The organism is Sphingobium salicis subsp. salicis (assembly GCF_049472635.1).
In the GTDB taxonomy this organism is placed as follows: Bacteria; Pseudomonadota; Alphaproteobacteria; order Sphingomonadales; family Sphingomonadaceae; genus Sphingobium; species Sphingobium yanoikuyae_A.
The window spans coordinates 4,567,902-4,624,367 of the sequence record NZ_JAYRCS010000001.1; the positions used below are offsets into that span (position 1 = coordinate 4,567,902).

Genomic DNA, 56,466 nt, shown 5'->3' on the forward strand with positions numbered 1-56,466 from the left:
AACCTGCCGCCCAGCCTCTACGCCACCAAACATGATGAGGTGGCGACCGGCGGCCCGACCGAATTCCTGTCGAACAATGATGTGATCCAGGGCACGCTGAAGGCGAACCTGGGCTTTGCCGACCTCACCTCCTACACCCAGTATCGCGACGAAAATTCGCTGATCGTCGAGGATCTGGACAGCACGGCGGCAAATATCTTCCTGCTGCACATTCCAGTGCGCAGCCAGACCGTTTCGCAGGAATTGCTGCTCACCTCGAAGCCGGGCGGACCGCTGCAATGGACCGCCGGCCTCTTCTACTTCAACAACAAGGACCGATGGGGCACTCGGGTCGGCACGCCGACCGCCGGCGATCCGCTCGCCAGCATTGCGCTGGGCGGTTCGGGCACCAACAGCAAATCCTATGCGGCCTTTGCCGACCTCACCTATGCCTTCACGCCCGACCTGTTCCTGACGGTGGGTGGGCGCTACAGCCACGACAGGATCGGCGACGCCTATTATATCATCCCCTTTTCCGGCGTGCGCACCTATGTGCCCGACCTCAAGGGCAACAAGTTCACGCCGCGCGCGGTGCTGCGCTACAAGCCCAGCGAGGAATCGAGCGTCTACGCCTCCTACAGCAAGGGCTATAAGTCGGGCATTCTCGACGTCGGCGGCAATACCGGCAACAAGGTCGCGCCCGAGGATATCGACGCCTATGAAGTCGGCTTCAAATATGATGATCGCCGCCTGTCGGTCGATCTGTCGGCCTATTATTATGATTACAAGAATCTGCAGGTGTCGCTCTATCGCGGCAACCCGCCCTCGGCCCAGATCATCAACGCCGCCTCGTCGGAAATCTATGGTCTGGAAGGCCAGCTTTCCTACCGGCTGACCGACCGGTTCCAGTTCAATGTCGGCGCCGCCTATACCCATGCGCGCTACACCAATTTCGAGGATGCGCCGATCTACACGCGCTGCACGCTCGCCAGTTGCGCGGCGCAGGGGATCAGCTTCGTCGTCGTGCCGACCCAGCTCAACGACGTGCATATGCAGCGCACGCCCGACTTCACCGGCAATGTGGGCGCGCGCTACACGCTCGATCTGGCGGGCGGGTCGCTCGCCCTGTCGGGCAATCTCTATTACACCTCGAAATTCTATTTCGGCCCGTCCGGCACCCAGTTCGCGCAGAAGGGCTATGAGGTGCTGGCGCTGCGCGCGGAATGGACCGACGCCAGCGACCGTTTCTCGCTGGCCGTCTTCGGCGACAATGTCACCGACAGCCGCTACCGCACCCAGGTGCTCAGCAATAATTTCGGCATCGGCAATGTCTGGAGTGCGCCCGCGACCTGGGGTGTCCAGGCCGGTGTCAAATTCTGATCGGCGCGGCAAGGGAGAGGATGGCGATGGGTAGAAACTATCGGGTGATCCAGTGGGCGACCGGCAATATCGGCGGTCGCGCCCTGCGGGCGGTGATCGAGCATCCGGGGCTGGATCTGGCCGGCCTGTGGGTCAGTTCGGCGGCGAAAGCGGGGCAGGATGCCGGTGTGCTCGCCGGCACGGCGCCGCAGGACATTATCGCCACCAGCGATGTCGACGCGCTGGTCGCAACCCCGGCCGATTGCGTCCTCTATATGCGGCAGGGGACCGACATCGACGAACTGTGCCGGCTGCTGGCATCGGGCAAGAATGTCGTCACCACGCGCGGCGATTTCCATCATCCCGCCTCCATGGACCCGGATGTCCGCGCCCGGATCGAGGCCGCCTGCCAGGCCGGCCACAGCGCGATCTACAGCACCGGCTCCAGCCCCGGTTTCGTGACCGAGGCGCTGACCATTCCCTTGCTCTCGCTCTCGCGCCGGCATGATTGCCTGACGATCGACGAGTTCGCCGACATGGAAAGCCGGGATTCGCCCGACCTGCTGTTCAACATCATGGGCTATGGCGTCGCGCCGACCGCGTTCGACCAGCGCAAGGTCGATTATGTGAAGCATGATTTCGCCGGATCGCTTGCCCAGTTGGCCGAAGCCGCCGGCATCGCGGTCGATCGGTGGGAGGCGTTCGGCGAAATGGCGGCGGCGACCCGCGACGTGACGATCGCGGCCGGCACGATCGCCGCCGGCACGGTCGGCGCCCAGCGCATCACCATATCGGGGATGCAGGGCGACAAGGCCGTGCTGCGCTTCCGCGCCAACTGGTATTGCACCCGCGACATCGACCGGCCGGACTGGGAATTGCGCGAATCCGGCTGGCGTATCCAGGTGCAGGGCGACACGCCGCTCGACGTCAACATCAGCTTCCCGGTCGCGCCGGAGGATTATGCCGCCTTCACGCCGGGCCTGACGGCCCATCGCGCGGTGAATGCCATTCCGGCGGTCTGCGATGCGCCGCCGGGCATCCGCACCACCGCCGATCTGCCGCAGATCATCGCGCAACTGGGATGAGCATGGACAGGATCGACTTTACCGGCCGCACCATCCTCATCACCGGGGCGGGCGGGGGCCTCGGCCGCGCCTATGCGCTGGACATCGCCGCGCGGGGCGGTGCCGTCATCGTCAATGATCTGGGCGGATCGGTGACGGGGGAGGGGGCGTCCTCGACCATGGCCGATGCCGTCGTGGCAGAGATCATCGCGGCGGGCGGCATCGCGATCGCCAATGGCGATGATGTGTCGTCGCCCGACGGCGCGCAGGCGATGATCGACCTCGCCATCGCCCGTTTCGGCCGGATCGACGCGGTGATCGCCAATGCCGGCAATATGCGCTTTGCGCCGATCGAGGATCTGACGGCGGCCGATCTCGATGCGCTGCTCGCGGTCCATGTGCGGGGCTCCTTCAATGTCGCGCGCGCCGCCTGGCCGCACATGCGGGCGCAGGGCGGGGGTCGGCTGGTGCTCACCACATCGGGCGGCGGCATGCTGGGGATGGGCCAGCTGTCCGCCTATGGCGCGGCGAAGGGCGGCGTCATGGGGCTGATGCACAATCTGGCGGAGGAGGGGCGCCCGCACGGCATCCTTTGCAACGCGGTAATGCCCAATGCCGCCAGCCGCATGTCGGCGGGCATGAGCGAGGGGACGCTGGGCCATAATCCCTGGGGCCGGGCGCTCGGCCCCAGCTTCGATCCACGCTTCACCGCCGGCCTCGTCGCCTGGTTGGCGCATGATCGCTGCACCTCGACCCACAGCATCTATTCCGCGCTGGGCGGCCGGATCGCGCGGGTGTTCGTCGGCGCGACGAAGGGATGGGATCATGGGCTGGACGCACCGCCGACAGCCGAGGATGTCGCCACCCATATCGACAGGATCCGTGACGATGGCGCCGGCTATGCCATCCCGACCGATATCTTCGACGAGTTCCGCATCGTGGCCGAGGGGCGGGGCTAGAGCATTCTGAAGTCGGCTGGAACAGCCGACGACTCGCAGAATGCGGCAAACCAAAGGAAATTAGAGCATCCTCCGATTCAACCTAATCGGAGGATGCTCTAGAAACCCGCCACCATCGCTTCGCTCAGCTGCCACAGTTTCAGCGCCTGCGCATCATCCTGCGCGGCGGCCGATGGCGTCAGTTCGGCGCGCTGATGGAAATAGCCGCCGCTGCTGCGCCCCGGCTCCTCGGCACTGGCGAGCCAGACCAATGTGTCGGCGGCCTGCGCCGGCGTGACCGATCGGTCGAGGATCGATTCCATATAGGCCTGCATCGGCGCGTCGCAGTGGCTGGCGAAATTGCTGGCGACCACGCCGGGATGCATGGCGTGGGCGACGATGCCGTCATCGGCCACGCGGCGGGCCAGTTCGCGGGTGAACAGGATATTGGCGAGCTTCGCATGGCAATAGGCCGCGCCACCGACGAAATTGTCGGAGAAGCTGAGATCGTCCCACTGGATGCCGGGGCTCTGCTCATGCCCGGTCGAGGACACGGCGATGACGCGCACCGCGCCCGGCCCCCTCCTGGCGGCAGCGGCGCGCAGATTGGGCAGCAGCGTCTGCGTCATCAGGAAGGGCGCGAGATGGTTGGAGGCAAAGGTCGCCTCGAACCCTTCGGGCGTGATCGTCCGTTCCGCCACCACGCCGCCGGCATTGTTGAGCAGCGCATCGATCTCCGGGGCGCTTGCCGCAATCTCCCGCGCGACCCGCGCGGTGTCGGCCATGGACGACAGATCGGCGCGTAGCATCGTGAAATCGGCGCCGGCCGCGGTCCTGAGATCGGCCTCTGCGGCCGCGCAGCGGGCGGCATCGCGGCCGATGCCGATCACCCGCCAACCCTGTTGCAGCAGCGCGCGGGCGGCTTCCTTGCCGACGCCGGCGCTGGCGCCGGTGACGATCGCGGTGCGTTGGGTGTCGCTCATGCGTAGACGGGCTCCATGGTGGGGGGGCGGCGCCCCAGGGTCAGGAAAAGGGCGGCGCCGGCCAAAGTGATGCAGGCGCTGAGCGCCAGGAACGGCGCATAGCTTCCCCAGATGCTCAAGGTCAGGCTGAGCGTCAGCGATCCCAGCGCCGCGCCACCCGCGATCGCTGCGCCGACAAAACCCATGACCAGGCTGAACACGCCCAGGCCAAAGCGGCGCGAGACGAGATAGGCGGCGATGTCGCCCTCCGCCCCCTGCGCCAGCCCCATCATCGCGACGGAGAGGGCGAGCACGATGGTCGCATCCAGTGGCGATGCCATCAGCGCCATGCCGATCGCCGGCATCGCCAGCGCCAGCGCGGCGACATGGTGCGGCGGCATCCGGTCGAGCGACAGGCCGCAGGCGAAGCGGCCCAGCAGCACGCCGATCGCATAGATGGAAATCAGCCAGGTTGCGGTCTGCGACGCGGCACCGCTGTCCATCAGCACCAGCTTCATCTGGGCCGAGGCGAGTCCCTGTGGGAAATTGACCAGCACCATGCCGACGATCAGCACCCAGAAAGCGGGATTGCGGAAGATGACGCGGCTGCCGACCGGCGCGGGCGCCCCTGCCTCCTCGACCTCCTCATGGGGATGCACGCCGATATGGGCGGGCGTCAGCAGCACGGCGATCAGCCCGAAGACCAGGGTTACGCCGCCCATCAGCAGATAGCCGTTGCGCCAGCCCTGGCTCTCGATGAAGCCACCGAGCAGCGGGGCGATCACCGCGCCGACCAGCGGCGGACCGGTCATCACGATCGAGAAGGCCAGGCCGCGTGCCCGCTCGAACCGTTCGGCGACGATGCGGGTATAGACCGGCGATGTGGTGAGTGTGCCAAGGATGATCTGCAGCACGGCGACGGCGAAGAAGGCGCGGATGCTGCCCGGCTGGAAGGCGAAGCCCAGATAGGCGAGTGGCCCGGCCAGCACGCCGACGGCGGATACCGCGCGCACACCGAAGCGGTCGGTCAGCCGCCCGGTGATCGGCTGCATGATCAGCATCAGCAGGCCGAAGCTGCCCAGCAGCGCGAATTGCGATTTTTCCCAGCCGAACTCGCCGATCATCTTCGGCGCGAACAGGCTCATCGTGTAGGCGGACAGGCCGATGCCGAAGCCCAGTCCCATCGTCGCGGCGAGCAGGGGCCGCCAATGCGTCCGCAACTCACCCCAATAGGCCGATCCCATATCCCTCTCCTCATCCGGTTCCGGCCCCCTCTTGCGGGTGGTCCGGGGGTTGCTAGTCCGATCTTGTCCTTATGCCGTTCAGGAACAGGCGCACGGCGGCCCGCACCCAGTCGTTCACCTCGGCGGCGCTCATCGGCTGGGGTGATCCCACCAGCCGGATCGGCCCGCCCAGCACCATCGTCATGAACAGGCTGGCTGCCATGTCCGGCCGGTCCACGCAAATCGCCCCGGCGCTATCATGCTGGCGCAGCAGATCGGCCAGATGGTCGTGCACCGGCTGGGCGCCCTGACTGTAGGACAGCATCAGAAGGTCGGGGAAGCGATAGGATTCGGTGGTGATGATCCGCCGCAGCCGGACACCCTCGGGCGTTGACAGGTCGGCGATGCGCAGCCGGGCGATCGCGACCAATATGGTTTCCAGATCGTCCCCGGCGATCGCCTCCAGCGCGGCGCGCGGCGTGGCGGTGCGCGCGATCGCGCGACCAACCGCTGCCATGAACAGCGCCGCCTTGTCGGGATAGCGGGCATAGATGGTGCGCTTGGTCATGCCCACGGCGGCAGCCACCGCCTCCATCGTCGTCAGCTCGAACCCCTTGTCGAGGAACATGTCGAGCGCGGCGTCGAGCATTTCGGCCTGGCGTGCCTGCGCCTGCTCGCGGGTCGGGCGCCCGGCGGCGGGGCGGGGGTCTGAAATCGGTGTGTCCATGACCAGCATCATTATGGCCCTTGCCGCCTTTTGCGAATCATGCATAATGATACGCATCAGGTGCTATTAATGCACCGGAGCCACAAGGGCAAGGAGCGGGATATGGGCGCGCAGGCCGATCGCCTCACCGGACTGGTCAGTTCGGACTATCGATTCAACATTCCCCACGCCGAATTGCGCGACGCGCAGATCGCGGCGCTGAACGAGCGGTTCCAGGAAAAGAAGGACGGCATACGCCTGCTCGGCCACCGCGCGCGGGAAGCGGGAATCAGCGCAGTCACCTCGCTCGACGACGCGGTGAAGCTGCTGTTTCCGCACACGGCCTATAAGAGCTATCCCGAAAACTGGCTGATGCAGCAGCGCTGGGACAAGCTGACCCAGTGGCTCAACACCATTTCGGCCCACCCGGTCACCGATATCGACCTGGATGGCATCACCGATGTCGACGACTGGATCGACCGGCTACAGGCCGTGGGCCATTATGTCTCCTGCTCCAGCGGCACCACCGGCAAGTCGGCGATGCTGATCGCGTCGCAGGCGGACATGGATTGGTCGAAGGTCGACACTGTCAATGTCTTCGCCTGGGGATCGGGCGTGCAGCCGGCGCAGGACCGCCGCATCATGGGCCTGGCCCCGGTCGCCAAGGTGCCCAAGAACGAGATTATTGGCGAGGCCCAGCGCGCGGCCTTTGGCGATCCCGCCAAGGACATGTTCCAATATCCGGTGCCGCCGATCACCGTCGGCTCGCTGACCCGCATGGTCGTGCTGCGCAAGGCGATGGCGGACGGCAGCGCGCTGCCCGGCGACATTGCCGAGTTCGAGGAAACGTCCCGTTTCCGGCAGGAGGCGATGGACGCCGCCGTCCATATCGCCGCCGATGCGATGATCGAGCATCGCGCCGACAAACTCTATATCGCGGGCATGTGGAACGCGCTCTACCATGTCGCCAAGGCGGTGCGGGAGCGCGGCTATAGCGCCAAGGATTTCAACCCGGACAACTGCATCTATATCGGCGGCGGCCTGAAGCGTGCGCAACTGCCGGACGATTATCAGCAGTTCGTGCATGAGACCTTCAACATTCCCGAAGGCCGGCATTTCCAGAATTATTCGATGCAGGAACTCAATAGCGGCATGCCCAAATGCCGCGAGGGCGGGCGTTATCATGTGCCGCCCTGGATCGTGCCGATGATCCTGGACAAGGATGGCGATGCGCTGATCGCCCATGATCATGATGGCGAGGTCGAGGGGCGGGCCGCCTTCTTCGACCTGTCGCTCGACGGGCGCTGGGGCGGGGTCATTACCGGCGACCGGATATCGGTCGACTACAGCCCCTGTGCCTGCGGCAATAGCGGGCCATCCATTCGCGACAATATAGCCCGCTATGCCGATCTGGACGGCGACGACAAGATCGGCTGCGCGGGTACCGTCGATGCCTATGTGCGAGGTGTGGCATGAGCGTGCTTGAACAGACGTCCCCGGTCGAAACGGCGGCCGAACCGATCCGCGTCGATCATTTCGTGCGTGGCAAACTGGTCGAGGGCGGGGCGGTGCGCCATCGCTCGCGCGATCTGGGCGTCGATTTCGCGACGCCGCAGATCGACCTCAATGCGCTGGTCGCGCCGCGATCCGAACTGCCGCCGCTGCTCGACGTGCCGGTCAGCGAGATCATCGATTTCCTGGTCGAGGCCGGACAGCGGATGGATTTCGAGACCAATCCCTATTTGCAGGCGGCACTCGAACATACGGTCAAGGTCAATCCGTTGCCGCGCCGGGTGGTGGAAAATCTGTTCCGCCGGGCCAAGCATTTCCTGACGCCCGAGGGGCTGCGCTGCAGCATCGAATCGAGCTTCCTCAACCCCGCCGCGCTCGACCGCTGGGTGGAGCGCACCGACATGCACGGCAATCGCGGCGCGCTGCGCGCCTTTCCACCGCGCATGGTGCATATGCTGGCCGGCAATTCGCCCACCGGCTGCATCTCCTCGATTGCGCAGGGCGCGCTGGTGAAGGCGGTCAACGTCTTCAAGATGCCGTCGAGCGACCCCTTCACCTGTGTCGCGATGCTGCGCACCATGGCCGATGTCGATCCCGATCACCCGGTCGTCCGGTCGATGTCGGCGGTCTATTGGCGCGGCGGCGACGAACGGATCGAAGGGACGCTCTATCGCCCGCAATATTTCGACAAGATCGTCGCCTGGGGCGGCGGCGACGCGATCAAGAATGTCATCAAATATCTCGGCCCCGGCATCCAGATGGTGTCGTTCGATCCCAAGACGTCGATCTCGATGATCGGGCCGGAAGGGTTCGATCCCGCCGTCATCGACGAGGTCGCCGATGCCGCCGCCACCGACGTCGCGACGATGAATCAGGAAGCCTGCCTCGCCAGCCGCTTCATCTTCGTCGAGGGCGATCGCGCTGGCGTCGAATCCTTCTGCGCCAGGTTGCAGCAGAAGCTCGGCCTGGATCGCGAAACGGCCTCGGCTGTGGCCCATCCGCTGCCGGTCGAGGTGCGTGACGAGATCGAGGTGCTGACCCTGATGGGCGACGACACCAAAGTCTGGGGCAAGCCCGATGGCCGCGGCCTCGTCATCCTGACCGACGAGCCGGTCGATTTCCACCCGAGCAACAAGACCGCCAATGTCGTCCATGTCGCGTCACTCGATGCGGCGGTCCGCTATGTGAATGTCGCGACCCAGACGATCGGCATCTATCCGCCCGAGCGCAAACTGGCGCTGCGCGACCGCCTCGCCAGCGCCGGGGCGCAGCGGGTCGTGCGGCTCGGTGGCGCGGCCAAGCATGTGATGGGCGGCGCCCATGACGGCATGTTGCCGCTGCAGCGCTTCGTCCACTGGATGAGCGACGAAGACGCCTGATCCTCCTCGATCGGGCGGGGAGGGGCCATCGCGCAAGCGATCCTTTCCCGCCCGCATTGCCTCCCGCGTCGAACCGGTTTCAAATCCTGCCCGGACAAGACGGCTCCAGCCGCATGATCGTCGCGCGCCACGACCGCGCCGCAACAGGTGAGGACAAGCGCATGGCAGACAGCGACCCGCATTTCGACACGGCTTCCGCCGTCACGCCGCCCGAGGCGCTGCCCTCCATGGCCTATCGCGCCTATTTCCTGCTGCTGATGGTGCTGGTGTCGGCCTCGGTCCAGGGTGAACGCTATCTAATGGTGGTGATGGTGGAGCCGATCCGCCACGAACTGGGCCTGTCCGACGCGGCAATCGGCATGGCCAAGGACATGATCATCGCGATCGTCTATATCCTCGCCATCATCCCGCTAGCGCGGCTGGCCGATGGCTGGTCGAAGCGCAAGATCGTCGCCATCGCCGCCACGGTGTGGAGCGCCGCCGTCATCGTCTGCGGCCTGGCGAAGAGCTTCTGGATCCTGCTCATCGGTCGCGCCGGCATCGGCCTTGGCGAAGGCGGCTTCACCCCGCCGTCCCAGGCCTGGATCGCAGACCTTTTCCCGATCCGCCAGCGCGCGACCGCGCTGTCCATCTTCCTGCTCGGCGCCTCGCTCGGAACCTTCCTCGGCCCGGCCGTCGGCGGCTGGGCGGTGCAGGCCTATGGCTGGCGCGAGACGCTGATTTTTGCCTCCATCCCCGGCTTCATCCTGGCGCCGATCGTCTGGTTCACCCTGCGCGACAGCCGATCGGGCCTGGCCGACGGCGCCTCGGCCGAACAGGCGCGGCCCGTGCCCTTCCTGCAGACCGCGCGCGAATTGCTGGCGATCCGCACCCTGCCGCCGCTGATCGCCGCCGCGTCGCTCAATGCGCTGCTGACCATGGGCTTCATCAGCTGGGCGCCGGCCTTCATGGAACGGACCCATGGCATGCCAGCCAGCCAGGCCGGGTTGCAGATGGGCGGCGCGCTCTTCTTCGGTTCGGCAATCGGCCATACGCTGGGCGGACCGCTGGCCGACTATCTCGGCCGCCGCGACATGCGCTGGTATGTCTGGATATTGATGCTGTCGGGCGCCTGCGCCACCGCCATCGGCTGGATGATCCTGACCGGGCCGGGCGAGCGGGTCTTTCCGCTCTATGGCCTCAACATGCTGCTGGGTGGCCTGTCTGCTGCGCCGCTGATGGCGGTGGTGGCGGGGCTGGTGCCCTCGCGCTCGCGCGCCACGGCGATCGCGGTGCTGATGGTGTCGATCCAGGTCGTCGGCCTGGGCGGCGGACCGGTGCTGGTCGGCGCGCTCAGCGATGCGCTGCGCCCGGTCTATGGCGAGGATTCGCTCGGCATGGCGATGCGCTGGGCGCTGCTGGTCGGCATTCCCAGCACCATCCTCGCCTGGTTCGCCAGCCGCAGCTGCCGCAAGGATTTCGCCGCGGCCGGCGGCTGGGACCGCAGCACCATGCCCGCCGCCATCCACTGACGCGAGGAACGCTGCCGATGCCCGCTTATATGATCGTCACCCGCGAAGGCCCGATCGCCGATCAGGAAGCGATGGACACCTATAGCGCGATGAACCGCGCCAATGCCGCGACCTTCGTCGCCCATTACGGCATCCGTCCGCTCGCCGTTTATGGCGCGCAGCAATTGCTGGAAGGCGACGGCGCGGACGGCGCGATCATCCTGGAATTTCCCGACGCCGCCAAGGCCCGCGCTTGGTATGACAGCCCTGAATATCAGGCGGCCTTGCCCTATCGGATGAAGGCAGCGCCCTATCGCGTGCTGCTGGTCGAGGGACTTTGAGATTCTCCATCAAGGACGCATCATGACCGACATCACCCCCCGTATTTCCCATCTGCCGCGCGACCAGTGGACCGACGACGCGCGCGAGGTTTTCGCCTTCTGGGGCGAACCCAATGCCTGGGAGGAAGGGTCCAAGACCAATGTCATGATGGTGATGGCCAACCATCCGCCGCTGGGGAAGGTCTATAATATCTGGGGCAAGCATCTGCTGATGGCGAACAGCCTCTCGACGCGTGCGCTCGAACTGCTGATCCTGCGCGTCGCCTGGCGGGTGAACTCGGCCTATGAGTGGCATAATCATGTCGGCTATGCGCTCAACGCCGGCATCACCCTGGAAGAGATCGGCGCGATCCGCGATTTTCCCGAAGGCGGCGACTGGGCGGAGCAAGACGCACTGGTGCTGCGCTCGGTCGACGAACTGATCGAGGACGGCAAGATCAGCGACGCCACCTGGAACGGGCTGGGCGCCCATTTCGACACGCGGCAGAAAATGGATCTGGTCTTTTCGATCGGCCATTATGTCATGACCAGCTGGGCGCTCTCCTCCTTCGGCGTCGGTATCGAGGGCGGGGCCGACCCGATCGGCTTCGACCTCAAGACCGGATCGGGCAGGACGCCGGGCAAGACCTTCAAGCCGGGCGAAAGTGACAATTGGACGGACACGCGCGGCTATTGATCGCCGTCCCCTTATCGCGCCGGTGATATGGCGGCGGCGGGCCGCTTTTGCGCATTGTCCGCCGCCAAAGGCGCGATAGCAGGGGAACAGATATTCGCTGTTTCAAAGGGGACACACCATGGCCACCGACATCCTGCTGCCCAAGATCGGCTTTTCCATGACTGAGGCGCAGATCGCCGAATGGCTGGCCGAAGACGGCGCGACCGTTGCCGAGGGCCAGCCGCTTTATCTGCTCGAAGCCGACAAGTCGGCAAACGAGGTCGAGGCGCCGGCCAGCGGCACGCTGCGCATCATCGCCCAGCCGGGCGAAACCTATGAGGTCGGCACTGTTCTGGGCACGATCGAATAAGATGGTGCTGCGCGTCGGCATTGTCAGCGCCGCCTGGGGCGCCTTCGCGCATCTGCCGGCCTGGCGCGCCATTCCCGGCGTCGAGGTAACGGCGATATGCACCTCGCGCGAGGAGACGGCCCGCGCCGCGCAGCAGCGGCTCGGCCTGCCGCGCGCCTTCTGGAATGCGGAGGAGATGTGCGCGGATCCCGACATCGATATTGTCGACCTCGGCACCCGGCCCAGCGTCCGCCTGCCGATGGTTCTGGCTGCGCTCGCCCATGGCAAACATGTCTATAATGCCAGCCCCCACGCCCCCGACTGGGCCGGGGCGAAGGCGATCGATACGGCCTGGCGGGGTGGCGGCAGCATCGGCGTGGTCGATGCCTTCTCGCAATATCTGCCCGCCCTGCGGCAGATGAAGGCGATGCTGGACGATGGCCATATCGGCGCGCCGCTCGGCGGCACCTGTCATTTCAACATCTCTCTGTTCAACCAGCCCAACAAGCTGTTCCCATATAACTGGTTCGCGCAGGCCGGGCAGGGTGTGTCGGCGGTGCGCAACAATGGCAGCCACGCGCTCTATCTGCTGCTCCACCTCCTCGGTCCGATCGCTGAACTGGTCGCCGACGACAGCCAGATACTCAAGCGCTGGACCTTCCCGGACGGCGACACCATCACGCCCGAAACCACCGATCTCGCCAATGTCATCCTGCGCTTCGAAAGCGGGCTGGTGCTGCAGATGCAGATCAGCTGGAGCATGGCGCTGCATGACGGTTTCCTGCTCGACCTGTTCGGCGACAAGGGCCGGATGGTCTCCACTTCGCCCACTTTCCCGACCGCACGCGACTGCACGCTGCGCGCCGGGCAACTGGGCGGCACGCTGGAGGATGTGGCGCTGCCCGATACGTTCAAGGCGACGCCCGGCATCGCCCTCGACTGGCAGAGCGAGCCCCAGCCCAGCTATCCGATGGCGCTGTCGATGCAGGCCATGGTGGACGCGATCCACGGCCGTGGCGTGGCCGCCCCGGACTTCACCCGCGCGCTGGAGGTCGAACGCATCCAGGAAGCGATCCGCATCTCCAGTGCCGAACGCCGCTGGGTGCGCGTGGCGGATATAATCTGACCTTCGTTAGCAGGCGATGAGAGACAGACAACACATCCTCCCCTGCAAGGTTCGGCAGAGGCGCGTGATTCTGCCGAAGGGGACCGGAGAAGCCGGTGGAAGGGTGTCTCGCTATCGAGATATGGCCCCCTCCCATCGCCCTATCGCCCTGTAAACTTCGCTGTCCGCTTCTCCTTGAGCGCGGCGATGCCTTCGCGGTGGTCGGCGGTGCGCACGCTGAGCGATTCATAGGCGATGCCGGCTTCCATCACCGCGCCGGCGATCCGCTTCAATTCCATGTTGGTCAATATCTTGGTCCAGCGGATCGCATTGGGTGCCCCGGCCAGCAGCCTGGCGCAGAAGGCATCGACCGCCCCGTCCAGCTGATCGGCCGGCAGGCAATGGTTGATGAGGCCGATCTCCGCCGCCCTGGCCGCGCTCAGCAGTTCGCCGGTCAGCAGATATTCCTTCGCCTTGGCAAGGCCGATCCGCTGCGCCCAGATGACCGCGCCGCCATCGCCCGCGACCAGGCCGATGCCGACATGCGGGTCGCCGATCTTCGCCCCCTCGGCGGCAAAGATGATGTCGCACAGCAAGGCGATCGACGCGCCCAGCCCGACCGCATGACCGTTCATCCGGCACACCACCGGCTTTTCGATATCGAGCAGGGCGGACACGATCCGCTTCGCCTGCCGCGCCTCATGATCGAACAGATGTGGGTTGGCGGCATTATGCTCCATATGGGCGATGTCGCCACCAGCGGAGAAGGCACGCCCGGCGCCGGTCAGCAGCACAACGTCCGAGCCATTGTCGCGCCCGGCAAAGGCCAGCGCCTCGGGCAATTCGTCATGCAGGTCGAGATTGACCGCGTTCAGTGCTTCCGGCCTGTTGAGGGTCATCACCAACAGCCGCCCCCGCCGCTCCAGCAGGATGGTGCGATAATCGGGCAGGTCATGGCTCATGCGTCTCTCCTCACGGCCTGCTCTAGCATGGCACCGCGCCGCTCCAACGTCGCCGTGGCGATGAGCGTGGCTTCGCCCTCCCCATCATCGCCCCGGCACGATAGCCCGGATGCACAGAAAAGGGAGAGCGGCGCATGGACGGGTTCGACGAGATATTCGACTGGGTGGTCGTGGGCAGCGGCGCCGGTTCGATGAGTTCGGCGCTGGTCATGCGCCAGGCCGGCAAGTCGGTCGTCATCCTGGAAAAGACCGACAAGATCGGCGGCACCACCGCCAAGTCGGGCGGCGTCATGTGGATTCCCGCCAACCGTTTCATGGCAGCCGATGGCGAGGCGGACAGTGCCGAGGCGGCGATGACCTATCTCGACGCGCTGCAGGCGCTGGACGGCCATCCGGCCCCCGGCACCTCGCGCGAGAAGCGCCTCGCCTATGTGACGCAGGCGCCGCGCGCGGTCGATTTCCTGGTGGATCAGGGGGTGGCGCTGCAACGCGGTTCGACCTTCTGGCCGGATTATTATGATGAGCAGCCCGGCGGCTGCAAGACGTCGCGCACCGTGGTGGCCAGGCCCTTCAACCGCAAGGAACTGGGCGACTGGGCCGACCGGTTGCGCCAGGGCTTTGCCGAATTCAACGTCACGCTGGTGGAGGGGATGGAGGCGCAGGGCCATCGTCGCACCAACAAGGCGTCGGGCAAGCTGATGGCCAAGATCGCGCTGCGCACCATTCGCGACAAGCTTTTGGGCCGCAAATATACCACGGCCGGGGCCGCGCTGCAGGGACGGATGCTGAAAGCCGTGCTGGCTGCCGGCGCCGATGTCCGCACCGATACGCCGGTAAGCGAGATCGTCGTGCAGGAGGGGATCGCCACCGGCGTCGTCACGGTGAAGGACGGCAAGCCCTGGCGGATCGGCGCGCGGCTGGGCGTGCTGGTCAATGCCGGCGGCTTTGCCCGCAACCAGGCGATGCGCGACCGCTACATGCCCGGCACCCGCGCCGAATGGTCGCAGACGCCCGAGGGCGATACCGGCGAGATGCAGCAGGAACTGGAGCGGATCGGCGGCCGGCTGGCACAGATGGACCAGATGGTCGGCTATCAGTTGACCCCCGCGCCCGGCTGGGACAAGGGCTATGTCGCGCCCGGTGCCCAGTCGATGACCGGCAAGCCGCACGCCATATTGGTCGATCAGGGCGGCACCCGCTTCATGAACGAAGGGGGCAGCTACGAGCTGTATTGCGAGACGATGGTCCGGCGGAACGCAGTCGTGCCGGCGGTGCCGAGCTGGGCGATCCTGGACCGTCAATATGTCGAACTCTACGCGGTCGCCGGCCGCTTCATCGACAAGGCGATTCCCGAAGGCTGGGTGGAAAGCGGCTATCTGCACAGTGCCGACACGATCGAGGGGCTGGCGTCCAGCATCGGTGCCGATCCCGCCACTCTGGCCGCGACGGTGGCGCGCTGGAACGGCTTCGTCGCCGCCGGCAAGGATGGGGATTTCGATCGCGGTGCGCGCGCCTATGACAATTGCGGCTTCGTGGGCGATCCCTTTTCCGCGGAACGCTCCATGGGCTCGATCGAGAAGGGGCCTTTTTACGCCGTGCCGGTCGTGCCGGGCGATGTCAGCACCTATGGCGGCATCGTCACCGATGAACGCGGGCGGGTGGTCGATGGCGCGGGCGCGCCGATCCCCGGCCTCTATGCCACCGGCGTCACCACCGCGTCGGTGATGGGCAATGTCTATGTCGCGGCGGGCGCCAGCATCGGGCCGTCGATGGTGTTCGGCTATATCGCGGCACGCCATGCGGCCGGGCTGGAAAATCAGTAACGAAGGAAGGGAATAGCCCGGAAAACCATTGCCCCCGACGCGGGGGGAGTGCGCCGGGGGCCTGGTAAGATGTCTCGGCCTGAGGGGGCTGGCCGGGACTATTCACAGATAGGAAGCCGTGGGCGGCTTTCAACCCGCGTCGGACGGAGAATTTTCATCCTGCGCATCGAACCGGGCCGGACGCGAGAGCAGGAAGGGCAGGCTGGGCGAGGCGATCTTGGTCTGGCCGCCATCGGCGTGGATCAGGGTCACTCGGCCGACCCCCGGCGAGGCCACGACCGCGACCACCGTATCGACCCATTGGTGCAGCACCGCGCGCGAATGGGCGAGTTCGTCGCCGCCGGTCCGGGCATCGCCTTCCGCCTCCAGTTCGGCCTCCAGTTGCAGCACGCGCTCGGCCGCCTCGCGCGCCTTTTCATTCTTGTCCATGCGTCCGTTCCAGAATTTAGAGTAGGTTTATCCCGATCTTGCCGAAAAATTGGCCGCTTTCCAGATGGCGGCAGGCATCGGCCAGACGGGTGAGATCATAGACCGCATCGACCACCGGCCTGATGCGATGCTGCGCGCAAAAGGCCAGCATCGCCGCATGCTCGGCGCGGTTGCCGACCGAGATGCGGGCGACCGGATGGCCGCCAACATCGGCCAGGTGCCAGCTGAACTCGGACCCCAGCATGCCGATCGCGGCGATCACCCCGCCGGGGTTGAGCAGCGATGCGGCGGTTTCCACCTGGCTGGCGCCGACCACATCGACGACGATGTCGACACCGCGCCCGCCCAGCGCCTGGCGGATCGCCGCCGGCCAGTCGGGATCGGTGCGATAATTGACGCTGATGTCGGCGCCCAGCGCGCGGGCGCGCGCCAGCTTCGCGTCGGAGGAGGAGGTGATGGCGACATGGGCCCCGGCCGCCTTGGCGAATTGCAGCGCCGCGATCGAGACGCCGCCGGTGCCCTGGCATAATATCCATTCGCCCCGCTGGATCGGGCGGGGCAGGAACAGCGCGTTCCAGGCAGTGAGGCCGGCGCAGGTCAAAGTCGCCGCCTCCAGATCGCCGAGCGCGTCCGGCACGATGCACAGGCTCTCCGCCGGAAAGACCGCATATTGGCGGGCGACGCCGTCGGCGCTGCCGCCCAGCATCGCCATGCTCGGCTGTCGTCCCTCCAGCCAGCCCAGCGCGAAGATCGGGTTGACCCGGTCGCTCGGCTTCACGCGCGATACGCCCTCGCCGACCGCGACCACCTCGCCGGTGGCGCAGGACAGCGGGACATAATCGGGTTCCTTGGCGAGTCCCGCCATCATGCCGCGGGCGATGATCAGGTCGCGGAAATTGAGCGTCGCCGCCTTGAGCCGCACCAGCGCCTCGCCCGGCCCTGCAACCGGGATCGGCACGCTGTGGATCGCGATCCCCTCAATCCCTTCGCCGCCTTTGGCGACGGCGGCCAGCATGTTCGTCATCGCGCGCTCTCCCTGCCGCCAGCTTGGGCCGATCGGACCGCATTGCAAGCATCGCCGGCCGCATATCGGTGGAGCGAAATCGCGCGGAAAAGCGACGCATTTTCGCGCCTTTTGGGGCGCGGCACCACATATCGCCGGGGCGAGTTGACCCCCGATGCCCGACGGCCAATGCAGGGGGCACATTCCATAGCCATCGAGGAACCCATGGCAGAGTTGAGCAACGCCCCGGCGCCGAGCCAGGAAGCGCTGGTGGACATCTACCGCCGCATGATCCGGATCGAGCGCAACGACGACGCGATCCGCAAGACCATCCGCCTGGGGCGGCTGGTCATGCCCTATTATTCGGCGCGCGGGCAGGAAGCGATCCCCGCGACCATCTCGTCGCTGCTGACCGACGACGACAAGATCTGCACCATCTATCGCGGCATCCACGACATGGTGGCCAAGGACATGCCGCTGCGCCCGCTCTGGGCGGAGATTGCCGGGCGCGTCGATGGCACCTGCAAGGGCAAGGGCGGGCCGATGCACCTCACCCATCCCGAAACCGGGGTGATGGTGACGACCGGCATCGTCGGCTCCTCGATGCCGATCGCCAATGGCCTCGCCTGGGCGGCGAAGCTCGATGGGTCGAAGCGGGTGACGATCGCCTATTTCGGCGATGGCGCATCGAATATCGGCGCCTTCCACGAAGCGCTGAACCTGGCGTCGGTGTGGAAGCTGCCGGTGATCTTCGTGTGCCAGAATAACGGCTTTGCCGAACATACGCGCTACGAGAATGGCACCTCGGTCGACTTCATCGCCAAGCGCGCAATCGGCTACGGCATGCCCGGCCATACCGTGGACGGCAATGATCCGCTCGCCATGTACGCCGCTGCGCATGAGGCGATCACCCGCGCCCGCGAGGGCGAGGGGCCGACCCTGCTGGAATGCAAGACCTTCCGTTTCCTCGGCCACGTCCTGGGCGACGACGACAAATATATGACCAAGGAGGAGAAGGCCGCGGCGATCGCCAAGGATCCGCTGCCCGCCTTCAAGACATGGCTGGTGGCACAGGGCCACGCGACCGAGGATCAACTGGCCGAGATGCAGGCGAAGATCGAGGCCGAGGTCGAGGATGCCCAGGAATTCGGGCTGGCCAGCCCGCTGCCGTCGGTCGACGAACTGCGCCGCGATGTGTTTGCCCAGGAGATGCCCGCATGACGGCCAAGAAGATGAACTCGCTCCAGGCCGTCAATTCGGCGCTCGCCCAGGCGATGGCGGAGGATGACAAGGTGCTGGTGCTGGGCGAGGATGTCGCCGACCGCGAAGGCGGCGGCGTCACCGGCGCCACCGCTGGCCTCTCGACCCGCTTCGGCGACGATCGCGTCAAATCCACGCCGATTTCCGAACAGGCGATCATCGGCGCGGCGATCGGCGCGGCGCTGGCCGGCTACAAGCCGGTGGCGGAGATCATGCTGATGAACTTCACCACCGTCGCCATGGACATGATCTTCAACCATGCCGCCAAGCTGCGCTTCATGTCCGGCGGGCAGAGCACAGTGCCGATCACCATCCGCACCCTGACCGGCGCGGGCTGGCAGACGGCCGGCCAGCATGCCGACCATCTGGAAGGCTGGTTCGCTCACACCGCCGGCATCAAGGTGGTCGCGCCCTCGACCCCGGCCGATTACAAGGGGCTGCTGCTCTCCTGCATCCAGGATCCCGATCCCTGCATCTTCATTGAATCCGCCGGCAGCCTGTTCATTCCGGGCGAGGTGGATGAGGTCGCGACGCCGATCCCGCTGGGCAAGGCGCGGATCGTGCAGGAAGGCACCGACATCACCATCATCTCCTGGTCGTCGCAGTTGCTGCGCTGCCAGGCCGCGCTACCGGCCTTGGCGGAGGCAGGCATTTCGGCTGAACTGGTCGACCTGCGCACGGTATCGCCCTGGGACCGGGAAGCGGTGCTGGCTTCGGTCGCCAAGACCGGCCGGGCGCTGGTGGTGCATGAAGCCGTGCGCGACTTCGGTCCGGGCGGCGAGATCGCCTCGACCATTGCCGAGGAACTGTTCGGCCAGTTGAAGGCCCCGGTCCGCCGGCTGGGCGCCCCCAAGTCGCCGGTGCCCTTCGCCAAGGTGCTGGAGGACGCCTATATCGTCTCGCCCGAGCGGGTGGCCGACGCGGTAAAGGCGCTGATGACCTGAAGATCGGAAGGCGGCCGGGGCAGTAATCCGGCCGCTTTCTTCCTACCGTCCCGCTTCCCCCACCGGCAGCACCGTGGTGAATTTCGTCACCGACAGGGCGAAGTGGGAGGAGGCGCCGCCGACCGAGGGGTGTTTGAGCAGGTTGCGCATCAGGAAATGCTCATAATCGGCGACGTCGGAGGCCACGACCCGCATCAGATAGTCCCATTCGCCCGACATGAGGTAGCATTCCATGATCTGCGGATGCGCCTCGACAAAGGCGTGGAAGGCGTCGACGCTTTCGCTGGTGTGGCTCTTCATCCGCACGCTGCACAAGATGTTGACGGCGTGGCCCAGCTTCTCCGCATCGGCGAGGCGCACCGCGCCCTTGAGCACGCCCATCTCCTCCAGCGCCCTGATCCGTCGCCAGCAGGAGGGAGCGGTGCTGCCGACCCGTTCGGCCAGGTCCGCATTGCTGAGCGAGGCGTCACGCTGAAGCTCTGCGACGATGCGGCGGTCGAGTGTGTCGAGATTGACGGATTTGTTCATGATGTCGCCGATCGGTGAATTGATTTCGCAAAAACCTTCATAAATCCTGTCCGATTGAAAGGCAATTACGCCCAGTCTGTGAGAGATTGGTGCGATGGTAGAGGATATCGCACCGCCCACTGGCGTCGCCGCCGACTGGACGATCCCGCAGGCGTGGGACCGCTACAGCGCGGCTGAACATGCGATGTGGGACAGGCTGTTCGCGCGCCAGTCCGCCATGCTGCCCGACCGGGTGGTGCCCGAGTTCATGGCCGGGCTCGACATTTTGCGCATCAACCGCCCCGGCATCCCCAATTTCGAGGAGCTGTCCGATCGGCTGATGCGGGCGACCGGCTGGCAGGTGGTCGCCGTGCCGGGGCTGGTGCCGGATCGGATCTTCTTCGAGCATCTGGCCAATCGCCGCTTCGTGGCCGGCCGCTTCATCCGCACCCCCGACCAGATCGATTATCTGCAGGAGCCGGACATTTTCCACGATGTCTTCGGCCATGTGCCGCTGCTCGCGAACCCGGTCTTCGCCGACTATATGCAGGCCTATGGTGAGGGCGGGTTGCGCGCCGCCGATCTGGGCGCGATCGAGCGGCTGGCCCGGCTCTACTGGTACACGGTCGAGTTCGGCCTCATTCGCCGGCCCGAGGGGCTGCGCCTCTATGGCGCGGGCATCGTCTCCTCCTATGGCGAATCCGTCTTCGCGCTCGACGACCCCTCGCCCAATCGCCTGGGCTTCGACCTCAGGCGGCTGATGCGCACCCGCTATCGCATCGACGATTATCAGCAGAGCTATTTCGTCATCGACAGTTTCGAGGATCTGTTGCGCCAGACGATCGAGACCGACTTCGCCCCGCTCTATGCGCAACTGGCGGGGCAGCCCGATTTCGCGACCGACGCGATCGCCGACACCGACATCATCTACACCCGTGGCACCCAGGCCTATGCCCGTGCCCGCGCTCCTGAGGTACTATGACAGACACGACCCTTCTTGCCCCGGCGCCCGGCCGGTCCCTGTTCGGTGCGCTCGATCGCCAGGCGCCCGACGCGCTGCTGGGGCTGATCGCGCAGTATCGCGCCGATCCGCGCGCCGACAAGATTGACCTGGGCGTCGGCGTCTATCGCGACGAGGCGGGCGCGACCCCGGTGATGCGCGCGGTGAAGGCGGCCGAAGCGGTGCTGCTGGCCGAACAGGGCAGCAAATCCTATCTTGGGCCGGAGGGTGACACGGGCTTTGTCGATCTGCTCGCCGGCATTGTCTTTGGTCCGCTTGCCGGGTCCGATCGGATTGCCGGGGTGCAGACACCCGGCGGCACCGGCGCGCTGCGGCTGGGCGCCGACCTCATCGCCCGCGCCCGGCCCGGCGCCACCGTGTGGATCGGTGATCCGACCTGGCCCAATCATGCGCCGATCTTCCGCGAGGCCGGGCTGGCGCTGGCGTCGCACCGTTTCCTGGATGGCGCCGGCGCGGTCGATTTCGACGCGATGCTGGCTGATCTGACCGCGGCGCAGGCCGGCGACGTGCTGCTGCTCCATGGCTGCTGCCATAATCCGACCGGCGTCGATTTCAGCGCCGACCAATGGGCGGCGATTGCCGATCTGTGCGCGGCGCGCGGCCTGATCCCGTTCATCGACCTGGCCTATCAGGGGCTGGGCGACGGGCTGGAGGCGGACGCCGCTGCCACGCGCCAGATGCTGGCCGTCGTGCCCGATGCGCTGGTCGCCTATAGCTGCGACAAGAATTTCGGCCTCTATCGCGAGCGGGTGGGGGCGCTGTGGGTGCAGGGGGCGAATGCCGCGCTGACCACGCTCGCCTTCTCCAACATCGTCGCGCTGGCGCGCGGCATCTGGTCGATGCCGCCCGATCATGGCGCGGCGATCGTCCGCACCATCCTGGAACGCCCGGCGATGCGCGCGCAATGGACGAGCGAGCTGGACCAGATGCGCACCCGCATCAATGCGCTGCGCACAGCGCTGGCGGCCGCCCATCCGCAGCTTGCCGCCATTTCCGGCCAGCGCGGCATGTTCGCGATGCTGCCGGTCAGCGCCGCCGCCGTCGCCGCGATGCGCGCCGACCATGGCATCTACATGGCCGGCAATGGCCGCATCAACATCGCCGGGCTGCGGCTCGACACCATCCCCGCCTTCGTTGCCGGCCTTTCGCCGCATCTGCCTTCTGCCTGAGGAACCCGTTATGACCATCGATCCCGCCAACCCGCTGGGCCTCAACGGCTTCGAGTTCGTCGAATTCACCTCGCCCGAGCCCGAGAAGATGGCGGCCCAGTTCGAGCAGCTGGGTTTCACCGCGACGCACAGGCACCCGACCAAGAATATCACCCGCTACAAACAGGGGCGGATCAACCTGATGCTCAACCGCGACGATGCCGGGCGGGTCGCTGCGTTCCGTGGCGAGCATGGCCCTTCGGCCAGCGCCATGGCCTTTCGCGTCGCCGATCCCGATGCGGCGCTGCGCTGGGCGCTCGACCATGGCGGCAAGCCGACGGACGAGAATGACACGGTGATCCAGGGGATTGGCGGCTCCTACCTCTATTTCATGCCCGATGGCGGCGATCCCTATGCCGACTGGGCCGAGTTTCCCGGCTGGCGGGAAGCCGAAGCGCGCAACAATGTCGGCCTCGACCTGCTCGACCATCTGACCCACAATGTGAAGCGCGGCCAGATGCGGGTGTGGAGCGAATTTTACCGCACCCTCTTCGGCTTCGAGGAGCAGAAATATTTCGATATCAAGGGCAAGGCGACCGGCCTGTTCAGCCAGGCGATGATCGCGCCGGACAAGGCGATCCGCATTCCCCTGAACGAGAGCCAGGACGACAAGAGCCAGATCGAGGAGTTCATCCGCGACTATAATGGCGAGGGCATCCAGCATATCGCGCTGACCACCGCCAATATCTATGACACGGTCGAGCGGCTGCGCGCGCGCGGGGTGCGGCTGCAGGACACGATCGAGACCTATTATGAACTGGTCGACCAGCGCGTGCCGGGCCATGGCGAGGATCTGGAACGACTGAAGCGCAACCGCATTCTGATCGACGGCAATGTCGGCGAGGAGGGCATCTTGCTGCAGATCTTTACCGAGACGATGTTCGGCCCGATCTTCTTCGAGATCATCCAGCGCAAGGGCAATGAAGGCTTTGGCAATGGCAATTTCCAGGCGCTCTATGAATCGATCGAGCTGGACCAGATCCGTCGCGGCGTGATCACCGTCGATGAGTGACGCGCCGCCCCGGATGATGAGCGGCTTCGGCAATCATTTTTCGACCGAGGCGGTGGCCGGCGCACTGCCGGTGGGGCGCAATTCGCCCCAGCGCGTGCCCTATGGCCTTTATGCCGAGCAATTGTCCGGTACCGCCTTCACCGCGCCGCGGGCGGAGAACAGGCGCAGCTGGCTCTATCGCATGCGGCCAGCGGCGGCGCATCCGCCGTTCGCGCCCTATGATGCTGCAGCCTTGCTGCGCAGCGCGCCGTTCGACGAAGTGCCGCCCTCACCCAACCGGCTGCGCTGGAACCCGCTGCCATTGCCTGAGGGTGACGTTGATTTTATCGACGGCCTCACCAGCTATGCCGGCAATGGCGATGTCGCGGCGGGACAGGGTTGCGCCGTGCATCTCTATGCCGCGACGGCCTCTATGATCGACCGCGCCTTCGTCTGCGCCGATGGCGAGATGCTGATCGTGCCGCAGCAGGGGGCGCTGCGCATCGTCACCGAACTGGGCGTGATCGACGTCGCGCCATTGCAGGTCGCGCTGATCCCGCGCGGGGTTCGATTCCGGGTCGAGCTGATCGAGGGCGCGGCGCGCGGCTATGTCTGCGAAAATTACGGCGCGCCCTTCCGCCTGCCCGATCTGGGGCCGATCGGTGCCAATGGCCTGGCCAACCCGCGCGATTTCGAGGCGCCGGTCGCGGCCTATGAGGATGTCGAGCGGCCCTATGCGCTGGTGCAGAAGTATATGGGCCGCCTGTGGACAACCATGCTGGACCATAGCCCGTTCGACGTCGTCGCCTGGCACGGCAATCTGACGCCGCTGCGCTATGACCTGACCCGTTTCAACACGATCAACACGGTCAGTTTCGACCATCCCGATCCCTCGATCTTCACGGTGCTGACCTCGCCGAGCGAGACGCCGGGGACCGCCAATATCGATTTCGTCATCTTCCCGCCGCGCTGGATGGTGGCGGAGGACACATTCCGGCCGCCCTGGTTCCATCGCAATGTGATGAGCGAGCTGATGGGCCTGATCCATGGCGAATATGATGCCAAGGCGGGCGGCTTCGCGCCCGGCGGCGCGTCGCTGCACAATGGCATGGTCAGCCATGGCCCCGACCGCGCCAGCTATGACAAGGCGATCGCCGCCGACCTCCAGCCCCAGCGCATCGCCAACACCATGGCCTTCATGTTCGAAAGCCGCATGGGGCTGCGCCCCACGCGCTGGGCGATGGAAAGCCCGCTGCTGCAACCCGATTATGATGATTGCTGGTCCGGCTTCCGCAAGGCCCAGCTTCCCCCGATGAACGAGACCCCATGAGCTATTGGCACATAGACGAAACCCATGATCCCGCCCGCACCAGCTGGGTTGCGAGCGCGCAGGATCATGGCGATTTCCCGATCCAGAACCTGCCCTATGGCCTGTTTTCGCCCGCAGGAGCTTCGCCGCGCGCCGGTGTCGCGATTGGCGACGCCATTTTGGACCTGGCCGCTTGCGTCGGCGCCGGGCTGATCGATTGCGCGCCGCTGCTGGAAGGGCAGCTCAATGCGCTGATGGCGCTGCCGGTGGCGGAGCGGGTCGCCCTGCGCCGCCGGATCAGCATTTTACTGTCGGACCCGGCGCATCGCCCGGCGGTCGAGCCGCTGCTGCACCGGGCCGCCGACTGCATGCTGCACCTGCCGGCGCGGATCGGCGACTATAGCGACTTCTATGTCGGCATCCATCACGCCAACAATATCGGCCGCCAGTTCCGGCCCGACAATCCGCTGCTGCCCAATTATAAATATGTGCCGATCGGCTATCATGGCCGGGCGTCCTCGATCCGCCCGTCGGGCGATCCACTGGTCCGCCCGCGCGGCCAGCGCAAGCCGCCCGAAGCCGATGTGCCGGTGGTCGGCCCGACCGCCCGGCTCGACTATGAGCTGGAACTGGGCGTATGGATCGGCGCCGGCAATGATCTGGGCAGCCCGATCCCCATCAGCGAGGCGGCGGATCATGTCGCCGGCTTCTGCCTGCTCAACGACTGGTCGGCGCGCGATTTCCAGGCGTGGGAATATCAGCCGCTCGGGCCGTTCCTCGCCAAGAATTTCCATTCGACCATTTCGCCCTGGGTGGTGACGCCCGAGGCGCTGGCGCCGTTCCGCATCGCCCAGCCGCCCCGGCCCGAAGGCGACCCGGCGCCGTTGCCTTACCTCAGCGATGCCGATGACCAGACCCATGGTGCGCTGGCGCTGACCTTGGAAGTCTATCTCTCCACCCAGGCGATGCGCGACGCAGGCCAGCCGCCGATGCGGCTCAGCCAGGGGCCGGCGAGCAACATGTACTGGACCGTCAGCCAGATCGTCACCCATCATGCCTCCAATGGCTGCAACCTGATGCCCGGCGACTTGCTGGGCAGCGGCACCATCTCCGCCCCTACGCGCGAGGGCTATGGCAGCCTGATGGAGATCAGCAGCGGCGGGCGCGAGCCGATCGAGCTGCCGTCGGGCGAGACACGCTGCTTCCTGGAGGATGGCGACGAGGTGACATTGCGCGCCACCGCGTCCGCCCCCGGCCATGTGTCGATCGGCTTTGGCGAATGCCGCGCGATGGTCGTGCCGGCGCGATGAGCGACCTTATCCTCCATGGCTATTGGCGATCGAGCGCGAGCTATCGCGTGCGGATCGCGCTGGCCTTGAAGGGCGTCGACTATGCACAGGTCACTCATGACCTGCGCAGCGGTGCGCAGCGCGCGCCCGACTATCGGGCGCTGGCGCCGCAGGGGCTGGTGCCCGCGCTGGTCGATGGCGACACCGTGCTGACGCAGAGCGGCGCGATACTGGAATGGATCGAGGCGCGCTGGCCGCAGCCGCCCTTGCTGCCCGCCGATCCCGGCGATGCCGCGATCGTCCGTGCCATGGCCGGCATCATTGCCTGCGACATTCATCCACTCGGCAATCTGCGCGTGTTGCAGGCGCTGCGGCAGGATTTTGGTGCCAGCGAGGATCAGGTCCGCGCCTGGATCGCGCGCTGGACCGGCGAGGGGCTGGCCGCGCTCGAAACACTGGTCGCCCGACACGGCAGCACCCATGCCTTCGGGGACGGCCCGAGTTTCGCCGACTGCCATATCGTGCCTCAGCTCTACAATGCCCGGCGCTTCGGCGTCGACCTGACGCCCTTTCCGCGGCTGTGCGCCGTGGACGCGGCGGCATGCGCGCTCCCCGCCTTTGCCGCCGCGCACCCCGATCGCCAGCCCGACGCCGACGCATGAGCGACGCCGACACGCGCCTGTTCGCGACGCCGGCGGGCGTGCGCCTGTGCCCGATCGCGCAAATCGCCGACGGCAAGGCGCGCAATTTTGTGCTGCAGATGCGCGCCGGCCGCTTCCATGGCTTTGCCGTGCGCACCGGCGATCATGTCGTCGGCTTTGTCGACCAATGCCCCCATGCCGGCCTGCCGCTGGCGCAGCAGCTGGACGATTATCTGACCCCGGATGGCAGCCATATCCGCTGTAGCTGGCACGGCGCCATTTTCCGCCGCGACGATGGTGTCTGCGTCGGCGGGGCGTGCGTCGGCCAGCGCCTCACGCCCTGGCCACTCGCCATCGCCGATGGCTGGATTGTCACCGCTGCCCAAAGCGACTAGGAACCGGCCCAGGGACGGCGCTTCGCATCGTCCCGACATGATCGCGCCGGTGCCCCCACGGGGGCTTAAAATGGGAAGGCGGTGCGGATGCCATGGCATCCAAGTCCGCAGCTGTCCCTGCAACTGTGAGCGGCGAGCGTGATGAACAGCGCCCTCCCCAGCCGGGAGGGCAGCCACTGGGCCGGACGCTAAATCCTGCGAGGCCTGGGAAGGCCGTTCCTCCCGCTATGACCCGCAAGCCAGGAGACCTGCCGGCGTTTAGGTCGCTCTTGCTTTGGTCCAGGGGATGGCCGGGGCACGGTGTTCCGTCTGAGCGACAGGTTGGCGGCTGGAGCCGCGCGGTCACGCATCTGCGGGCGAACAAGCGCCCGTCCGCGATGCGGGCCGGCCGTGCGTGCGCGCCCGGTTCGCTCCCGCCCCGGTTGCTCCGGCGCGCGAGTATTTGTCATGGCCAACACTGCATCTGCCAAGATTCCGACCACCGTCATCACCGGCTTTCTGGGCGCGGGCAAGACCACGCTGATCCGCCATCTGCTGGAAAATGCGAAGGGGCGCCGGCTCGCCCTCATCATCAACGAATTTGGCGATGTCGGCGTCGATGGCGAACTGGTGAAGGGCTGCAACGACGCCGCCTGCCCGGAAGAGGATATTGTCGAACTGGCCAATGGCTGCATCTGCTGCACCGTGGCCGACGATTTCCTGCCGACCATGACCGCGCTGCTCGACCGGCCGAGCCCGCCCGACCATATCATCATCGAGACGTCGGGCCTGGCGCTGCCCAAGCCGCTGGTCAAGGCCTTCCAGTGGCCCGACATCCGCACCCGCGCCACGGTGGACGGCGTCGTCGCGCTGATCGACGCCGATGCGGTCGCCGCCGGTCGCTTTGCCACCGACGAGGCGGCGCTGGCCGCCGCGCGTGCCGCCGATCCCAATCTGGACCATGACAGCCCGCTGGAGGAATTGTTCGAGGATCAGCTCGCCTGTGCCGATATGGTGGTGCTGAACAAGAGCGACCTGGTCGATGCCGACACGCTGGCCGCGGTCGAGGCGCAGGTCGATGCCGAGACGCGGCCCGGCGTGAAGATCGTCCGCGCCGCTCATGGTGCGGTCGATATCGGCGCGCTGCTGGGCATCGTCGCGGCGGCGGAGGATGATCTTGACGCCCGCCCCTCGCACCATGAGGCGGAGGGCGAGGATCATGACCATAATGATTTCGACAGCTTCGTCGTCGGCGGCGCTGCGGTCGCCGATCCCGACACGCTGGTGGAGGCGCTGTCCGCGCTGATCGCCACCCATGACGTGCTGCGCGTCAAGGGCATGGTCGCGGTTGCCGGCAAGCCGATGCGTCTGGTGGTGCAGGCGGTCGGCCCGCGCATCCAGCATTTCTTCGACCGCCCCTGGCAGGCGGGGGAGGCGCGCCGGACCCAGCTGGTGGTGATCGGCCAGAAGGGGCTGGACCGCGCCGCGATCGAGGCCGACATCCAGGCCGTGCTCGGCTGATGCATCTCCTGTCCGCCACGCCGGGAACGATCAGCGACGGCGAGGAGGCGATCGACCTCGATCAGCCGCCCGGCGACATCGTCATCCTGACCGTGGCGGACAGCGATCTGGCCTGTTTCGCCGCCGCTGCCGCGCGCCTGCCCGATGACGCGCCGAGCGTGCGGCTGGCCAATCTGTTGCAGCTCAAACATCCCTATTCGGTCGATCTCTATGTCGAGAAGGTGATCGCCAAGGCGCGCTTCGTCTGCGTCATCCTGCTCGGCGGCAAGAGCTACTGGCCTTATGGCGTGGACGAGATTGCGCAGGTCGCACGCGAACGGGGCATCGCCTTCGCCGCGATCGCCGACGGGCGGGAGGGCGATCCGGCGCTGGATCGTGCTTCCACCGTGCCGGCGGCGATGCGCGAGCAGTTGCGGGACTATCTGCGCCAGGGCGGCACCGCCAATGCTTTGTCCTTCCTGCGCTGCGCCGCCCGGCTGACCGGCGCGGATGCGGGCGAGCCCGACCATCCGCTGCCGATCGCTGACGCCGGCCTCTACCTACCCGGCCATGACCGGCCGGGCGTAGCCGAACTGCGCGCAACCTGGGTCGAGGGGCGGCCGGTGGCGCTGCTGATCTTCTATCGCGCGCTGGTGGTGGCCGGCACGCTGAGCGCGGTCGATGCGATGGTGGCGGCGCTTGGCGCGCGCGGCTTCAATGTCGCCGCCGTGCATGTGCGTGCGTTGCGCGAACCCTTCGTGCGCGACTGGCTTGGCGGGCTGCTGGCCGACATCGCGCCCGACATCATCGTCAATGCGACCAGCTTCGCCGCCTCGTCGTCGTCCGAGCCGCGCGTGCCGGGCATCTTGGAACAGGCCGATTGCCCGATCCTGCAGACCGCCTTTGCCGGGGTCGAGGAAGGCAGCTGGCGCGGGTCCGCCCGTGGCCTTGGCCCGCGCGATCTGGCGATGAATGTCGCCCTGCCCGAAGTGGACGGCCGCCTCTTCACCCGCGCCGTCGCCTTCAAGGCGGCTGAGCGGTTCGACGCGCGGACCCAGTGCGGCATCGTCGTGCCGCGCGTCGCACCCGACCGGGTCGCCTTCGTCGCCGATCTGGCGCGCAACTGGGCGGCGCTGCGCCGTACCGCACCGGCCGAGCGCCGGGTCGCGTTGGTGCTGGCCAATTATCCCAATCGCGATGGCCGCATCGGCAATGGCGTCGGCCTCGACACGCCCGCCAGCGCCGCCGCGATCCTGTGCCAATTGGGCGAGGCCGGCTATGCGATCGGCGATGCGCCGCGCGATGGCGCCGCGTTGATGCGGCTGATGACCGGCGGCGTCACCAATGATCGGGCGTCGATGGATCGGCCGGGCGAAGCCAGCCTGTCGCTCGATGTCTATCGCGCCGCCTTTGCCGCTCTGCCCGACAGCGCCCGCACGGCCATGGTCGATCGCTGGGGCGCGCCTGAAGCCGATCCCTTCGTGCGGGACGGTGCCTTTCGCCTTGCGGTCCATCGTTTCGGCCATGTCGCGATCGCGGTGCAGCCGGCGCGCGGTTACAATATCGATCCCAAGAGCAGCTATCATGACCCCGCGCTGCCGCCGCCCCACGCCTATCTCGCCTTTCATGTCTGGCTGGCGCAGGATTTCGGCGCGCAGGCGCTGGTCCATGTCGGCAAGCATGGCAATCTGGAATGGCTGCCGGGCAAGGCGGTGTCGCTTTCGGCCGATTGCTTCCCCGAAATCTGCGCCGGGCCGGTGCCGCAGCTTTATCCCTTCATCGTCAATGATCCGGGCGAGGGGACGCAGGCCAAGCGCCGCATCGGCGCCGTCATCCTCGACCATCTGACCCCGCCGCTGACCCGCGCGGAAAGCTATGGGCCGCTCAAGCAGCTCGAAGCGCTGGTGGACGAATATTATCTCGCCGCCGGCATGGACCCGCGCCGGCTCGACCGGCTGCGCCGCGATATCATCGACCTCGCCCGCAGCCAGGGGCTGGACAAGGATGCGGGTGCCGCCGGCGACGATGATGACGCGCTCGCCGCGATCGACAATTATCTGTGCGAGCTGAAGGAATTGCAGATTCGCGACGGGCTGCATGTCTTCACCGCCTCGCCGGAGGGGCGACTGCGGCGCGACCTGCTGATCGCGCTGGCGCGCACGCTGCGCGGCCTGGATCATCCGGGGCAGGCGTCGCTGCTGCGGGCGCTGGCCGATGATCTGGGCCTCGATTTCGATCCGCTCGATTGCGTGCTGGGCGTGCCATGGGATGGGCCGCGTCCGGCGGCTTTGGCAGACTTATCCACAGATGCCTGGCGCACCCATGGCGACATGGTCGAGCGGCTGGAACTGCTGGCGGCGGCTCTGGTCGATGGCGCGGCGCCGGTCGGCCCGGCCAGTGCAGCCGTGCTGGCAGCGATCGCCGATGATCTGGCGCCGCGCGTCGATGCCTGTGGCCCGCGCGAGGCGGCCGCCCTGCTGGCCGGGCTCGACGGGCGTTTCGTGCTGCCGGGGCCATCGGGCGCGCCGACGCGGGGGCGGCCCGACGTGCTGCCGACCGGGCGCAATTTCTTTTCGGTCGATACCCGCGCGGTGCCGACCGCTGTCGCCTGGGATCTGGGCCAGCGATCGGCGCAATTGCTGGTCGACGATTATCTCCAGCGCGAAGGCGACTATCCCCGCGCCATCGCCCTGTCCGCCTGGGGCACGGCGAACATGCGCACCGGCGGCGATGATATTGCGCAGGCGCTGGCGCTGATGGGGGTGCGACCGCGCTGGGAATGGAGTTCGGGGCGGGTCGTCGGCTTCGAGATGATGACCCTGGCCGAGCTGGGCCGGCCGCGCGTCGACGTGACATTGCGCGTCTCCGGCTTCTTCCGCGACGCTTTCCCCGAACAGATCGACCTGATCGACAGCGCTGCCCGCGCGGTGATGGCGCTCGATGAGCCGGACGAGGATAATCCTGCCGCCGCCCGGCATCGCGCCGAACAGGCGGCGCTGGTGGCCGACGGCACCGACGCCACGGAGGCCGCGCGCCGCGCCGGCGCCCGCGTGTTCGGATCGAAGCCCGGCGCCTATGGCGCGGGACTGCAGGCGATGATCGACGAGAAGATCTGGCACAGCCGCGCCGATCTGGCGAACGTCTATCTCGACTGGGGCGGCTATGCCTATGGCGCGGGGGTGGAGGGCGACAGCGAACGCAGCCTGTTCGCCACCCGCCTGGCCCAGGCCGACGCGGTCGTCCAGAACCAGGATAATCGCGAGCATGACCTGCTCGACAGCGACGATTATTATCAGTTCGAAGGGGGCATCGCCGCCGCCATCGAACATCTGAAAGGCACCCGGCCGCTCAGCTATCATAACGACCATAGCCGCCCGGAGCGGCCGGTGATCCGCACCTTGGAGGATGAGATCGGCCGCATCGTGCGCGCCCGCGTCACCAACCCCAAATGGATCGCTGGCGTCATGCGCCATGGCTATAAGGGCGCGTTCGAGATCGCCGCCTCGGTCGACTATCTCTTCGCCTTCGCCGCCACCACCCATGCGGTACGCGATCATCATTTCGACGCCGTCCACGCCGCCTTCATCGAGGACGACACCGTGCGCGCCTTCATGGCCGACGCCAATCCCGCCGCCCTGCGCGAGACCGCCGCCCGGCTGGCCGAGGCGCTGGAACGCGGTCTGTGGAAACCCAAGTCCAACAGCGCGGGCATGCTGCTCGCCGAGCTTTCTGGAGAGTGATGATGGTCGAACGCACCGACGAACAGCATGCGGAAAAGATGAAGAAGAAGCAGGCCGCCCATGACAAGATCATGGCGACCAAGACCCAGGAAAAGGGCCTGCTGATCGTCCATACCGGCAAGGGCAAGGGCAAGACCACGGCGGCGCTGGGCATGGTCGTGCGCATGATCGGCCATGGCAAGAAGGTCGGCGTGGTCCAGTTCGTGAAGGGCGCGATGACCACCGGCGAGAAGGCGGTGTTCGATGCCTTCCCCGAACAGGTCGAATTCAAGCCTATGGGCGAGGGCTTCACCTGGAACACGCAGGATCGCAGCCGCGACATCGCGCTGGCCCGCGAAGCGTGGGACGAGGTGAAACGCATGGTCGCCGACCCTGACTATGCGATGGTGCTGGCCGATGAACTCAACATCGTGCTGCGCTACGACTATCTGCCGCTGGACGAGGTGCTGGCGGTGCTGACCGGCAGGGACGCGATGAAGCATGTCGTCGTCACCGGCCGCAACGCGCCCGAGGCGCTGATCGAGGCGGCCGATCTGGTCACCGAAATGACCATGATCAAGCATCCCTTCCGCAGCGGGGTGAAGGCGCAGGCCGGCATCGAATATTGATGCAGGCCTTCGATCCCGATTTCTGCGTGACGCTGACGGAGCTGCTGACCTGGCGCCGCGACGTGCGCCATTTCCGCACCGATCCACTGGACGAGGCGATGGTGCTGGAGCTGCTGACGCTGGCGCAACTGGCGCCCTCGGTCGGCAACAGCCAGCCCTGGCGCTTCGTCCGGGTAAGGACGCCGGCGCTGCGCGCGACACTGGCCGATCATGTCGATGCCGAGCGGGAGCGGGCCACCAGCCAGATCGCCGACGCGACCCGGCATGACGCCTATCGCGCGCTGAAGCTGCACGGGCTGGGCGAGGCGCCGGAGATCATCGCCGTCTTCTGCGACGATGCGACATCGGCCGGCGCGGGGCTGGGCGCGGCGACCATGCCGCAGACACGGCTCCATTCGGTGGTGCTGGCGATCCACACGCTGTGGCTGGCGGCGCGGGCGCGTGGGCTGGCGCTCGGCTGGGTGTCGATCCTCGACCCCGCCTTCGTCGCGCGGACGCTGGCGGTGCCCGACGACTGGACCTTCGCTGCCCTGCTATGCCTGGGCTATCCCGAAGCCGTCGCCGACACGCCCGAGCTGGACCGGCTGGGCTGGCAAGCCCGGCTCGATCCGCTGGCGCAGATCAGCGAGCGATGACCATTTATTGCGGGGCGACCTCGAACATGTCCTCGATGCCCGGCTCCTGCGGCATATCCTCACGCTCGGTTGCCTGGCGCGCCCACATGGTGGCGTAGAGGCCGTCGGCGCGGACCAGATCGGCATGGCGGCCGCGCTCGACGATGCGGCCGGCGTCCAGCACGATGATCTCGTCGGCATCGACCACGGTCGACAGGCGATGGGCCACCACCAATGTCGTGCGCTTGCGGCTGATGTCGCGCAGCACGGTCTGGATCTCGGTCTCGGTGCGGCTGTCGAGCGCGCTGGTCGCTTCATCCAGCACCAGTAGCGGTGGGTCTTTCAGCAACGTGCGGGCGATGGCGACACGCTGCTTCTCGCCGCCCGACAGCTTGAGGCCGCGTTCGCCGACGCGGGTATCATAGCCCTGCGGCAGGCTCATGATGAAGTCGTGGATCGACGCCGCCTTGGCCGCCGCCTCGATCTCCGCCTGGTTTGCGCCTTCGCGGCCATAGCCGATATTATAGCCGACCGTGTCGTTGAACAGCACCATGTCCTGCGGCACGATGCCGATCGCGGCACGCAGCGATGCCTGCGTCACGGCGGCGATATCCTGCCCGTCGATCGACACGGTGCCGCCCTGGATATCGTAGAAGCGGAACAGGATACGGGCGATGGTCGACTTGCCCGCGCCCGACGGGCCGACGATGGCGAGCGTCTTGCCCGCCGGCACCGCAAAGCTGACGCCATGGAGGATCTCGCGCTCGGGATCATAGCCGAAGCGGACAGCATCGAAGCGAACCGCGCCGCCCGCCACCTGCAGCGCCGGGGCGCCGGGCGCGTCGGCCACCTCCGTCTCGGTATCGATCAGCTTGTACATCGCCTCCATGTCGATCAGGCCCTGGCGGATGGTGCGATAGACCATGCCGAGCAGGTCGAGCGGGCGGAACAGCTGCGACAACAGCGTATTCACCAGCACCACGTCGCCGGTCGAGAATTGCCCCCGGCTCCAGCCCCAGACGGTATAGGCCATCGCCCCGCCCATCATCAGGTTGGTGATGAGCGACTGGCCGATATTGAGCCAGGCGAGGCTGTTTTCCGACTTTACCGCCGCCTTGGCATAGCGGCGCATGGCGGTGCCGTAGCGCCGCGCCTCGCGCTCCTCCGCGCCGAAATATTTGACCGTCTCGAAATTCAGCAGGCTGTCGACGGCATGGGCGACGGCGCTGGTGTCCATGTCCACCATGTCGCGGCGCAGCTGGTTGCGCCATTCGGTGACGAGCCGCGTGAACCAGATATAGAGGGCGACCATGGCCAGCGTCGCGGCGACCAGGCCGGGGCCGAACTTCACCAGGAAGATGGCGCAGACGGCGAGCAGTTCCAGCACCGTCGGCGCGATGTTGAACAGCAGGAAATAGAGCATCGTGTCGATGCTTTTCGTACCGCGCTCGACGATCTTGGTGACGGCGCCGGTGCGCCGGTCGAGATGGAAGCGCAGCGACAGGCGGTGGAGGTGGACGAAGACATCGTCGGCCAGGCGCCGGCCTGCTTCCTGCCCGACTTTCTCGAAAATGGCGTTGCGCAGATTGTCGAACAGCACGCCGCCAAAGCGCGCGCCGGCATAGGCGACGACCAGCGCCATGGCGAGGCCGGCGGCCGGTTCCAGCCCCGGCGCCATCCGGTCGATCGCGCCCTTATAGGCAAAGGGCATGGCGAGGGTGACGACCTTGGCCAGCGCGACCAGCGCCAGCGCCACCGCGACACGGCGCCGCAGCGCCGGCGCATCGGCCGGCCAGAGATAGGGGATGAAGCGCCGCAGCGTGGCCCAGGCGGGCGGAAGGGGCGTGGAATCGGGCGTGGCTGGGGGCATTTGTCGCTATTTAGGGCATGACGGGCGGCAATCCAGTGGCGCGACCATCCGGCCGGCCACGCAAAAGCGTCCCTTGTTGGAGATCATCCGCTTAACTTCGCATATTTCCCGCACATTCTGACATTTTCTTGCGCCCCGCCGATCCTATCGAAAAGTCGGAAACCGGGTGGCAAGAATAGCAAAGCGGGCTGCTGTAGGACAGCATCTTGCCCCGATGCGGCGCCCATGGCAGGCTTCGCCTCCGTCATCCTTCCCCGACAAGGAGCACGGCATGGAACCTTTTAGTGTGGCGCTGGCACCCGAACGGTTGTGGCAGGCGATCAATCCCCTGACCTGGACGCAGAGCGGCGGCCAGGTCGGCCTCATCAATATCGCGCTCGGCCAGACGGCACGCCCGGACATAGAGCGCACGGTATTGAACGAGGTCGGCAGCTATGGCCGGCAGATCGGCCGGATCGGCGACGCGCTCGAAGTGCTGATCCGCCATTTCGAGACCAGGGATCTGCCACAGACGGAGCGCGATGCGCTGACGATTTTGATGGGCCAACTCGCCGAGGTCCGCAAGGTCAAGGCGCGCGAACGGGAGGGGTGAAGGGTGGGAACAAGGCATAGCCCCTCCCTTCCAGGGAGGGGTTGGGGTGGGTTGCGAGCGTAGCGAGCTTCTGCCCTATCGACCGTAGACCGCCGCTGCGCGGCGCACCCACCCCCGGCCCCTCCCTGGAAGGAAGGGGAGTGGGAAACGTCCGCTGCTGGTCGCTTCCAGACCATCCTCCCCTGCTAGGGGAGGTGGCTGGCCGTAGGCCAGACGGAGGGGTGTCCTCCTCTCGATAGGGTGACACCCCTCCACCACTTCGTGGTCCCCCTCCCCTTGCAGGGGAGGATTTTGCCGCCGCTCTTGGTCGAAGCCTGCCAATCCCCACAGGCGTCATCCTGACGAAAGTCAGGAGCCATTCTGCACTGCGCCAGATAGGGCTTGCTGAATGGATCCCGGATCAAGTCCGGGATGACGACGAGGAGAGGGCAGCATTGGGCCGTCAGCCATCAATGACGGGAGATAGTCGCTACCGCTCATCCCCAGCAATGTCGCGCCGGACGCGACCCGATCGCGCGCGCGGCCGTCATCGCCCACCGCTTTCCTATTCACCCTGGCTCTGCTCTACCCTTGGCGATGCGACAGCGCATTCCTTCGTCACCCCGTCTTCTCCATCCGGCGCCTGCCCGGTGCGCAACCGGTGGGTGGGTGTCGCTTCGGCGGCGCGCGGCGGGGGCGATCCGGGCGCGGTGCGCGGACCCGCCCCTTGTTGGAGGTGACGCGTTTCCCGCGCGTGACCGGCGCGTCGCAGAGGCAAAACCGGCGCAAAAGGCCCTAAAAGCCCGTTTACACTGTGAACTTCGGGAGAGGCGTTCTCTATCGGCCCTGGCGCAGGATCGCCGGCGCCTCCCGCCAGGTGCCCGGCGCGATGTCGTCGATCGTCCAGTCGCCGATGCGCCAGCGGACCAGGCGCAGGGTCGGCAGGCCGACCGCCGCGGTCATGCGCCGAACCTGCCGATTGCGGCCTTCGCGGATGGTGAGGCGCAGCCAGCAATCGGGCACGCTCTTGCGGAAGCGCACCGGCGGGTCGCGCGGCCACAGCGCGGGATCATCGATCCGCTCGACCTCGGCCGGCAGGGTCATGCCGTCCTTCAGCTGCACGCCGCGCCGCAGCGCCGCCAGCGGCGTATCGTCGGGGTCGCCCTCTACCTGGACCAGATAGGTTTTGGGCATCTTGAAGCGCGGGTCGGCAATGCGCGCCTGCAACCGGCCATCATCGGTCAGCAGCAACAGCCCTTCGCTGTCGAGGTCGAGCCGGCCGGCGGGATAGACGCCGGGCACGTCGACATAGTCGGTCAGGGTCGGGCGCGGCGGGCCGGTGCGCTCGTCGCTGAACTGGCACAGCACGCCATAGGGCTTGTTGAGGAGGATCAGTCGTCCCATGCGTCGTCCTCCTCCTCTTCTTCGTCCTCGAACGCGATGCTGCCCTGATTGTGGAGCAGCACCAGCAGCGCGATTGCGGCGGCGTCGCCCGCCAGCGCCGGATCAAGCTCCAGCGCGTCGTCCGCGCACAATTGCTGCGCCAGTGTCGCGCTGGCACCGGTGCAGTCATGCGACGCGCCATCGACGAACAGCAGGATGGCGTCTTCCGCCCGGACGAAGGCGAAGCGGCTGGCCGGATTGCGGCGCAGGGGTGCGCCTTCCGCTACCAGCGCCTGCATCGTGGCCGGGTCGATCGCTTCCTCGGGTGCCCAGTCAATCTCGGGATATTTGCGGGTGCTGCTATATTCGCCGAACCAGCGGGCAAAGCCGGCCGGGTCGGCCAGCTGTTCCAGCACCATCGCCTGCAACCGGGCCAGCGCGGCCGGGGCGATCTCGCCGGGATTGGCCTGGCGCGCCAAGGCGGGATCGGCATAGCGATCATCCTCGCCCAGCCCTTCGAGCAGGCGATCGGTCCAGCCCTCGATCAGTTCGCTGCGCGCCGGCGCGCGGAAGCCGACCGAATAGGTCATGCAGTCGGCGCCCACCGCGACGCCATCATGGGCGATGCCGGGCGGGACATAGAGGATGTCGCCGGGCTCCAGCACCCATTCGTCGGTCGCGTCGAATTCAGCCAGCAGGCGCAGGTCGGCATGGGGGCGCAGCGGGCTGTTATCGTCGCACATCTGGCCGATGCGCCAGCGGCGGCGGCCCGCGCCCTGGATCAGGAAGACGTCATATTGGTCAAAATGCGGGCCGACGCCGCCGCCGTCGCTGGCATAGCTGACCATGACATCGTCGATCCGCCAGTCGGGGATGAAGCGGAACGGGGCGATCAACGCCGCGATATCGGGCACCTGGTGATCCACCGCCTGCACCAGCAAGGTCCAGGGGCTGGCGCCGAGCGCGGCGAAGCGATCCTCCGCCAGCGGCCCCTGTTCCATCGTCCAGTCGCCGTCCGCCTGCACCACCAGCCGCGACTCGACGCCCTCCTCGCAGGCGAGGCCCGCCAGTTCCTCGGGCGCCAGCGGGTTGGTCCATTGCGCCCAGGGATTGCGGATCAGCAGCGGCCTTTGCTGCCAATAGTCGCGCAGGAACAGGTCGATATCGAAATCATGCAGATGCATCGGGGTCTCGCCGGGAAGGGGCGGCGCGCGGGGCGCGCCTGCCATCGGCCCGAACCCTTGCCCCTGTGCCCTGCCAATGTCAAAGCAGATGGACCGGATCGGCAGGAGGGGCGGGCATGGCCAGGCTGTTGGGGGCGATAATGGCGGGCGGACGCGCGACCCGCTTCGGCAGCGACAAGGCGGCGGCGCTGCTCGACGGGCGGCGGCTGATCGACCATGCGATCGACGCGCTCTCTCTCCATGTCGCCGCGATCGCGATCTGTGGCCGGATCGAGGAAGCCTATCTCAGCCTGCCCGACCGGCCGGGACCGGACATGGGGCCGCTGGGCGGCCTCAACGCCGCGCTGCATCATGCCCAGGCCCACGGCTTTGACGGCGTGCTGACCAGCGGCTGCGACATGCCCTTCTATCCGGCCGAGCTGCCCGCGCTGCTGATCGGCGAGCGGGCGGCGATCCTCGATGGGCAGCAGCTGCTCGGCTGGTGGCCGGCCGCGCTGGCGCCCGAGCTGGACGCGCATCTGGCGGAGGATAATAACCGGTCGATCCGGGGCTGGCTGGCGCGGATTGATGCGCGCACCGTGACGCTGCCGGGGCTGGTGCTGCCCAATATCAATCGGCCGGATGATCTGGCCGCGATCCGGCGCGATCGGGGGTAGCGCTCCCATTTTTTGCGGCGGGGTGCGAAAAACACTTGTCCCCCCGCGCCATCCTGCCATTGTCCGGCGCGTCGGATGCGGGGAACGGGGATTCCCATGCACCGGACAGGGGCAAGGAGGGGTGCATGGATCTGGTCCATGTCGGCGCGGCGTTGGCGGTGCAGATGGTCGTCATTCTTGGCGCCTGTCGCCTGTCCGGCTGGCTGGTCGGCCGGTTCCTGCGCCAGCCACGGGTGATCGGCGACATGATCGCGGGCATCCTGCTTGGTCCTTCGCTGCTCGGCTGGCTGGCGCCGCAGGCCCAGGCGCTGCTCTTCCCGATCGAGACCCGGCCGCTGCTGCAATTTGTCGCGCAGGCCGGCATCGGCCTCTACATGTTCCTGGTCGGCCTCGGCTTTCGCCGCGCGCATTTCCATCTTCAGGCGGGCAGCGCAGTTGCGGTTTCGCTGTGTGGCATCATCGTGCCCTTTCTGGGCGCGGTGGCGCTGACGCCCTGGCTGTCGGCCATGGGGCTGTTCGGGCCGACGGTCACGCCGTTCGAGGCGACCCTGTTCATCGGCGTCGCCATTTCCATCACCGCCTTTCCCGTGCTGGCGCGGATCATCCGCGAACGGAGGCTGGGCGGCACGCCGCTGGCCGCGCTGGCGCTGTCGGCCGGGGCGATCGACGATGCGATCGCCTGGTCTATCCTGGCGATCCTGCTCGCCTGCATCGGCGCGGACGGGATGATCGCGGTCCGGGCGCTGGGCGGCGGCGGGCTGTTCGCGATTGTCATGCTGTTCCTGGGCAGCCGGCTGCTGGCGCCGCTCGCTCGCTGGGCAGAGCGGGAAGGACGGGTTACGCCGGCCATGCTGCTGGTCGTGCTGCTGCTGTTCGGCGGGTGCGCCTGGGCGATGGACATGGCCGGGCTGCATGCCGTGTTCGGCGGATTCCTGCTGGGGGTGGCGATGCCGCGCGGCATCCTGTCGCAGGGGCTGGCCCGCAGGCTGGAGCCGATGACCATCGGCCTCCTCGTGCCGATCTTCTTCACCGTCTCCGGCCTCAATACGCAGGTGACGATGGTCAGCAGCCTGTCGCTGGCGCTGGTCGCGCTGGCGATCCTGGCGGTATCGATCCTGGCCAAGGGGGGCGCCTGCTGGGCGGCGGCGCGGCTGACCGGGCAGGACAATGTCACCGCGCTCGCCGTCGGCGCGCTGATGAATGCGCGCGGGCTGATGGAATTGCTAGTCATCAATATCGGCCTGCAGCGCGGCATCATCGGGCCGGAACTGTTCGCGATGCTGGCGCTGATGACGATCGTGACGACGATGATGACGGTTCCGGCGATCGACCGGCTGGCGCGTCGGAAGCGGCTGGGCGGCCCGATTGCCGACGGGCCGGACGATGACCCCACCGCGCGCGCCGTCGCCACGCCCGGTGCTGCCTGACCGATGCGGCGCCCCATCCTGTTTTTCCTTCCGCTGGATTGACCGACATGCATGCAGATTTTCCGACGTCCGACCGGGTGGTGAAGCGGGTTGTCGTCGCCGGCGGCGGCACTGCCGGCTGGGTGACGGCGACCGCGCTGGTCCGCCATCTGGGACCGCTGATCGACATCATACTGGTCGAATCCGACGCGATCGGCACCATCGGCGTGGGCGAATCCACCGTGCCGACCTTCCGCGGCTTCCACCAACTGATGAAGATTCGCGAAGACCGCTTCATGGCCGAGGCGCAGGCGACGGTGAAGCTGGGCATCGAGTTCAAGAATTGGGGGCAGGTCGGCGACCGCTATATCCACCCGTTCGGCACGATCGGGCTGCAATGGAGCTGGATGGCCGATTTCCACCATTTCTGGCTGCACGCCAGGGCGCAGGGCTTTGGCGGCGAGCTGGGCGAATATTGTCTGGAATGGGTGGCGGGCGAGGCCAATCGCATGTCGCTCAGCAGTTCGGTCGCGCCCAGCTATGCCTATCATATCGACGCCGCGCGCTATGCCCTATTCCTGCGCAGCCTGGCAGAGCCGGCGGGAGTGAAGCGGGTCGAAGGCAAGATCCGCAATGTCGAACTGGCGCCCGAGAGCGGGCATATCGCGGCGCTGGTGCTGGAATCGGGCACGCGGATCGAGGGCGACCTGTTCATCGATTGCACCGGTTTTCGATCGCTGCTGCTGGGCGAGGCGCTGGGCGTCGGCTTCGAGGATTGGGGCCAGTGGATCCGCACCGACCGCGCGGTCGCGGTCCAGTCCACCTCCGACGGTCCGGCGCAGCCCTATACTTCGGCAATCGCGCATGAGGCGGGCTGGCGCTGGCGCATCCCGCTGCAGCATCGCGACGGCAACGGCTTCGTCTTTGCCAGCGATTTCATGTCCGACGACGAGGCGCATGCCCGGCTGCTGGCGGAGATTGAGGGGGAACCGATCGTCGACCCGTGGCTGGTGCGGTTCAAGACCGGCACCCGGACCAGGGCCTGGCACAAGAACTGCGTTGGCCTGGGACTGGCCGGCGGCTTCATCGAGCCGCTCGAATCGACCAGCATCCACCTGATGATGGCGGCGGTGACGCGATTGATCGAGGATTTCCCCTTCCACGGGTTCGACGACGCGCTGCTCGACCATTTCAACCGCAAGTCACGGCTGGAATTCGAGAATATCCGCGACTTCATCATCCTTCACTATCATGTGACCCAGCGTGACGATTCCCCCTTCTGGGATCATTGCCGGACGATGGAGATACCCGACAGCCTGAAGGAAAGGCTGGCGCTGTGGCAGGAAAATGGCCGCGCCTATCAATTGGGGCATGAGCTGTTCCGCGTCGACAGCTGGTCATCGGTGCTGCTGGGTCAGGGCATGCACCCGCGCGGCTATCATCATGTCGCGGCGATGATGCCGGAACCGCAGCTGCGCGAGGAGCTGGCGCGCATGCGCAAGGACATTGCCGGGGTCGTGGCGGAGATGCCCAGCCATCGCGAATTCCTGCGTCGCTATTGTCCTGCAGAATTGATATAGTCAAAAAATGCGCATCGGTAGAATATTTTTTTCAATGCACAATAAAACATAAAAAACCATTATTTTCAGTCAAATATAAATCTGTAAATCAAACCCTTAGGGACTTTAACCAATCATAGCATCATAATTGACAACGCTGGCCATTAGGCTAGCATGAACGTCCAATAAGGCTCGATGTGGGCGAGCTGTTAAAAAAGGGAGGATTCTGAAATGGGCTTACCATATTCCAGATTCATGCGTTGCGCGTCTCTGATAGCGCTAACGTATAGCGTTACACCAACGGTAGCGCAGGCGCAGGACGCCGCCGTCCAGAATGCCGAAGCCGACATTATTGTCACCGGCGTGCGCGCCAGCCTTGATCGCGCGATCGACATCAAGCGCAATTCGAGCGGCGTGGTCGATGCCATTTCGGCCGAAGATATCGGCAAGTTCCCCGACACCAATCTGGCGGAATCGCTGCAGCGTATCACCGGCGTGTCGATCGACCGCGTCAATGGCGAAGGCTCGCAGGTCACGGTCCGCGGCTTTGGCGGCGGCTTCAACCTGGTGACGCTGAACGGGCGCGCGCTGCCATCGGCCAATGTCACCTCCGTCGGTGGCGACCAGAATGCCGACTATTCGTCGGGCACCAGCCGCTCCTTCGACTTCGGCAATCTGGCGTCGGAAGGCGTCAGCACGCTGGAAGTCTACAAGACCGGTCGCGCGGCGATCCCGTCGGGCGGCATCGGCGCGTCGATCAACGTCGTTACCCGCAAGCCGCTCGACGCGCGCGAGGCGGGCTTCAGCGGCACGATCGGCGTCAAGGCGCTCTATGACACCAGCGTTGAGAAGAGCCTGAGCGACCCGGCCAAGATCACGCCAGAAGCATCGGGCCTGCTGAGCTGGCGCGACGAGAATGAAGTGTTCGGCGTTTCGATCTTCGGCAGCTATCAGAAGCGCAATTTCTCGACCCGCGGCGCGACCGTCAACAACTGGAACATCCGCCGTTACAGCCAGTTCGCCGATCCGGCCAACGGCTTCGTCAACGCCAATACCCAGATCAGCAACGCGCCGACCGACCCCAACACCCTGGTGTCGGTGCCCAATGACAGCAGCTATTATTATTCGCAGGGTTCGCGCGAGCGCATCAACGGATCGGCGGTCATGCAATTCCGTCCGACCGAGACGCTGACCTTCACCGCCGACGCTTTGTTCGCCCAGAACAAGCAGCGGGAACAGCGTGCCAGCCAGGGCAACTGGTTCAACCGGCCCTTCGCCCAGGTGGAGTTTGACGGCAATCCGGTGGTCGCCACGACCAGCTATCTGCAGGAGAATATCGCCGGCGTTAAGGACGCGGCGTTTGAACAGGCCGAACGCGGCGTGCGCAACCGGCTGCAGGATTATGGCCTGAACGCCAAATGGGAAATCAACGACCGCGTCACCCTGTCGATCGACGGCCATACTGGCCTGGCGCAAAGCTCGCCCGACAATCCCAATGGCGTGAGTTCGACGCTGGTGGGCCTGGGCGCGCCGATCGTGGCGTCGCAGTCGGCCGATTTCAGCGGCGTCATCCCGGTTCAGTCGATCACCATCAACGATGCCCTGCGCGGCAATGGAAATGGCGTGCTGGATCTGGGTGACCTGGGGTCGCAGATGGGCCGCACCGTGTCCTCGGCGCAGCGCCAGCGGCTCAACGAGATCCGCGCCGACCTGGGCTGGGAACTGGATGATGGCGGCAGCCGCTTCGACGTCGGCGCCAATTACCGCACGTCCAAGATGCGCCAGACCCGCACCCAGACGCAGCAGACGCTGGGCGACTGGGGCATCAGCAATGTTGGCGATATCGCATCGGTCGCGCCGGGTGTGCTTCAGGAATATTGCCTGGTCTGCAAGTTCGACAATTTCGATGCCAAGGGTCAGGGCGCGACGCTGACCGCCTTCCAGGGCAGCGCCGTCGATCTCTATAATGCGCTGTCGCCTTATTATGCCCAGCGCGGCAACGCCATCGGCATCACCCAGCAGGAAGATAACCGGGTCAAGGAGGATATCTGGTCCGCTTACGGCCAGTTGACCTGGAAGGGCGAACTGGCGGGCCGTCCGGCATCGCTGGTGGTCGGCGCACGTTACGAACGGACCAAGGTGCGTTCGACATCGCTGGTGGCGGTGCCACAGGCGATCAACTGGGTATCGGATAACGACTTCACCCTGGTGGTGTCGGATGAGGTCCAGCCGGTTTCGGACAGCGGCAATTACAACAACTTCCTGCCCGCGATGGACTTCCAGATCGAGCTGGCGAAGAATTTCATCGGTCGCTTCTCGTTCAGCAAGACCATTGCCCGGCCCGATTATGGCAATCTGTTCGTGGCAAGCTCGGTCGGCACCCCGCCGCGTCCGATCGCGCTCGGCGGCTTTGCCACCGGATCGACCGGCAATGCCCGCCTGTCACCGCTGATTTCCGACAATCTCGATCTGTCGTTCGAATGGTATTACAAGCCGTCGAGCTACATCTCGGCGGGCGTGTTCGAAAAGCGGGTGCAGAATTTCGTCGGCACCGGCCAGACGACGCGCAACCTGTTCGGGCTGCGCGATGTCAGTTCGGGCGCGGCGGGATCGCGATCGGGCACGGCACTGGCTGAACTCAAGCGGCTGGGGGCTGACCCGAGCGACGTCAACCTGTTCACGATGACGGCATTGCTGCAGCAGCAGGGCAATATCGATGCCGCGTCGCAGCAGTTCCAGGCGAACTATTCGAACGGGGCGCTCAGCCAGGCCTTCATCGACCAAGTGCTGACCGAAGTCGACCTGACGCCGGACGCTAATGATCCGCTCTACGATTTCGAGGTCACGCAGCCGATCAACAACCGGCAGGGCAAGATCTGGGGCTTCGAACTCGCGGCCCAGCATTTCTTCGGCAATACCGGTTTCGGTGTGTCGGCGGCCTATACGCTGGTCCGGGGTGACGTGGGCATCGATGTCGGCGCCGATCCGAGCGAGGACCAGTTCGCACTGGTCGGTCTGTCGGATACTGCCAACGCCACGCTGATCTATGACAAGAACGGCCTGTCGGCGCGTCTCGCCTATAACTGGCGCGACAAGTTCCTGCAGTCGGCCAATCGTGGCGGCGGCGATCGCAACCCGGTGTTCGTGCGCCCGTTCGGTCAGCTCGATCTCAACATCAGTTGGGACGTGTCGGAACAGTTTGCCGTCTCGTTCGAGGCGATCAACCTGACCGAGAGCGACATCCGCACCTATGGCCGCGACAAGAGCAACCTGTGGTATGCGCAGGAGCTGGACCGTCGCTTCTTGCTGGGTGGTCGCTTCCGCTTCTAAGGGGGTGAGCCGGGGCCGTCCTGCCGGGCGGCCCCGACTTTCACGATTGCGTCGGGCGGACTGCATCGGGGCGGGCCTCGCAAAGGGCTTTTCCTGCGCCGCCGACGCCCTACTATGGCCGCCCGTTCATGCGGCACGCCGGATATTCCATGACCAGCACGATGATACTCGATCCCATCACCCATGCCGCGCTTCGGGTCGCACCGGGCAATGGCGCTGCCTTCGGCGATGCCGTCAACCAGACGCTGATCTTCCCGACCGAGATCGACGCGATCCAGCGGGAATATCCGATCCTGATCCAGCGCGATGGCCAGGGTGCCTGGCAGCTCACCGCGCTGCTGGGTTTCGATCGCGACGAAAATCTGTTTCTCGACGCCGGGGGCTGGACCGCACGCTATGTGCCCGCCGTCCATCGGCGTGGCCCTTTCCTGATCGGCATGCAGCAGCGCGACGGCGAAGATCATCCGGTGATCCATGTCGACCTCGACGATCCACGCGTCGGCGCGGCGGGCGAAGCGCTGTTCCTGCCCCATGGCGGTAACGCGCCCTATCTGGACCATGTCGCCGATGCGCTGCGCACCATACATGAAGGCCATGGCCTGAGCGCGCCGATGTTCGCGGCGTTCGAACAGGCCGGGCTGCTGGCGCCGATCGCGCTGGAGATCGCGATCGACGACGCGCAGCGCTATGACATTGCCGGGCGCTTCACCATCGATGCCGATCGGTTGGAGGCGCTGGATGGCCCGACCCTGCAGGCGCTGCATCAGGCGGGCCTGTTGCAACTGGCCTATGCGATCCGCGCCTCGCTCGCCAATATCGAGGATCTGATCGTGCGCAAGCGGACGCGGCAGGCGGCGTGACGCTGCACCAGACCCGGCGGATTGCCGGCAGCGACCTGACGCCTGGCTGGCTCGACGATCTGATGGCGGCGCAGAGGCCGGTCATCATCGGTGGACTGGTCGATGGCTGGCCGCTGGTCGCTGCCGGGCGGCTATCGGCGCAGGCGGCGATGGACCGGCTGCTGGCCAATTATGGCGGCGCGCCGGTCACCGGCTATGTCGGGGCGCTGGAGGCCGGGGGCCGCTTCTTCTACAATGATGAACTGACCGGCTTCAATTTCGATCGCGGACAGGCGCCGCTGCCCCATTATCTCGATAGGATCCGGGCGGATGCCAGTGGCGAGGGCCCGGCCATCTATATCGGATCGACCGATGTCGACCGCTATTTTCCCGGCCTGCGCGCCGACCATGACCTGCCCGGCCTGTTCGGTGCGGCGGTGCCGACCGTGAGCCTGTGGATCGGCAACCGCACGGTCGCCGCGACCCATTATGACAGCTCGCACAATCTGGCCTGTTGCCTGGTCGGGCGACGGCGCTTCACTTTGTTTCCGCCCGATCAGGTGGGCAATCTCTATCCTGGTCCGCTGTCGCCCACGCCGGGCGGCCAGGTGGTCAGCATGGTCGATCCGGCCGCGCCCGACCTGGCACGTTATCCGCGCTTTGCACAGGCCCTGGCAGCCGGTGAGGTGGCCGAACTGGAGCCGGGCGACGCGCTCTTCTACCCGGCGCTCTGGTGGCATCAGGTCGAGGCGCGCGACGGCTTCAACATCATGATGAACTATTGGTGGGACGCCGTCCCCGACTTCATCGACACGCCGATGGCGACGCTGCTGCACGGGCTGCTCAGCATCCGCGAGCGGCCGGATGCCGAGCGCATGGCCTGGCGCGCGCTGTTCGACCATTATCTGTTCGGACCGGCACAGGATGCGCGCGACCATCTGCCCGATCATGCGCAAGGGCCGTTGGCGCCGCTGACGCCGCTGGAGGCGCGACGCCTGCGGGCGATGGTGATGCAGCGCCTCAACCGCTGAAAGGGCGGGGCCAATCGAGCGTTGCACGCGATTTATGATAACGCTATCAATGGCGCAAATCGCAAGGAGAGGATGATATGACGATCAAGCGCGGAACGTGCCTGCACGCATGGCCGCTGGCCCTGGGGCTGGCGCTCGCCGCCTGCCAGCAGGCGCCGGAACAGAAGGGCGAACAGAAGACAGAACAGGCGGCCGACAATGCCGCGAGCGGCAAGCGCGATGCGTCCGAATATCTGTCCCAGCCGCTGGTCAGCGACATCTACACCGCCGATCCGTCCGCCCATGTGTGGAACGGCAAGATCTATGTCTATCCCAGCCATGACATTGACGGGCCGACGCCCGAGGATGACCTGGGCAGCCATTTCGAAATGCGCGACTATCATGTCCTGTCGATGGACAAGATCGGCGGGCCGGTGACGGTCGGCCCTGTGGCGCTGGACGTGAAGGATGTGCCCTGGGCCGACAAGCAGATGTGGGCGCCCGACGCGGCCTACAAGAATGGCACCTATTATCTCTACTTCCCGGCCAAGGACAAGGAAGGCGCCTTCCGCATCGGCGTCGCCACGTCCAAGGATCCGATGGGACCGTTCAAGGCGCAGCCACAGCCGATCAAGGGCAGCTATTCGATCGATCCGGCCGTCTTCACCGACGCCGACGGGCAGAGCTATATCTATTTCGGTGGCATCTGGGGCGGCCAGTTGCAGCGCAATATCGGCGGGAAATATGATCCGGACGGGTCGAAGACCGACCTGAAGCAGGATGACAAGCCGGCGATCGCGCCGCGCGTCGCCAGGCTGAACGGCGATATGCTGGAATTTGCCGAGACCCCGCGCGAGATCCAGATCCTGGACGACAAGGGCAAGCCGCTTCTGGGCGGCGACCATGACCGCCGCTTCTTCGAGGCGTCATGGATGCACAAGCATGATGGCAAATATTATTTCAGCTATTCGACCGGCGACACCCATTATCTGGTCTATGCCGTCGGCGATTCCCCTTATGGCCCCTTCACCTACAAGGGCCGCATCCTGGAGCCGGTCGAAGGCTGGACCACCCACCATTCGATCGTCGAATGGGGCGGCAAGTCCTGGCTCTTCTATGCCGACAGCCAGTTGTCGGGGCAGACCCGCCTGCGCAACGTCAAGGTGACGGAACTGCGCTACAATGCTGATGGCAGCATCCAGACGATCAATCCGCTGCTGCCCAAGAAGGGCGCCGCGCACTGAGGATTGAGGGAAGCGCGGCGATCATGTCGCGCTTCCCCTTTCATGTCATGCGCCGGGCAGCGTGGTCCATTTGGCGTCGCCCGCCGCATTGGCGATGACGGTTTCGACGAAGCCCATGGTTTGCAGGCCGTCTCCGACCGACGGGAACCAGGCTTCGCCGCCCCGGATGCGCGTGGCGAAGGCGCGGTAGAGATTGGCGAACGCCTCGATATAGCCTTCGGGATGGCCGCTGGGCGTGCGCAGCAGCGGCAGGGTCGAGGGCAACAGGCCCGGTCCGGCCGCGCGCAGCACTTCGGCGGGCCGATCCAGCCAGCGCAGGGTCAGCGTGTTGGGCTCCATCTGCGCCCATTCCAGCCCGCCATGTTCGCCATGGATGCGCAGCTTCAGGCCATTTTCGTCGCCGGCCGCGACCTGAGTCGCCTTGAGGATGCCGCGCGCGCCATTGTCGAGCCGCAGCAGCACATTGACGTCGTCGTCGAGCCGGCGCCCCTCGACATGGATGCTGAGATCGGCGCAGATTTCGCTGACGCGCAGGCCTGACACATGTTCGGCGAGGTGAAAGGCATGGGTGCCGATGTCGCCCAGGCAGCCGCCCAGGCCCGCACGGGCGGGATCGGTGCGCCATTCGGCCTGCTTGTTGCCATCGCGGTCGATCGCCTGGCTGAGCCAGCCTTGCGAATATTCGACCTGCACCAGCCTGATCTTGCCGAAATCACCGCGCGCGACGCGCGCCCGCGCCTCTTCCACCAGCGGATAGCCGCTATAGGTGAAGGCGAGGCCGAAATGCCGGCCCGAGCGTTCGGCGGCGGCAGCGATCTGGCGCGCCTCGGCCAGATCGAGCGCCATCGGCTTTTCGCAGAAGACATGGAAACCCGCGTCGAGCGCGGCGATCGCCATCGGCGCATGGAGATGATTGGGCGTCACGATCGACAGGGCATCGATCCGCTCGTCCGCCGGCAGCGCCTGTTCGCCCGCCAGCAGCGCGTCGAGCGAATCATAGGTGCGCGCCGGGTCGATTCCCAGTGCCTCGCCCGAGCGCCGGTTGCGATCCGTGTCGCCGCTGAAGGCGCCGGCCACCAGTCGCCAATCACCATCCAGTGCCGCGGCAGCGCGGTGGATCGCCCCGATAAAGGCGCCTTCGCCACCGCCGACCATGCCCAGACGCAACGCTTTTCCTGTCATCCTCATCCCTCTTTCCCATTAGTCGACAGACCGTTCATTCTGCCTCTTGATCTTCCGATCATATTGGAACAGTTTACCGGTAAATAAAAGCCACAGACAAGACGGAGAGTCGAGGGTGCAAAGGGTAATGGGCTTCGGCCTGGTAGCGCTCGCAACGGGCGCAGTGATGATCCCCGCCATGTCGAGCCAGGCGCAGACCGCACCAGCGGCGCCGCCGGCCTTCAACGCCTGCCGCGCCTGCCACAGCGTGCAGCCCGGCGGCAAGAGCGGCCTTGGCCCCAATCTGGTCGGCGTCGTCGGCCGCACCGCCGGCACCCTGGCCGGCTTCAACTATTCCCCTGCGCTCAAGGCGTCGAAGCTGAAATGGGACGAGAAGGCGCTAGACGAATATCTCGCCGCGCCGACCAAGAAGGTGCCCGGCAGCCGCATGCCCATATCCACGCCCGATCCGGCCAAGCGCGCCGCGATCATCACCTATCTCAAGAGCGTGAAATGACGGCGGCGAAGGGCGCGATGCGCGGCCCGGCCATCTTCCTGGCGCAGTTCATGGGCGATGCCGCCCCGTTCGACAATCTGGACAATGCCGCGCGCTGGATGGCGCAGGCGGGCTACAAGGGCATTCAGGTGCCCAGCAATGATCCGCGCTGCATGGACCTCAAGCTGGCGGCGGAAAGCCAGGATTATTGCGATGACCTGATCGGTCGCTGCCGCGAGGCCGGGGTCGAGATTTCGGAACTGTCGACCCATTTGCAGGGCCAGTTGGTCGCGGTCCACCCGGCCTATGACGCGGCATTCGATGCGTTCGCGCCGGCCGAACTGCGCGGCAAGCCGGCCGAACGGCAGGCCTGGGCGGTCGAGCAGCTGAAGCTGGCGGCTGTGGCCAGCCGGCGACTGGGGCTGAAGGCGCATGCGACCTTCTCCGGCGCGCTCGCCTGGCCCTTCGTCTATCCCTGGCCGCAACGGCCGGCGGGTCTGGTGGAAGAGGCGTTCGCCGAACTGGGGAAGCGCTGGCGCCCGATCCTGGACGCGTTCGACGAACAGGGCATCGACCTCTGCTACGAACTGCATCCGGGCGAGGATCTGCATGACGGCCTGACCTTCGAGCGCTTCCTGGATGCGGTCGGCGGCCACAAGCGCGCCAACATCCTCTATGATCCCAGCCATTTCGTGCTGCAGGCGATGGACTATCTGCAGTTCATCGACATCTATCATGACCGCATCAGGATGTTCCACGTCAAGGATGCGGAGTTCAGCCCGACCGGTCGCGCGGGTGTCTATGGCGGCTATGCCGACTGGGTCGACCGGCCCGGCCGCTTCCGCTCGCTGGGCGACGGCCAGGTCGACTTCACCGGCATATTCTCGCGCCTGACCCAATATGGCTATGACGGCTGGGCGGTGCTGGAATGGGAATGCTGCCTGAAGCATCCCGAGGATGGCGCACGCGAAGGCGCCCCCTTCATCGAGGCGCACATGATCCGCCGGCCCGAACGGGCCTTCGACGATTTCGCAGGGGGCGGTGATCCCGCCAACAACCGGCGCTGGCTGGGGCTCAGCTGACGCCGCAACCGACGATCGACACATGTCCTGACCGGAAGGCCGGCGGGACCAAAGGGAGAGGAGCCGACATGACGGCGATTAACCGGCACAGACTTTTCTGGCTGAGCGTCCTGGCGCTGTTCACCGCCTCGATGAGCGCATCGCTGCGCGCAGCGGTGGCGAGCAGCCTGAAGGCGGAATGGATCGACCCGATCGCCCCGATCGCGGCCGGCGAGATGATCGGCGCGGCGCTGGGATCGGCCTTCCTGGGCTTTTCCATCACCGTCTTCGTCGTCAGCGCCTTTCTCGACACGATCGGCATCCGCCGCGTGCTGATCGGCTGCGGCATCGCCTTCCTGATCGGCACGACGCTGATCGTGGGGGCGGGCAGCATGGCCACCGGCATGACCGTCTATCACCTCGTATGGCTGGGCATGCTGCTGTCGGGCATCGGCTGGGGCTTTGCCGAAGCGTCGATCAATCCGCTGACCGCCCGCCTCTATCCCGAGGATACGACCCATCGCCTCAACGTGCTGCACGCCTGGTATCCCGGCGGGCTGATCGTCGGCGGCCTTGCCGGCGTGTTCCTCGCCTCCGCGCTTCCCTGGCAGGCGATCATGGCGCTGGCCTATATCCCGGCCATCGGCGTCGTTTTGATTGCCTCCACCACCCGCTTCCCCGCGCCGCCCGCCACCGCCGGCAGCCGGGCGATGAAGGACATGATGCTGGAAGTGGTCCGCCGCCCCAGCTTCTTCATCTGGTTCGGCGCGATGTTCCTGACCGCCTCGTCCGAACTGGCACCGGGCCAGTGGCTCGACGTCGCGCTCAGCAACCGGGTCGGCATGCGCGGCATTTTGCTGCTGGTCTATGTCAGCGCGCTGATGTTCGTGTTCCGTCATTTTGCCGGGCGGATCGCCGGCCGCCTGTCCAACCCCGGCCTGCTCTGGGTGTCCAGCCTGCTCGCCGCGATCGGCCTGTTCATGCTGTCGCAGGCGCAGTCGCCTGCCTCCGCCATCCTCGCCTCGACCGTCTGGGGCCTGGGCGTATGCGCGATGTGGCCGACGATGCTGGCGTCGGTGGCCGAACGTTATCCGCGCGGTGACGCCTGGGCGCTGGGGCTGGTCGGCTCGGCCGGCGCGCTTGCCAGCTTCTTCGTGCTGCCACGGCTGGGCGAGATGTTCGACCAGGCCAAGGTGGAACTGGCCGGCGGGCCGGAAGCCTTCACCCGCCTGACCGGACCGGCGCTGCGTGCGGTGGAGGATGCGGCGGCGTCGCAATCCTTCGCCCGCCTCGCCTTCGTGCCGCTGATCCTGCTGGTCGTCTTCGGGCTGATCTGGCTGTCCGACCGGCGCGCCGGTCGCCGGGCGGAGGCCGTGGCATGAAGCTGTCGCGCAGAAACCTGATCGCCGCCGGCGTCGCCGCGGCTGCCACCCCCGCCATCGCCGCTGCGGCCGGCAAGGGATCCTCCAATGCCGCCCGCTTCTCGCTCGGCTACGCCCCGCATGAAGGCAGCTTTGCCAGCCGGGGCGGATTGCTGGAGCAGATCGCCTATGCCGCCGACCAGGGTTTTCGGGCCTGGGAGGATAATGAGGCACGCAAACGTCCGGTCGAGCAGCAGGAGGCCATGGCCAGGGCGCTGGCGCAGCGCGGCATGACCATGGGCGTGTTCGTCGCCAGCATGCCCAAATGGGCGGAGTTCCGCCCGCTGCTGGGCAGCAATGACGATGCCGAGCGCGAAGCCTTTCTGGCCGATATCCGCACATCGGTGGAAGTCGCCAAGCGCCTCAACGCGAAACATGCGACCGTCGTCACCGGCTTCATGGACCGCAAGGTGCCGCAGGATATCCAGACCGGCCGGATCATCGATTGCATGCGCCGCGCCGGCGACATCGTCGCGCCGCACGGCCTGACGCTGGTGATGGAGCCGCTCAATACGCGGACCAACCATCCCGGCGTCTATATGCAGTCGATCGCTCAGGGCTATGCGGTGGCGCGCGGCGCCAACAGTCCGGGCGTCAAGATATTGGCGGACCTCTATCATGAGCAGATCCAGTCCGGGAACCTGATCCCGACGCTGGAGGCCTGCTGGGCGGAGGTCGGCTATATCCAGTTCGGCGACAATCCCGGCCGCAAGGAACCGGGCACCGGCGAGATCAACTACGCCAATATCGTCCGCTGGCTGCGGGGCCGCAACTATGGCGGCGTGATCGGCATGGAACATGGCAATTCGCTGGCCGGACGCGAGGGCGAGGACCGGCTGGTGGCCGCCTATCGCGCCATCGACCAGATATAAGATGAGAGGAGGACGAGGATGAAAATCATCCCGACTGGCTTTGCAGGGACGGGTATCGCGCTGGCCACGGCTCTGCTGGTGGGCACAGCGGCGCAGGCGCAAGACAAGCCTGGCAAGCTGGGTTTCAAGGACACGCCGATCCTGCCCGGTGGCAACTGGCACGTCCATGATCCCGATCGCCCCGCCCCCACCGTCGTCACCCCGGCGGCACAGGCCGGCGGTGCACCGTCCGACGCAACCATCTTGTTCGACGGCAAGTCGCTCGACGCATGGCGCGGTGAGCGCGGCCCCTGGACGCTGGAAAAGGGGATCATGACCATCCCGCCCCGCAGCCAGAGCGGCGGCGAGAACAACCTGATATCGAAGCAGGAATTTGGCGACGTCCAGTTGCATCTGGAATTCCGCTCGCCCAATCCGCCAACCAAAAGCTCGCAGGATCGCGGCAATAGCGGCATCTGGTTCATGCAGCGCTACGAGGTCCAGATTCTCGACGGTTATCAGAACCCGACCTATGCCGACGGCACGGTCGGTTCGGTCTATGCCTGGAAGCCGCCGCTGGTGAACCCATCGCGCCAGCCGGGCGAATGGCAGAGCTATGACATCATCTTCGAACGGCCGCGCTTTGCCGCCGATGGCAGTCTGGTCCGCCCGGCCTATGTCACCGCGCTGCTGAACGGCGTGCTGGTGCAGAATCATCAGGCGATGCTGGGCACCACCAAATGGCGGTCGATCGCCCAATATCAGGCCCATGGGGACAAGGCGCCGATCCAGCTGCAGGATCATGACAGCCCCGTGTCTTTCCGCAACATCTGGGTCCGGCCGCTGCCGGACGAGGCCATCGCACAGGATCTGAAGGGAGCAGGACAATGATGGACCGCAGACATGCGCTGGCGGGCATGGTCGCCATGTTCGGCGCCGGGCTGTTCGCGCCGCTGGCGCGCGCCGCCGGGGTGATGCCGGCCGCTGGCGTGATCGACCAGGGCGCACCCAGCCTGCAACTGTTCACGCCCGATCAGCGGGCGCTGATGACCGCGCTGTGCGAACGCATCCTGCCGGCGACCGACACGCCCGGCGCGATCGAGGCCGGCGTCCCCGCCTATATCGAGAAATTGCTGGCCGACTGGTCGGTGGCGGAGGATCGCGACCCGATCATCGCCGGCCTTGCCGAAATCGATGCCCGCAGCTGGCAGGATTACAAGATCCCCGCGACCAAGGCATCGGCCGCGCAGCATGACGCGCTGCTGACCCTGGCGATGAACGACCAGATCCCCAAGGGCGAGGAGTTTTTCGAGGCGTTCCGGCAGATGGTGATCGTGGGCTATTACACGTCCGAGATCGGGATCACCCAGGAACGCGAATATCTGCCGGTGCCGGGCGAATATAACGGCGCCTTCCCCTATTCCCAGGTCAACAAGGTCTATTCCGCATGAACCTCAACCGTCGTTCCATGATGCTGGGCGCCGGCGGCCTGGCCGCCCTCGCCGCCTCTCCCTTCGCCGCGCAGGCCGCCAGGGCCTCCGGCAAGATCGCCAGCGTCGGCCTGCAGCTCTACACCGTGCGCGAGTTGTTCGCCGCCGATCCGGTCGCCACCTTGGAGAAGGTCGCCAAGGTCGGCTATCGCGAGGTCGAATTTGGCGGTGGCGGCTATGACGCCATGGACCACAAGCTGCTGCGCAGCACGATGGACCGGCTGGGCCTCACCTGTCCGTCGCTGCACATCGGCTATGATGCGCTGCTCGACAAGTTCGACGCCAGCGTGGCGATGGCCAAAACACTGGGCGCGGGCACCGTCGTCCTGCCCTATATGGTCGACAAATATCGCAATGCGGAGGCGTGGAAGGCTGCGCTAGTCAACATCAACCGCTTCGGCGCGCAGCTCAAGGCCGCGGGCCTGGGCTTTGCCTATCATAATCATGATTTCGAATTCACCACTAAGCCGGACGGCGTCAGCCTGTTCGACCAGCTGGTGAAGGCGTGCGACCCCGACCTGGTTAAGATCGAACTGGATCTCTACTGGGCGATCTATGCCGGGCAGGATCCGCAGGCGCTGATCCGCAGCCTGGCCGGCCGCATCTATTCCTATCATGTGAAGGATATGCGCGCGGACCGCAGCATGACCTCGGTCGGCAGCGGCACGGTCGATTTCGCCGCGATCTTCAAGCTCAATGCCATCGCCGGCGTCCAGCATTTCTATGTCGAGAATGACCAGGCGCCCGCGCCCTATATTCCCGACATCACCAAGAGCTTCCAGACGCTGCGCGCGCTGCGCTTCTGACCTTCCAACCTGCCTCAAGACAGAAAACTCCAGGAGAGGACATCATGGCTTCGACAGACAGGTACGATGCGATCGTCATCGGTTCGGGCATCAGCGGCGGTTGGGCCGCCAAGGAATTGACGGAAAAGGGGCTGCGGGTGCTGATGCTCGACCGCGGCCATATGGTCGAACATGGCGAGAATTATACCTATGACGGCAAGCCCGCCTATGAGGTGCCCGCCCGCAACATCATGCCCGACCCGCTCAAGCAGAGCGATTATTTCATCGCCCAGCATGGCTATGTCGCGCCCAGCAACCAGGCCTTCTATAATAATGACCGCCTGAACCCCTATGATTATGGCGCGGGCAGCAAATTCTACTGGATCCGCCCCGCGGCGGTCGGCGGCAAGTCGCTGATCTGGGGCCGCTGGAGCTTCCGCTGGAGCCCGGCCGATTTCGAGGCGAACAAGCGCGAGGGCATCGGCGGCGACTGGCCGATCCGCTATGAGGATCTGGTCCCCTGGTACAGCTATGTCGAAAAATATATCGGCGTATCGGGATCGCGCGAGAATCTGGCCTATCTGCCCGACAGCGAGTTCCAGCCGCCGATGCCGATGAACATCGCGGAAAAATGGATGAAGCAGCGGCTGGAAACGCAATTCCCCGGCCGCAAGATGATCAATGCGCGTCTGTCCAACATGACCGAGGACAAGCCCGAACAGAACCGCACCAAATGCCAGTTGCGCAACCAGTGCGGCAATGGCTGCTCCTTCGGCGCCTATTTCTCGACCCAGGCGGTCACCCTGCCGGCTGCGCGGGCAACCGGGCGGCTGACCTTGCGGTCCGACGCGGTCGTCACCAACC

51 protein-coding genes and 1 riboswitch (2 of these 52 running past the window's edge) are annotated in these 56,466 nt (G+C 66.1%); of the genes, 40 read left to right on the forward strand and 11 right to left on the reverse strand.

All coding sequences use genetic code 11. From position 1 onward, the window contains the following. The 3 genes in view from VHN57_RS22025 to VHN57_RS22035 are tightly spaced (at most 26 nt apart) and all read left to right on the forward strand, a layout consistent with a single transcriptional unit that may run on beyond the window. Positions 1-1,359, forward strand: partial view of a TonB-dependent receptor gene (locus VHN57_RS22025; protein ID WP_423285472.1) — the 3' portion only. The gene continues 831 nt to the left of window position 1, outside the view; 1,359 of the gene's 2,190 nt are visible here — the last part of the coding sequence; its start codon lies beyond the left edge, outside the window; it ends in the stop codon at positions 1,357-1,359. A gap of 26 nt (positions 1,360-1,385) precedes the next feature. Then, positions 1,386-2,423, forward strand: a complete 1,038-nt coding sequence (locus tag VHN57_RS22030) for an NAD(P)H-dependent amine dehydrogenase family protein (RefSeq protein ID WP_423285474.1) — start codon at positions 1,386-1,388, stop codon at positions 2,421-2,423. A gap of 2 nt (positions 2,424-2,425) precedes the next feature. Next, positions 2,426-3,361, forward strand: a complete 936-nt coding sequence (locus VHN57_RS22035) for an SDR family NAD(P)-dependent oxidoreductase (protein ID WP_423285476.1) — start codon at positions 2,426-2,428, stop codon at positions 3,359-3,361. A gap of 98 nt (positions 3,362-3,459) precedes the next feature. Here VHN57_RS22035 and VHN57_RS22040 read toward each other — a convergent pair whose 3' ends face one another. Genes VHN57_RS22040 through VHN57_RS22050 form a run of 3 tightly spaced genes read right to left on the reverse strand, consistent with a single transcriptional unit; the run spans position 3,460 to position 6,252 of the window. Continuing rightward, positions 3,460-4,323, reverse strand: coding sequence for an SDR family NAD(P)-dependent oxidoreductase (locus VHN57_RS22040; RefSeq protein ID WP_423285478.1), 864 nt, complete (start codon positions 4,321-4,323; stop codon positions 3,460-3,462). Next, on the reverse strand, positions 4,320-5,546 hold the full coding sequence (locus VHN57_RS22045; RefSeq protein ID WP_423285480.1) for an MFS transporter: 1,227 nt from the start codon (positions 5,544-5,546) through the stop codon (positions 4,320-4,322). Before VHN57_RS22045 ends, VHN57_RS22040 begins: the two co-directional genes overlap by 4 nt. A 52-nt stretch (positions 5,547-5,598) precedes the next feature. Next, complete coding sequence (locus VHN57_RS22050; protein ID WP_423285482.1) at positions 5,599-6,252, reverse strand: TetR/AcrR family transcriptional regulator; 654 nt, start codon at positions 6,250-6,252, stop codon at positions 5,599-5,601. 102 nt (positions 6,253-6,354) lie between these two features. On the opposite strand from VHN57_RS22050, the gene VHN57_RS22055 reads away from it, so the two are divergent. From VHN57_RS22055 to VHN57_RS22085, 7 genes are all read left to right on the forward strand, one after another. After that, positions 6,355-7,707: a hypothetical protein gene (locus tag VHN57_RS22055; protein ID WP_423285484.1), complete on the forward strand. Its 1,353-nt coding sequence runs from the start codon at positions 6,355-6,357 to the stop codon at positions 7,705-7,707. Continuing rightward, positions 7,704-9,122 carry an acyl-CoA reductase gene (locus tag VHN57_RS22060; protein WP_423285486.1) on the forward strand — a complete coding sequence of 473 codons (1,419 nt, stop codon included), beginning with the start codon at positions 7,704-7,706 and terminating at the stop codon, positions 9,120-9,122. The genes VHN57_RS22055 and VHN57_RS22060 overlap by 4 nt, the downstream gene beginning before the upstream one ends. A gap of 113 nt (positions 9,123-9,235) precedes the next feature. Then, entirely contained in the window at positions 9,236-10,633 is a 1,398-nt protein-coding gene (locus VHN57_RS22065) for an MFS transporter (protein ID WP_010335437.1), read from the forward strand. 17 nt (positions 10,634-10,650) lie between these two features. Continuing rightward, positions 10,651-10,953: a DUF1330 domain-containing protein gene (locus VHN57_RS22070; RefSeq protein WP_004209480.1), complete on the forward strand. Its 303-nt coding sequence runs from the start codon at positions 10,651-10,653 to the stop codon at positions 10,951-10,953. A 22-nt stretch (positions 10,954-10,975) separates the two neighbouring features. Beyond that, positions 10,976-11,629, forward strand: coding sequence for a carboxymuconolactone decarboxylase family protein (locus tag VHN57_RS22075; RefSeq protein ID WP_423285489.1), 654 nt, complete (start codon positions 10,976-10,978; stop codon positions 11,627-11,629). 118 nt (positions 11,630-11,747) lie between these two features. Further along, positions 11,748-11,978 carry a lipoyl domain-containing protein gene (locus VHN57_RS22080; protein ID WP_270091921.1) on the forward strand — a complete coding sequence of 77 codons (231 nt, stop codon included), beginning with the start codon at positions 11,748-11,750 and terminating at the stop codon, positions 11,976-11,978. A 1-nt stretch (position 11,979) separates the two neighbouring features. After that, a complete protein-coding gene (locus VHN57_RS22085; RefSeq protein WP_423285491.1) occupies positions 11,980-13,083 on the forward strand; it encodes a Gfo/Idh/MocA family protein in 1,104 nt (367 codons plus the stop codon). 140 nt (positions 13,084-13,223) lie between these two features. Here the strand turns inward: VHN57_RS22085 and VHN57_RS22090 are convergent, their stop codons facing one another. Continuing rightward, positions 13,224-14,024, reverse strand: coding sequence for an enoyl-CoA hydratase/isomerase family protein (locus tag VHN57_RS22090; RefSeq protein WP_423285493.1), 801 nt, complete (start codon positions 14,022-14,024; stop codon positions 13,224-13,226). 134 nt (positions 14,025-14,158) lie between these two features. Between VHN57_RS22090 and VHN57_RS22095 the strand changes: the two genes are divergently transcribed. Beyond that, positions 14,159-15,847: an FAD-dependent oxidoreductase gene (locus VHN57_RS22095; RefSeq protein ID WP_423285495.1), complete on the forward strand. Its 1,689-nt coding sequence runs from the start codon at positions 14,159-14,161 to the stop codon at positions 15,845-15,847. A gap of 129 nt (positions 15,848-15,976) precedes the next feature. On the opposite strand, the gene VHN57_RS22100 is transcribed toward VHN57_RS22095, so the two are convergent. Both VHN57_RS22100 and VHN57_RS22105 read right to left on the reverse strand, forming a co-directional pair. Further along, the gene (locus tag VHN57_RS22100; protein ID WP_017500048.1) at positions 15,977-16,276 is read right to left on the reverse strand and encodes a hypothetical protein; all 300 of its coding nucleotides are present in this window, start codon (positions 16,274-16,276) and stop codon (positions 15,977-15,979) included. A gap of 16 nt (positions 16,277-16,292) precedes the next feature. Further along, on the reverse strand, positions 16,293-17,300 hold the full coding sequence (locus VHN57_RS22105) for a zinc-dependent alcohol dehydrogenase family protein (RefSeq protein ID WP_423285498.1): 1,008 nt from the start codon (positions 17,298-17,300) through the stop codon (positions 16,293-16,295). Between the two features lie 204 nt (positions 17,301-17,504). Between VHN57_RS22105 and VHN57_RS22110 the strand changes: the two genes are divergently transcribed. Next, positions 17,505-18,500 (forward strand): thiamine pyrophosphate-dependent dehydrogenase E1 component subunit alpha, encoded by a 996-nt coding sequence (locus VHN57_RS22110; protein WP_423285500.1) that lies wholly within the window; start codon positions 17,505-17,507, stop codon positions 18,498-18,500. After that, positions 18,497-19,483 carry an alpha-ketoacid dehydrogenase subunit beta gene (locus tag VHN57_RS22115; protein ID WP_423285502.1) on the forward strand — a complete coding sequence of 329 codons (987 nt, stop codon included), beginning with the start codon at positions 18,497-18,499 and terminating at the stop codon, positions 19,481-19,483. Before VHN57_RS22110 ends, VHN57_RS22115 begins: the two co-directional genes overlap by 4 nt. Before the next feature lie 42 nt (positions 19,484-19,525). On the opposite strand, the gene VHN57_RS22120 is transcribed toward VHN57_RS22115, so the two are convergent. Then, on the reverse strand, positions 19,526-20,011 hold the full coding sequence (locus VHN57_RS22120; protein WP_423285504.1) for an Lrp/AsnC family transcriptional regulator: 486 nt from the start codon (positions 20,009-20,011) through the stop codon (positions 19,526-19,528). Positions 20,012-20,105: 94 nt separating this feature from the next. Here VHN57_RS22120 and phhA point away from each other — a divergent pair, with 94 nt between their 5' ends. The 11 genes from phhA (at position 20,106) to bluB (ending at position 33,306) form a co-directional block, all read left to right on the forward strand. Then, a complete protein-coding gene (gene phhA, locus VHN57_RS22125) occupies positions 20,106-20,972 on the forward strand; it encodes a phenylalanine 4-monooxygenase (RefSeq protein ID WP_423285506.1) in 867 nt (288 codons plus the stop codon). Next, positions 20,969-22,180, forward strand: a complete 1,212-nt coding sequence (locus VHN57_RS22130; RefSeq protein WP_423285508.1) for an amino acid aminotransferase — start codon at positions 20,969-20,971, stop codon at positions 22,178-22,180. Before phhA ends, VHN57_RS22130 begins: the two co-directional genes overlap by 4 nt. Positions 22,181-22,190: 10 nt before the next feature. Beyond that, positions 22,191-23,231: a 4-hydroxyphenylpyruvate dioxygenase gene (gene hppD, locus VHN57_RS22135; protein WP_037519495.1), complete on the forward strand. Its 1,041-nt coding sequence runs from the start codon at positions 22,191-22,193 to the stop codon at positions 23,229-23,231. Continuing rightward, positions 23,224-24,540, forward strand: a complete 1,317-nt coding sequence (gene hmgA, locus VHN57_RS22140) for a homogentisate 1,2-dioxygenase (protein WP_423285511.1) — start codon at positions 23,224-23,226, stop codon at positions 24,538-24,540. Before hppD ends, hmgA begins: the two co-directional genes overlap by 8 nt. Beyond that, on the forward strand, positions 24,537-25,829 hold the full coding sequence (fahA, locus tag VHN57_RS22145) for a fumarylacetoacetase (protein WP_423285513.1): 1,293 nt from the start codon (positions 24,537-24,539) through the stop codon (positions 25,827-25,829). Before hmgA ends, fahA begins: the two co-directional genes overlap by 4 nt. Beyond that, positions 25,826-26,470, forward strand: a complete 645-nt coding sequence (maiA, locus tag VHN57_RS22150) for a maleylacetoacetate isomerase (RefSeq protein ID WP_423285515.1) — start codon at positions 25,826-25,828, stop codon at positions 26,468-26,470. Before fahA ends, maiA begins: the two co-directional genes overlap by 4 nt. Then, on the forward strand, positions 26,467-26,844 hold the full coding sequence (locus tag VHN57_RS22155) for a Rieske (2Fe-2S) protein (protein WP_423285517.1): 378 nt from the start codon (positions 26,467-26,469) through the stop codon (positions 26,842-26,844). Before maiA ends, VHN57_RS22155 begins: the two co-directional genes overlap by 4 nt. 30 nt (positions 26,845-26,874) lie before the next feature. Continuing rightward, positions 26,875-27,114, forward strand: a riboswitch (cobalamin riboswitch). A 177-nt stretch (positions 27,115-27,291) separates the two neighbouring features. After that, a complete protein-coding gene (cobW, locus tag VHN57_RS22160) occupies positions 27,292-28,344 on the forward strand; it encodes a cobalamin biosynthesis protein CobW (protein ID WP_423285519.1) in 1,053 nt (350 codons plus the stop codon). Continuing rightward, on the forward strand, positions 28,344-32,063 hold the full coding sequence (cobN, locus tag VHN57_RS22165) for a cobaltochelatase subunit CobN (RefSeq protein ID WP_423285521.1): 3,720 nt from the start codon (positions 28,344-28,346) through the stop codon (positions 32,061-32,063). The genes cobW and cobN overlap by 1 nt, the downstream gene beginning before the upstream one ends. Before the next feature lie 2 nt (positions 32,064-32,065). Beyond that, a complete protein-coding gene (gene cobO, locus VHN57_RS22170) occupies positions 32,066-32,671 on the forward strand; it encodes a cob(I)yrinic acid a,c-diamide adenosyltransferase (RefSeq protein ID WP_423286100.1) in 606 nt (201 codons plus the stop codon). Beyond that, the gene (gene bluB / locus VHN57_RS22175; RefSeq protein WP_423285523.1) at positions 32,671-33,306 is read left to right on the forward strand and encodes a 5,6-dimethylbenzimidazole synthase; all 636 of its coding nucleotides are present in this window, start codon (positions 32,671-32,673) and stop codon (positions 33,304-33,306) included. Before cobO ends, bluB begins: the two co-directional genes overlap by 1 nt. A gap of 4 nt (positions 33,307-33,310) precedes the next feature. Here the strand turns inward: bluB and VHN57_RS22180 are convergent, their stop codons facing one another. Beyond that, positions 33,311-35,155, reverse strand: a complete 1,845-nt coding sequence (locus VHN57_RS22180; protein WP_423285525.1) for an ABCB family ABC transporter ATP-binding protein/permease — start codon at positions 35,153-35,155, stop codon at positions 33,311-33,313. 271 nt (positions 35,156-35,426) lie between these two features. On the opposite strand from VHN57_RS22180, the gene VHN57_RS22185 reads away from it, so the two are divergent. Beyond that, positions 35,427-35,747: a hypothetical protein gene (locus VHN57_RS22185; RefSeq protein ID WP_423285527.1), complete on the forward strand. Its 321-nt coding sequence runs from the start codon at positions 35,427-35,429 to the stop codon at positions 35,745-35,747. 816 nt (positions 35,748-36,563) lie between these two features. Here the strand turns inward: VHN57_RS22185 and VHN57_RS22190 are convergent. Together VHN57_RS22190 and VHN57_RS22195 are read right to left on the reverse strand one after the other, a co-directional pair. After that, positions 36,564-37,130: a pseudouridine synthase gene (locus tag VHN57_RS22190; RefSeq protein WP_423285529.1), complete on the reverse strand. Its 567-nt coding sequence runs from the start codon at positions 37,128-37,130 to the stop codon at positions 36,564-36,566. Further along, positions 37,118-38,338: a JmjC domain-containing protein gene (locus VHN57_RS22195; protein WP_423285531.1), complete on the reverse strand. Its 1,221-nt coding sequence runs from the start codon at positions 38,336-38,338 to the stop codon at positions 37,118-37,120. The genes VHN57_RS22190 and VHN57_RS22195 overlap by 13 nt, the downstream gene beginning before the upstream one ends. Before the next feature lie 71 nt (positions 38,339-38,409). Between VHN57_RS22195 and mobA the strand changes: the two genes are divergently transcribed. The 7 genes from mobA (at position 38,410) to VHN57_RS22230 (ending at position 48,337) form a co-directional block, all read left to right on the forward strand. Further along, positions 38,410-38,949, forward strand: a complete 540-nt coding sequence (gene mobA / locus VHN57_RS22200; RefSeq protein ID WP_423285533.1) for a molybdenum cofactor guanylyltransferase — start codon at positions 38,410-38,412, stop codon at positions 38,947-38,949. A gap of 125 nt (positions 38,950-39,074) precedes the next feature. Further along, the gene (locus tag VHN57_RS22205) at positions 39,075-40,376 is read left to right on the forward strand and encodes a cation:proton antiporter (RefSeq protein WP_423285535.1); all 1,302 of its coding nucleotides are present in this window, start codon (positions 39,075-39,077) and stop codon (positions 40,374-40,376) included. Positions 40,377-40,423: 47 nt separating this feature from the next. Beyond that, positions 40,424-41,935 carry a tryptophan halogenase family protein gene (locus tag VHN57_RS22210; protein ID WP_423285537.1) on the forward strand — a complete coding sequence of 504 codons (1,512 nt, stop codon included), beginning with the start codon at positions 40,424-40,426 and terminating at the stop codon, positions 41,933-41,935. 234 nt (positions 41,936-42,169) lie between these two features. Then, positions 42,170-45,244 carry a TonB-dependent receptor gene (locus VHN57_RS22215; protein ID WP_081331652.1) on the forward strand — a complete coding sequence of 1,025 codons (3,075 nt, stop codon included), beginning with the start codon at positions 42,170-42,172 and terminating at the stop codon, positions 45,242-45,244. Positions 45,245-45,393: 149 nt separating this feature from the next. After that, on the forward strand, positions 45,394-46,104 hold the full coding sequence (locus VHN57_RS22220) for a SapC family protein (RefSeq protein WP_423285540.1): 711 nt from the start codon (positions 45,394-45,396) through the stop codon (positions 46,102-46,104). Beyond that, positions 46,101-47,114, forward strand: coding sequence for a cupin-like domain-containing protein (locus VHN57_RS22225; protein WP_423285542.1), 1,014 nt, complete (start codon positions 46,101-46,103; stop codon positions 47,112-47,114). The genes VHN57_RS22220 and VHN57_RS22225 overlap by 4 nt, the downstream gene beginning before the upstream one ends. 77 nt (positions 47,115-47,191) lie before the next feature. Then, the gene (locus tag VHN57_RS22230) at positions 47,192-48,337 is read left to right on the forward strand and encodes a glycoside hydrolase family 43 protein (protein ID WP_423285544.1); all 1,146 of its coding nucleotides are present in this window, start codon (positions 47,192-47,194) and stop codon (positions 48,335-48,337) included. 45 nt (positions 48,338-48,382) lie between these two features. Here the strand turns inward: VHN57_RS22230 and VHN57_RS22235 are convergent, their stop codons facing one another. Then, positions 48,383-49,519: a Gfo/Idh/MocA family protein gene (locus VHN57_RS22235; RefSeq protein ID WP_314716267.1), complete on the reverse strand. Its 1,137-nt coding sequence runs from the start codon at positions 49,517-49,519 to the stop codon at positions 48,383-48,385. Positions 49,520-49,646: 127 nt separating this feature from the next. Between VHN57_RS22235 and VHN57_RS22240 the strand changes: the two genes are divergently transcribed. The 8 genes from VHN57_RS22240 to VHN57_RS22275 all read left to right on the forward strand — a co-directional run. Beyond that, positions 49,647-50,015 carry a c-type cytochrome gene (locus VHN57_RS22240; protein WP_026109143.1) on the forward strand — a complete coding sequence of 123 codons (369 nt, stop codon included), beginning with the start codon at positions 49,647-49,649 and terminating at the stop codon, positions 50,013-50,015. Further along, the gene (locus tag VHN57_RS22245) at positions 50,012-51,076 is read left to right on the forward strand and encodes a sugar phosphate isomerase/epimerase family protein (RefSeq protein WP_423285546.1); all 1,065 of its coding nucleotides are present in this window, start codon (positions 50,012-50,014) and stop codon (positions 51,074-51,076) included. The genes VHN57_RS22240 and VHN57_RS22245 overlap by 4 nt, the downstream gene beginning before the upstream one ends. Before the next feature lie 68 nt (positions 51,077-51,144). Then, positions 51,145-52,437, forward strand: coding sequence for an MFS transporter (locus VHN57_RS22250; RefSeq protein ID WP_004209522.1), 1,293 nt, complete (start codon positions 51,145-51,147; stop codon positions 52,435-52,437). After that, positions 52,434-53,348 (forward strand): hydroxypyruvate isomerase family protein, encoded by a 915-nt coding sequence (locus VHN57_RS22255; protein ID WP_279727386.1) that lies wholly within the window; start codon positions 52,434-52,436, stop codon positions 53,346-53,348. The genes VHN57_RS22250 and VHN57_RS22255 overlap by 4 nt, the downstream gene beginning before the upstream one ends. 18 nt (positions 53,349-53,366) lie before the next feature. After that, positions 53,367-54,218 (forward strand): 3-keto-disaccharide hydrolase, encoded by an 852-nt coding sequence (locus VHN57_RS22260; RefSeq protein WP_423285549.1) that lies wholly within the window; start codon positions 53,367-53,369, stop codon positions 54,216-54,218. After that, positions 54,215-54,778: a gluconate 2-dehydrogenase subunit 3 family protein gene (locus VHN57_RS22265; RefSeq protein WP_004209525.1), complete on the forward strand. Its 564-nt coding sequence runs from the start codon at positions 54,215-54,217 to the stop codon at positions 54,776-54,778. The genes VHN57_RS22260 and VHN57_RS22265 overlap by 4 nt, the downstream gene beginning before the upstream one ends. Next, positions 54,775-55,623, forward strand: coding sequence for a sugar phosphate isomerase/epimerase family protein (locus tag VHN57_RS22270; RefSeq protein ID WP_159367488.1), 849 nt, complete (start codon positions 54,775-54,777; stop codon positions 55,621-55,623). The genes VHN57_RS22265 and VHN57_RS22270 overlap by 4 nt, the downstream gene beginning before the upstream one ends. Before the next feature lie 44 nt (positions 55,624-55,667). After that, a protein-coding gene (locus VHN57_RS22275) for a GMC oxidoreductase (protein WP_423285552.1) crosses the window boundary here: on the forward strand, positions 55,668-56,466 show its 5' end (the start). It continues 884 nt past the right edge of the window; 799 of the gene's 1,683 nt are visible here — the first part of the coding sequence; the start codon lies at positions 55,668-55,670; its stop codon lies beyond the right edge, outside the window.

What these genes read in the sequence shown, in the direction of transcription:
- VHN57_RS22030 (WP_423285474.1), top strand. Translation starts at nt 1,386, where the DNA reads ATGGGTAGAAACTATCGGGTGATCCAGTGGGCGACCGGCAATATCGGC.
- VHN57_RS22035 (WP_423285476.1), top strand. Translation starts at nt 2,426, where the DNA reads ATGGACAGGATCGACTTTACCGGCCGCACCATCCTCATCACCGGGGCG.
- VHN57_RS22040 (WP_423285478.1), bottom strand. Translation starts at nt 4,323, where the DNA reads ATGAGCGACACCCAACGCACCGCGATCGTCACCGGCGCCAGCGCCGGC.
- VHN57_RS22045 (WP_423285480.1), bottom strand. Translation starts at nt 5,546, where the DNA reads ATGGGATCGGCCTATTGGGGTGAGTTGCGGACGCATTGGCGGCCCCTG.
- VHN57_RS22050 (WP_423285482.1), bottom strand. Translation starts at nt 6,252, where the DNA reads ATGGACACACCGATTTCAGACCCCCGCCCCGCCGCCGGGCGCCCGACC.
- VHN57_RS22055 (WP_423285484.1), top strand. Translation starts at nt 6,355, where the DNA reads ATGGGCGCGCAGGCCGATCGCCTCACCGGACTGGTCAGTTCGGACTAT.
- VHN57_RS22060 (WP_423285486.1), top strand. Translation starts at nt 7,704, where the DNA reads ATGAGCGTGCTTGAACAGACGTCCCCGGTCGAAACGGCGGCCGAACCG.
- VHN57_RS22065 (WP_010335437.1), top strand. Translation starts at nt 9,236, where the DNA reads ATGATCGTCGCGCGCCACGACCGCGCCGCAACAGGTGAGGACAAGCGC.
- VHN57_RS22070 (WP_004209480.1), top strand. Translation starts at nt 10,651, where the DNA reads ATGCCCGCTTATATGATCGTCACCCGCGAAGGCCCGATCGCCGATCAG.
- VHN57_RS22075 (WP_423285489.1), top strand. Translation starts at nt 10,976, where the DNA reads ATGACCGACATCACCCCCCGTATTTCCCATCTGCCGCGCGACCAGTGG.
- VHN57_RS22080 (WP_270091921.1), top strand. Translation starts at nt 11,748, where the DNA reads ATGGCCACCGACATCCTGCTGCCCAAGATCGGCTTTTCCATGACTGAG.
- VHN57_RS22085 (WP_423285491.1), top strand. Translation starts at nt 11,980, where the DNA reads ATGGTGCTGCGCGTCGGCATTGTCAGCGCCGCCTGGGGCGCCTTCGCG.
- VHN57_RS22090 (WP_423285493.1), bottom strand. Translation starts at nt 14,024, where the DNA reads ATGAGCCATGACCTGCCCGATTATCGCACCATCCTGCTGGAGCGGCGG.
- VHN57_RS22095 (WP_423285495.1), top strand. Translation starts at nt 14,159, where the DNA reads ATGGACGGGTTCGACGAGATATTCGACTGGGTGGTCGTGGGCAGCGGC.
- VHN57_RS22100 (WP_017500048.1), bottom strand. Translation starts at nt 16,276, where the DNA reads ATGGACAAGAATGAAAAGGCGCGCGAGGCGGCCGAGCGCGTGCTGCAA.
- VHN57_RS22105 (WP_423285498.1), bottom strand. Translation starts at nt 17,300, where the DNA reads ATGACGAACATGCTGGCCGCCGTCGCCAAAGGCGGCGAAGGGATTGAG.
- VHN57_RS22110 (WP_423285500.1), top strand. Translation starts at nt 17,505, where the DNA reads ATGGCAGAGTTGAGCAACGCCCCGGCGCCGAGCCAGGAAGCGCTGGTG.
- VHN57_RS22115 (WP_423285502.1), top strand. Translation starts at nt 18,497, where the DNA reads ATGACGGCCAAGAAGATGAACTCGCTCCAGGCCGTCAATTCGGCGCTC.
- VHN57_RS22120 (WP_423285504.1), bottom strand. Translation starts at nt 20,011, where the DNA reads ATGAACAAATCCGTCAATCTCGACACACTCGACCGCCGCATCGTCGCA.
- phhA (WP_423285506.1), top strand. Translation starts at nt 20,106, where the DNA reads ATGGTAGAGGATATCGCACCGCCCACTGGCGTCGCCGCCGACTGGACG.
- VHN57_RS22130 (WP_423285508.1), top strand. Translation starts at nt 20,969, where the DNA reads ATGACAGACACGACCCTTCTTGCCCCGGCGCCCGGCCGGTCCCTGTTC.
- hppD (WP_037519495.1), top strand. Translation starts at nt 22,191, where the DNA reads ATGACCATCGATCCCGCCAACCCGCTGGGCCTCAACGGCTTCGAGTTC.
- hmgA (WP_423285511.1), top strand. Translation starts at nt 23,224, where the DNA reads ATGAGTGACGCGCCGCCCCGGATGATGAGCGGCTTCGGCAATCATTTT.
- fahA (WP_423285513.1), top strand. Translation starts at nt 24,537, where the DNA reads ATGAGCTATTGGCACATAGACGAAACCCATGATCCCGCCCGCACCAGC.
- maiA (WP_423285515.1), top strand. Translation starts at nt 25,826, where the DNA reads ATGAGCGACCTTATCCTCCATGGCTATTGGCGATCGAGCGCGAGCTAT.
- VHN57_RS22155 (WP_423285517.1), top strand. Translation starts at nt 26,467, where the DNA reads ATGAGCGACGCCGACACGCGCCTGTTCGCGACGCCGGCGGGCGTGCGC.
- cobW (WP_423285519.1), top strand. Translation starts at nt 27,292, where the DNA reads ATGGCCAACACTGCATCTGCCAAGATTCCGACCACCGTCATCACCGGC.
- cobN (WP_423285521.1), top strand. Translation starts at nt 28,344, where the DNA reads ATGCATCTCCTGTCCGCCACGCCGGGAACGATCAGCGACGGCGAGGAG.
- cobO (WP_423286100.1), top strand. Translation starts at nt 32,066, where the DNA reads ATGGTCGAACGCACCGACGAACAGCATGCGGAAAAGATGAAGAAGAAG.
- bluB (WP_423285523.1), top strand. Translation starts at nt 32,671, where the DNA reads ATGCAGGCCTTCGATCCCGATTTCTGCGTGACGCTGACGGAGCTGCTG.
- VHN57_RS22180 (WP_423285525.1), bottom strand. Translation starts at nt 35,155, where the DNA reads ATGCCCCCAGCCACGCCCGATTCCACGCCCCTTCCGCCCGCCTGGGCC.
- VHN57_RS22185 (WP_423285527.1), top strand. Translation starts at nt 35,427, where the DNA reads ATGGAACCTTTTAGTGTGGCGCTGGCACCCGAACGGTTGTGGCAGGCG.
- VHN57_RS22190 (WP_423285529.1), bottom strand. Translation starts at nt 37,130, where the DNA reads ATGGGACGACTGATCCTCCTCAACAAGCCCTATGGCGTGCTGTGCCAG.
- VHN57_RS22195 (WP_423285531.1), bottom strand. Translation starts at nt 38,338, where the DNA reads ATGGCAGGCGCGCCCCGCGCGCCGCCCCTTCCCGGCGAGACCCCGATG.
- mobA (WP_423285533.1), top strand. Translation starts at nt 38,410, where the DNA reads ATGGCCAGGCTGTTGGGGGCGATAATGGCGGGCGGACGCGCGACCCGC.
- VHN57_RS22205 (WP_423285535.1), top strand. Translation starts at nt 39,075, where the DNA reads ATGGATCTGGTCCATGTCGGCGCGGCGTTGGCGGTGCAGATGGTCGTC.
- VHN57_RS22210 (WP_423285537.1), top strand. Translation starts at nt 40,424, where the DNA reads ATGCATGCAGATTTTCCGACGTCCGACCGGGTGGTGAAGCGGGTTGTC.
- VHN57_RS22215 (WP_081331652.1), top strand. Translation starts at nt 42,170, where the DNA reads ATGCGTTGCGCGTCTCTGATAGCGCTAACGTATAGCGTTACACCAACG.
- VHN57_RS22220 (WP_423285540.1), top strand. Translation starts at nt 45,394, where the DNA reads ATGACCAGCACGATGATACTCGATCCCATCACCCATGCCGCGCTTCGG.
- VHN57_RS22230 (WP_423285544.1), top strand. Translation starts at nt 47,192, where the DNA reads ATGACGATCAAGCGCGGAACGTGCCTGCACGCATGGCCGCTGGCCCTG.
- VHN57_RS22235 (WP_314716267.1), bottom strand. Translation starts at nt 49,519, where the DNA reads ATGACAGGAAAAGCGTTGCGTCTGGGCATGGTCGGCGGTGGCGAAGGC.
- VHN57_RS22240 (WP_026109143.1), top strand. Translation starts at nt 49,647, where the DNA reads ATGGGCTTCGGCCTGGTAGCGCTCGCAACGGGCGCAGTGATGATCCCC.
- VHN57_RS22245 (WP_423285546.1), top strand. Translation starts at nt 50,012, where the DNA reads ATGACGGCGGCGAAGGGCGCGATGCGCGGCCCGGCCATCTTCCTGGCG.
- VHN57_RS22250 (WP_004209522.1), top strand. Translation starts at nt 51,145, where the DNA reads ATGACGGCGATTAACCGGCACAGACTTTTCTGGCTGAGCGTCCTGGCG.
- VHN57_RS22255 (WP_279727386.1), top strand. Translation starts at nt 52,434, where the DNA reads ATGAAGCTGTCGCGCAGAAACCTGATCGCCGCCGGCGTCGCCGCGGCT.
- VHN57_RS22260 (WP_423285549.1), top strand. Translation starts at nt 53,367, where the DNA reads ATGAAAATCATCCCGACTGGCTTTGCAGGGACGGGTATCGCGCTGGCC.
- VHN57_RS22265 (WP_004209525.1), top strand. Translation starts at nt 54,215, where the DNA reads ATGATGGACCGCAGACATGCGCTGGCGGGCATGGTCGCCATGTTCGGC.
- VHN57_RS22270 (WP_159367488.1), top strand. Translation starts at nt 54,775, where the DNA reads ATGAACCTCAACCGTCGTTCCATGATGCTGGGCGCCGGCGGCCTGGCC.